The following is a 57,671-nucleotide window of genomic DNA, read 5'->3' as shown; positions in this document are numbered from 1 at the left end:
AGCTGATCAACACCAGTGATTTGCAGCCTGGTGAATACCGGTCCCACTTATACTTCAGGGGTGTACCAAATGAAAAACCCCTTATAGACAAGGTAAATGAAAAATCTGGAAATGCCATCTCTGTACGGTTAATTCCGACATTCGGCATTGCAATTCCTGTAATCATCCGCCGGGGTACTTCAACCAGCAAAGTTGCATTTTCTGCCACGTTTATAGAAAACACCTCACAGGGAGCCAATCAGTTAAAATTAACCTTTACGCGAACGGGCAATATGTCTGTGTATGGAGATATCACAGTAAATTATATTTCAGCTCAAGGTAAAATAACCCAGGTTGGTTTGGCAAGGGGTTTTGCTATTTACACACCTAATACCAATCGGTATTTCACTCTTGCCCTGGATAAAAACACCAATGCAGATTACCACAAAGGTAAATTACAAATCATATATACAACTTCTCCAGAGGAGAAGTTTATCAAAATAGCAGAAACAGAATTGATCTTACTTTAACAGCAGATGATCATCTATGGGTTAAGAAATGACAGTATAAGCGTTAAAAACCATGAAAAGAAAAGCCAAATCTGTTACACTTTATCGAAGTATCCTGACAGGTTTTCTGCTTATTTTCATAAGTACCCAGGTAAGTGCGCAAACCCTGACAAATTATAACTTTACAACGGCAACTGGTACTTTTACGCCTATAACCAGCCCTGTCAATACAACTGGATGGACAGGGAATACCGATGATGGCATTTCCGGACTGATTCCTATCGGGTTCGATTTTTGGTATATGGGTGTCCGTTATAATACTATATCCACCAGTACAAATGGCTGGTTCTCCTTTGGCACAATTCTAACAGACAATCTATATGCTAATAATTTAACTTCCGGAGGTGCACCTCGCCCCGTGATAGCCACTTTATGGGATGACCTTGACGTTGTTGCCACTACAAATGTAACCTATCAAACTACAGGTACCGTGGGCAACCGGGTATTTACGCTTCAATTCCTGAGCACAAAGTGGAGCTATCAGGCTACAGGGGCCGTAATTTCTTTTCAGACAAATCTTTATGAAAGCACAGGGAAAATTGAATATGTATATAGGCCAGAAGCCATTGCAGTCTATTCTTCATCTGCATCTATTGGCATTACGGCTACAGCAATTGGATCTGGAACGTTTTTATCCGTAAACAATGCTGGAACTGGCATAAGTTCTACAGTTGAAGCCAGCGTGACTACTAAGCCTGTGTCAGGTAAAAAATATGGGTTCACGCCTCCGGTACCAATTGCCCCTGGCAGCTTGTCCTTTACAAGCATAAGTAACACAGCAATGACATTAAATTGGACAGATTTATCTGCTAATGAAGTTGGATTTGCTATTTACCGTTCACCTGATGCAATCAACTATTCTTTTGTAAATCAAACAGCAGCAGGCGCTACTTCTTCCGTGCAATCTGGATTAACGATAGGTACCACATATTATTGGAAAGTATATGCTGTTACTGAAGGTGGGTTGAGCACGGCTCTCAGCGCCAGCCAGGCAACACTCTGTAATGGGCCTGTAATTTCCCAAATCCCTCAAAACAACTTAGTTGCTAACTATATTTTTGCAGGGAATGCAAATGATGTTACAGGCAATAATAACGGTACGTTTCAGGGAGGTACTCCTGCACAAACCACTGATCGTTTTAACATTACAAATGGCACTTATCTATTTAATGGAACGAGTAATTACATTTCGGCAGCCATTGCGTATGTAAATCCGCCTTCAGTGAGTGTTTCCGCATGGTTTAAAACTACAACTACCATTGGAGGTGCGCTACTCGGTTTTTCAAGCGTACTAACTGGTGGTGGCGGCAGCCGTGACAGGTTTATTTATATGACTAGTACAGGCGTTCTGTACTTTGGTGTTGCACCTGGTTCAACAAAAAAGTACATCAGTACAACAACTGCTTATAATGATGGAAACTGGCATCTGGCTACGGGCACCGTTGGGGCAAGTGGTCTAAAACTATATGTTGACGGTAATTTGGTCATCAGTGATGCAACGGTTACCAGCGGCGAGAGTTATAACGGTTATTGGCGAATAGGATACAGTGATTTATCTACCTGGCCAAACGAGCCGGCAAGTTATTATTTCCCCGGAGCATTGGATGATGTAATCATCTATAATAGAGAGTTAACCGCTGCGGAAGTTACCATTTTGTATAATTCCCCTGATGGGGCTGGAAGCAACTCACCTGTATGTGCCGGAGGCTCACTTAATCTTACGGCAACAACAATAGCTGGCGCTGCTTATTCCTGGACGGGGCCTAATGGTTTTACTTCTGCTCTGCAAAATCCAGTTGTCAGCTACTCGGCTGCTGCTGCTGGTATTTATACTGTACAAGTAACCGCTGCGGGTTGCATCACCCCTGCTATTGCTTATGTAAATGTCACCTCAACTACTGCTGCAGGTCAATGGACAGGTAATGTAAGTACAGATTGGGGCAATGCTGCTAACTGGTGTAATGGTGTGCTCCCCACTTCTGCTACAGATGTTACGATTACTTCAACAGCCACAAGGATGCCTACTATAACCACCAGTGTAAATTGCAGGAACCTTACCCTGAATACCGGCAGTTCATTAACACTCGGCAGCGCAGGAACTTTAAACATTGCTGGAACCCTTACCAATAACGGAACTTTTACAAACACGGGTACTGTCAATTTTAACGGCACCAGTGGTCAACAAACTTTTTCAGGAGTACCTTCTTTTTTTAATTTAACACTGAACAACAGTGCGGGTCTTCTTTTACCCGCAGCTATGACACTTACTGGGACCCTAACTCTTTCTGCTGGCACACTCGTTGCGAATAACTTCAATATTGTCATAGCTGGTAACTGGACAAATAATGTTTCAACAACTGCTTTTACAGCAGGAACAGCTACAGTAACTTTCAATGGCTCAACAGCTCAAGCCATTGGCGGCTCTTTTGCTACCTCATTTAATAATTTCACGGTCGCAGGCACTGCCAACACCGTTACTTTAAATACAAATGCCATTGTCGGTGGGAACCTCTCCGTATCCAGCGGGATATTTGACCTCAGCACCTTTACTGCCAACCGCGCCACTGCAGGTGGAACACTTACAGTAGCCAATAACGCAACGCTGAAAATAGGCGGAACCAATACTTACCCAACCAATTATACGACCAATACATTGGTCGTAGCAAGTACGGTAGAATATTCGGGCACCAACCAAACGGTGCTGAACCAATTATATGGAAACCTTACCCTAAGCAGTTCAAGTGGTGCCGCTGTAAAAACTTTACCTGCAACAGCATTAACCGTAGTGGGTAACCTGAGCAGCAATTTAGCTGCAGGCACTTCAGTGTCGTATACTGCCGCTGCAAATATAACCGTCAACGGAAATGTATCCATAGGCGCTTCTACTACATTTAATGGAGGTAGTTTTGCACATAGTACAGGCAGCAACTGGGTCAACAGTGGAACATTCAATGGCAACACCGGCACTGTCACTTTTACGGGTTCTGGCAGCACAGTAAGCGGACCAGGGACTCAAAATTTCAATAACCTAACCATAGCTGCTTCATTGATCAGCTTTTCTGCCAACAGCATTAGTTTAACAGGAAACCTGGCTACAACCGGCTCTGGTTCATTCACTCAGTTATCTGGTGGAACAGTATCCATGTCCGGTACTGGTACCACCATCAGCGGCACTGGAATTTCACCGGACAACCTCAGCATTGGTGGAACGGTAAGCACTTCTTCAACTTTAGTCATTACAGGTAATCTATCTGTAACTAATAGCTTTACTTCAAGCGCAGCTACTTTTACCATGACTGGGACATCAAAAACAATATCCGGAGCAGGAACCATAAGCTTCAGCATCCTCTCTGTTCCTGGTTCTGTGACTACGAATGCCAATTTTTCTATTTCCTCCAGCCTCGCAGTTAACGGAAGTCTGTCTGCAACGACAGGAACTGCAACTTTTACTGGTACATCTAGTTTGAGTGGAATCGCTAACCTTTTCAATACCACTATTAATGGAACCTCTTTGAAGTTATCTGCCAACTCCAATCTGGGTATAGCCGGGGTATTGACCATAACTGCTGGCCTCTTAGACGTCACTACATCGGCTCCCAATACCGTTAATTTTAATGGCAGCGGTGCGCAAAACATCAATGCCATCACCTATAATAACCTTACCCTTTCTAATGGAAATAGTAAAACTGCACTAGCGGGCTTAACTATAAATAACAATCTGACTATCGGAACCGGGACTACATTTATACCTGGTAGTTTTACACATTCCATTTATGGCAATTGGAATAATTCGGGCACTTTTACAGCAGGAACCAGCACGATACAATTTCTTGGAAATCTAACTTCTAATATTACAGGTGTTACAACTTTCAATATGCTTACCGTCAATAATTCAACTGCAATAACAGCGGTAGTTTTGCAAAGTAATGTATCTGCAGCAACTGTAAATATGACGCTGGGTACCCTGCTTACAGGCACAAATACATTGACCATTGCCACCACCAGGACTGGCAATGGAATTATTTTAGGCAACATTCAACGAAACCATGCTTTTAGTACCGGAGTGTCCTATGCTTTTGAAAGTCCAAACAATCTGGTCACTTTTTCAGGGCCTTCAGGTATAAACAGTGTAACTGTATCTGTTGTGGTTGGTCCTGTGAGTGATTTCCCTTTTGGAGGTTCGATTAGCAGGTTCTACACCATTGCCATTCCTTCTGGCACATATGCCAGTGCAACCCTTCGCCTGCATTATCAAGATGCCGAGTTAAACGGCAGCAACGAGGCAACTATGGGACTATGGAATTACAATGGGTCTGCCTGGGCTGCTATTGGTAAAACAGCAAATGATGCAACCGCTAATTATGTAGAACAAAGTGGATTAACCAGCATTACCAACCGCTGGACCCTTTCAGACAATTCAAACGTAGTACAATGGAACGGCAGCGTAAGTACAGACTGGAATACAGCCGCTAACTGGACAACAGTCCAGGGTTCTGCATCAAGACCTCCGGCTGCTACAGATATTGTAAATTTAGGAACTATGGCCTTTACCAATCAGCCAACCATCAGCAGTACGGTAAATGTTAAGAATATAAATTTTGGAAGCGCACAGGCCGTGACTCTTACCACGGCCAGTGGTGGTTCGCTAACTTCAGGAGATATCTATGGAACCTGGAGCAGCAATGTAACCCATACTATCAATGCAAATAATCAATCCATTACTGTTAATGGTAACCTAACCCTGAGCGATGGAACGAGCGGCCATGCCATCAATCTAAACATTGGTACAGGAACTGTAACCGTTGGAGGCTCAATAACGCAATCTGGCAATGCAAACGTTGTTTTTAGCGGCGCAGGAAACCTAACTATTGCCCTGAACCATAATTACGTTAACGGAACATTTACGCCGGGTACCGGTACGGTTACTTACAGTGGTGTCACCAACCAGGTAATTGGCGCTGTTAGTTATAATAACTTAACGATCAACAAAACGGCTGCTATAGCGACGATCAATAACACACTTAGTATTGGTGGTAACCTATTGGTAACTGCTGGAGAACTGGATAATATTTCCACCACAACTGTTATGGGAAATATCACCATTTCTGCCGGTGCAACCTTAAAAAACACCACTGCACTTCAGGTTGGCGGGAACTGGGCCAATAATGGTACTTATATCGATGTAGCAGCAAGTGTTCTTTTTAATGGTTCTGGGACGCAAACGATTTCGGCTACTACATTCAACAACCTTACTTTCAACAAACCTATAGGTTCCATCGCTATACTATCTGGAAATATCGTGTTAACTGGTGATCTGAACGGTATCTCCGGCACACTGAATATCGGATCATTTAACTGCAACAGGAATGTAACTGGAGGAACTGCTACATTGGGCAATTCATCTACCCTCATTGTTAGTGCAAGTAATCCCCCTGCTAACTATGCCAACTATGTAGTATCTAATTCCAGTACGGTTATTCTTGATGGGACTTCTGCGCAAACCTTACTATTTCCTCCTACCACTTTCGGTAATGTTATATTAAGAAATGCAGGACTTAAAACATTAGCCACTCCCCTGCTCGCAAACGGAGATCTGACCATCGAAAGCGGAGCTACGCTGGATGGTAGTTCCAATACCATAACACTGGGTGGAAACTGGACCAACAATGGTACTTATACACCATCCACAAGTACCGTGATCTGTACCGGTGCTTCTAAAAATATAACAGGAAATACCATATTTAATAAGATGACTATTACAGGCAGTTATACCATTTTGAATAATGTTACTTTTAACGGACTGCTAAATATCACCAGCACGGGGTCTTTAAGTGGCGGTTCAACTATTACCACTACTGTAAATGGCGATTTAACAAACAGCGGTACGCTATATACTCTTGGAACTTCTACCTTTACCGGGAATATATTGCAAACCATCAGTTTAATCAATGCGGTAACAACGGTTGCCATTACTGTCAATTTCAATGGTACGGTTTCACCGGTTCTTAATTCTACCTCCGTTCCTCAATTTGGTTTTTTGAATATCAACAATACTGCTGGTATAAATCCGAGTGTAGGATGGACCGTATTGTATGCGCTAACGGTAGGAAGCGGCGCTTCATTTAATGGTGGAATCTCTACCCATAATATATTGGGTGCAGTAACCAATAATGGAACCATGACCAGCTCAGGTACTTTAAATTTCAGTCCTACTTCAACAGCTACGGTAAATCTCGGAACTACTTTTTCCAGTACGGGTACTGTTGTTTTTGGAGGCGTGGGTGCAATGACCCTGGCAGGTAGTCCGGCCTCCTTTCGTAATCTGGTAATTTCTAATACCAATGCAGCAGGGATTACACCTTCCTCGGCATGGACCATCACCAATAATTTCTCTATAAATAGCGGGTCCATTCTAAATGCAGGTAGTTATACCCATTCTGTGGCGGGCAATATATCAAATGGTGGCACCCTGAATGGAAACACTTCTACCTTTATCCTAAATGGTACCACCTCACAAGATATGAATAGCATTTCCCCTTTTAATAATCTAACGGTTAATAATACCGATGGTGTGGTTACTTTATCTTCAAACGTGGGCGTGAATGGAGTATTGAATTTTATTGCCGGAAAAATCCAGACAGGCGGCAATATACTTACCCAATCTTCTACAGGCAGTATTACAGGTGCAGCCCAAATTACAGGCTGGGTAAATGGCAAGTTACAGAAAAATGTAGCTACCGGGGCAACTGCAAAGACTTTCGAGATTGGTGATGTAGCAAATTACACCCCGCTTTCCCTTACTTTTGTAAGCGTTACCACTACCGGAGATCTTATCGCATCAACCACCATAGGCGATCATCCCAATATCAGCAGTTCCACCATCAATGCCACTAAAAGTGTAAACCGGTTTTGGACATTAACAAATAGTGGGATCGTATTGACTAATTATGGTGTAACCTTCAATTTCTTAGGTGCTGATGTTGATGCAGGGGCTATAACAAGCGCTTTTATTATAGGAAATTATAGCGCAGGATCCTGGATTTATCCCCCAGTTGGCACCCTCACTTCTACCAGTTCCACAGCAACGGGGGTTACCGTATTCGGTGATTTTCAAATCGGAGATATGAATATTTACACTAAAACCTGGACTGGAGGTGCGGGCACAAACAATTGGGGAGATGCAGCGAACTGGAATGTAGTCGGAGTACCTGCTGCAACTGATAATGTAGAACTGACAGGGGCCTTCACTATCAATATTAATGTAGCAGCAGTAACAAAGAATTTATTATTGAACAATGCAGGACTTACACTAACAGTACTTGCCGGAAACACGCTTAACGTATCTGGAAACCTCACCCTCACTTCAGCCACCTTGAATACAGCAGCAGCATTTCCAACTGTATCCGGAATAGTAGACCTTTCTGGAGGCACCGTTGGATTTACTGGCAGCGGCACCCAAACCATCCCTGTTTATAATTACAATAACTTGATGAGCAGTTCAACTGGCAACCGGACACTTGCCAATAGTGGTACTATAGGTATTTCCGGTTCATTTACCCCGGGGACAAATGCCTATACCATTTTGGGCAGTACCATTGACTTCAATGGCAGTGGAACACAAATTGTTCCCGCCTTTAATTATAATAACCTCATTCTGGATAACGCAGGAGTAAAAACCTTCGGCGCTGGCACATCTGGAATTGCAGGAACCTTAATTACTGCCGGGAGCGCAACAACGGATGCCATCACAAATTCTTCTACCATCAGTTATAATGGATCAGCCAATCAAACTGTTACTTCAATTCCTTATTATAACCTGGATGCTTCAAGTTCTGGTGGAATAGTGACATTACTTAGTCTAACAATAGGCAATAATCTTAGCGTTACCGCCGGGACAATGAGTATTGGTACAAATACAACAGGGCAAAAAATTATAGTCAACAATAATATTACCATAGCTAACGGGGCTTCTTTTAATGTAGCCAGTATTTCCAATGCTACACACCAGCTTACCGTAGGTGGTAATATCACAAACAATGGAACACTGAACCTGAGGACAGGTGCAAGTAATTTATGTAATACCATCTTTAATCAAAATGGGGTACAAAGCATCGCCGGATCTGGTTCCACAACGAGTTTCAACAACATTACGACCAATATGGGGACAGCTAACACCAACCATCTGGATGTTACCGCAACTAATTTCTCCGCACCTAACGGATTTCTGACACTCCTGAATGGATCTTTTAACCTTAATAACCCGGCTCTGAGCATTATGCCATTTACAGCAGATATCCCTACTGGCAATTTTTTAATTCCTGCTACAGCAGGTTTATGGGTAAATGCGGGAACTGTAAACTCTCCTAATATGAATTGGACAGTGGCAGGCCTGGCAAAAGTTACCGGTGGCACACTGAACATGGGCAATACAGCAGACAACTTGGTTATTCCTCAAAGTAGTGCGAATTTGATGGTTACTTCAGGAAGCCTGAACCTGGCCTCAGCTATCAGTAATCCCGGCTCACTATGGGCATTGACTATACAAGGAGGAACAATGACCGTAAATACCCAGGGCAGCACAACGCCGGGTATTGCCCCATTCAATATGGATGCCGTGGGCGGCGCGCTCAATATGTCGGGCGGAACAATTGTGATCCAGAATGCCGGCGGAAGTGCAGGACAGAATCTGGGATACAACAATCTTTCTGCTTCAGGTACCGGTTTTACCGGGGGCACCCTACAGCTGGGAAATGCCTCCACTGCTGCTGCACAAACCATGCAGGTTAATTCTACTAATCCTGTTTACAATCTGACCATCAACAGCTCTAATGTAGCTGCGCTGCTACAATCCACAAATTTAACGGTCAGCAATAACGTGTCTGTTACGGCAGGATCCTTTAATATCAACAACAAAATCCTGGCCATTGGCGGAGGTATCAGCAATAGCGGAACATTTACGGTAAGTAGTGGAACCATCCTCATGAATGGTACAGCAGCACAGACTATTCCCGCATCGGCCTTCGCGGCAAATCTAATCAAGAACCTTACCATTAATAATAACGCCGGGGTAACCTTAGCCGGCACTTTAAACCTGACCGATATCCTTCTGGCCACTGGCGGCACGCTTAATGCCGGGGGCTATCTCACACTTCTTTCCACTGCAACACAAACTGCGCTGATTGATGGCAGTGGGGCTGGAAACATCCTGGGCAATGTGACTATGCAGCGCTATCTTACCGCAGGTTATGGATATAAATATTTTAGTTCTCCTTTCCAGGGTGCTACGGTTAGCAATTTCGCCAGTACGGTAGATCTTAATGCTACTTTCCCTAATTTCTACAATTATATTGAAAACAAACCCACCACCGGCTTTACAACATATACTACAACCACAAATCTATTATACCCTATGCAGGGCTATGCTGCAGATTTTGGGTCTTCTATGGCGCAAAAAACAGTGAGTATAACCGGAGTAGTGAGTAATGGAGTGGTTTCATCTACTTTGTACAACCACAATCAAACCTATACTCAAGGTTTTAACCTGGTGGGCAACCCCTATCCATCGCCTATTAATTGGGATGCTTCCAGCGGGTGGACCAGAACAAATATCGACAATGCCATTTATTACTTTGATTCCAGTACCACAAGCCAGTACACAGGTGCTTACAGTACTTATATCAATGGGGTTTCCAGTGATGGCATTGCAGTAAATACTATCGCTTCCATGCAGGGATTTTTTATCCATGTAAGTGATGGGGCGTATCCTGTAACCGGTACGCTAGCAATTAACAACAATGCACGGGTGAACAATTTATCGCCGATTTTCCATAAATCCACCTTCTTTTCGGCGCCCGACAAGCCAGTTTTGTTAAGATTAAGCGCGAATTTTTCTGACAACACTTCATCTTCTGACCCAATAGTTGTCTATTTTAACAATAGAGCAACCCAAGTTTTTGATAAAGAATTTGATGCCATAAAACTCATGAATATCAATGAACTTCTGCCCAGCTTATACTCTTTAACAGCAGACTCAAAGAAACTGGTCATCAATGCCTTACCAGAAGTAAACACACTTACCATTATATCTTTAGGCATACAAACCGATAAAGATGGCACAGTGACGTTTAATTTAAGGGATCTGGAGCAATGGCCTTCTAATCTGCATTTATACTTAGTCGATTCGGAAAAAGGAATAAGCCAGGACTTGCAGCAAAACCCGATCTACACAGCTAGTTTAAAGAAAGGTCCTAACGAAAACCGTTTTTCATTGCGTTGTGTTCCACTAAACCCAACAGGTCAAACAGATAACAAAGATGATATCTATAAGATATATGGCTCAGGTGGAATTTTATTTGTAAAAATTAAGCTGGTTAACGAGCAAAAAGGAACTTTAACGATCAGCAATATAATCGGCCAGGTCATTTCCAGCAGAGCGATTGGCGGGAATGGCGATTATGAACTTGATGGCATGGCTGCTAATGTCCTTTACATTGTCAGTTTCAGAACGGCAACAGGTATCCATTCACAAAAAATATTAATGACAGGAAGATGAAAGCAGATATCAATCATAAGCTAAATGTGAGATGGATCAAAGGACTTTTGATGTTACCTTTCCTTTTTATAAGCTATCAGGGTTTTGCCCAGCGTAAAATTTCCGCCTTGGGGCCTGAAAACCCGCCTCGGCCGATCACTATATATGTTAACCCTGCACAAGGGTTAAGTTTCGGTGCTTTTTACCAGGGCAGTTCGGGTGGCACCGTAATTATCTACCCGAACGGATCAAGATCAACAACCGGCAGTGTGATCCAGACCAGTCAGGGTGTTTCTTTTTCACCGGCCATCTTTGAAGTAGACGCAGAACCCGGTACTGTGGTTACCATTAGTAACGGACCAGATGTTACCCTGACAGGCAGTACCGGAGGTACCGTGAGCCTGCATATTGGAGGTTCTGATTTGGGCAGTCCATTCACTACCACCGCAGTATCACCTGCCCGTACACAAATTAGGATAGGTGGCACATTAACCCTGACTAGCCCGCTTGCCAGTCCTCCAGGTAATTATAGCGGAACCTTTAGTGTGACATTCATACAGCCTTAACCCGATATTCAACATGGAAAAGCCACATCGCCCTCTTAGAATTTCGGGTCTTTTTATTATCCTGGCTTTTTTTTTCTTCTGTAATAGCGGTAGGGCCCAATCCACTACCAAATACGATGAAGTTTCTGTTTTTTTAAATGTACAACGCATTGGGGGGACAGAAATACCGGCCTTGATCAGTGATCAAACCATCTATTTACCGGTTGCCGATATCTTTGATTTTTTACATGTCAAAAATACTCTTTCTGCAAAAATGGACTCCATAAGTGGTTCGATGATCAATCCACAGGCAAAGTTTATCATAGACAAAACCCGTATCCTGTATCTGGACAAGGTTTATCAACTGCAACCAGGTGATCTGGTCCGCACAACAACTAACCTCTATTTACGATCTGATTATTTCGGTAAGGTCTTCGGTCTGGAGTGCAGTTTCAATTTTCGCAGTCTTTCTGTGGTACTGAGTACAGAAATTGAGCTACCCATCATGATTGAAATGCGTCAGGCACAAATGCGGACCAATGCAAATCAGCTTCGCGGAACAGCTAAAGCCGATACCATTGTTAACCGTACTTACCCTCTCTTTCATTTTGGTACAGCCGATTATGCTGTTGTTACCTCGACAGGCAACCAAAGAGGCCCGTCAGATGTGCGTCTAAACCTCGGACTTGGAGGAGTAATTGCAGGAGGAGAAACGAACATTATATTTAATTATCACAATTTGGAACCGCTCTCCTGGCGCCAGCAATATTATTTATGGCGATTGGTAAACAATGACAATACCGTTGTGAAACAGATTTCGGCGGGAAAAATACAGGGACAATCTATTGCGTCCATTTATGCGCCAGTAGTTGGCATACAAGTCACGAACACCCCAACAGCCTATAGACGGTCCTTTGGAACTTACACCTTAAGTAACCATACCGAACCCAACTGGACAGTGGAGCTTTATGTGAACGGTGTACTCATCAACTATGTTAAAGCAGATGCTGCGGGATTCTATACCTTCAATGTACCGCTTACTTATGGAAATTCTTTGGTTAAGCTCCGCTTTTATGGACCATATGGTGAAGAGCGTGTCAGTGAACAAAATATAGCCATTCCATTTAATTTTTTGCCAAAGGGCGAATTTGAATATACAGCCTCGGCCGGTATTGTAGAAGATAGTTTACATAGCCGGTTTTCCCGTTTCAGTGGTAATTACGGTTTAAACAAAAACATCAGTATTGGTGGTGGAACAGAATACCTCTCTTCGATAGGTTCCGGTACCACCATTCCTTTTATAAATACTTCTGTACGCGTATTGCCCAATTTGCTTTTTTCTGCAGAATACGATCATAATGTTCGTTCAAAAGCACTTTTAAGCTACAATTTATCCTCCGGACTCCAGATTGAACTGAACTACACTTGGTATAAAAAAGAGCAAACTGCCATTAATAATACTTTTTTGGAAGACCGAAAAGTCACGGTTTCTTTTCCCATCAGGGGTAGCAAGATTTCCGCCTATACCAGGATATTGTTAGAGCAGTTTATCTTACCAAATACCAAATACACCAATGTTGAATGGCTCGTTTCTTCTTCATTTGGCAGTTACAGTACCAGCATAAATACATATGCCTTGTTTATGGATCAAAATAATCCCTATGTATATAGTCTTTTTTCAATTTCTATGAGGGCGTTAAAGAGTATTTTGGTCACCCAGCAGTTACAATATGAATATGGGGCGGGTAAGATTATTGGCATCAAAACCGAATTGGAAAAAAGGGTATTTAGAAACGGGTATTTGAATGTGTCTTATGAGCAAAATTTCAGTAGCAACATCCGCAACATGGAACTAGGCATCAGGTACGACTTTTCTTTTGCCCAAACGCGTGCTACTTTACGAAAAAGTAATGAGGTCTTAACCTATCTTCAGTCTGCCAACGGGAGTTTAATACACGACAGCAAATCTAACTATACATCATTTAACAACCATACCAGTGTTGGCCGGGGTGCAGTTATCCTGGCTCCATATCTGGATATGAATGGTAATGGCCGGCGCGATGCGGACGAGCCCAAAGTTTTAGGTTTAAGGATCCATGTAAATGGTGGACGCGTTGAACAAAGTGTAAAAGATTCTACTATCCGCATTACGGATTTGGAAGCCTATACCAACTATGTAATTGAACTGGATTCTACCAGTTTTGATATTGTGGCCTGGCATCTGCATAGGAAAAATTACAGCGTTATTATTGATCCCAATTCTGTAAAAAGAATAGAAGTACCAGTACTGGTATTAGGCCAGGTATCCGGACAGGTAATTTTTAAAAATAAGGAAGAAGAAAAAGGCATAGGACGTATCCTTATTAATTTGTATAACGATAAAGCTAAACTAGTTGCACATACCGTTTCTGAAGCGGATGGTTATTTCACCTATATGGGGTTAATGCCTGGCAATTATTCAGCCAGTATAGATGCCGCCCAATTGAATAAATTAGAATTGGTCTCTTCTCCTCTTGCATTACCGTTCTCTATTATCCGGAATATGGAAGGCGCCCTTGTTGAAGGCCTGACATTTGTGATTAAGCCAAAACCGGAAAATAGTGTTCCACCTATAAAAAATTAAAGAGCAGTGAAAACCGGAGTGTATTGGCAAGCGGACTATTCGGGACACCTGCAATCAGATAAGCCAGATCTATATTAAATTCCTGATATTTAAAGCCTGTACCTACTGTAAAATAACGACGGTTACCTTTTTTCGGGCTTTCATAGAAATATCCGGACCTGAGCGCAAACTTTTTATCGTACATATATTCCAATCCAGTTGCAATACTAACTTCTTGAACTTCTTCTTTAAAACCTCCTGGTGCATCATTGAAGGATCCAAAAATACCTGCCGGAACAGATTTATCCGGATCTCGTCCCTTTAAAATCTCACCATTTGTACCGTAGATCGGCTGGGTGGGTACTAATAATTTATTAAGGTCTAATGCAATAGTAAACTGGTTTAGATCGTTCAGTATAAATGTAGAAGCGCCGCCAATCTTTAAGTTTGTGGGAAGGAAATATTTAGGCCCTGTATCTTCATAGCTCATTTTAGTTCCTATATTGGATATGTATATGCCAAGGGCCAGGATAGCATCTTTACCTAGAAAAACTGTAGATTTCTTAAAATAAGCAGATACATCAGCAGCTATTGCATGAGCCGGTTTGGTATTCTGTCCAGAGGCAAATAGATTAGAATACAAGTTTGACCGGATGTACCTTACCGCAGTACCTAAGGAGAAGTTATCGCCAAACTTCCTGGCAAAAGTTCCGTCAACAGCAAATTCATTCGGACTGTAAGTACCCAGGTCCTGCTTATTGAGATCAAAAAGCTGAACCTGGCTAACTGAGAAGTATCTTAGAGAAGCCCCAATCGTATTTTTATCGCCCACCTTATAATATCCGCTAAGATAAGCCAGGTTAATACCCGAAACTACGTGCCTTAGCCATGGACTATATGAAACAGAAAATCCATAAGGTTGATCTAAGAAAGCTACTTTTGAAGGATTTATGCTCATTGTATTTCCGTCAGGAAGCACAGCAACTCCTGCTTCACCCATTGCCCCTGCCCTGGCATCTGGGGTAATCAGTAAAAAAGGTACAGCGATAATGATGTTGTTGGTTTCACTGCCGTTTGCTTGAGTACCCGGCTGCACCAATTGCGCCAATAGGTCAGAGCAAATTCCTGTCAAGGCAAAAAAGCCAAGAACAGCTATTGAAAAAAATCTTAGGTTCATGGCTTTTTATTTTACAGAATATCAGTAATTTACAAAAAAAATACCGCTTTCCAGTTGAACATTACATAAATATTTTCGTTATTCAATTATTGACATAAAAGGTTTAGAAATAAACATAATTTTATGCAAAAAAAGGATAAAAACCATTCTTTCTGATGTATAAACTTTAATTTTTTGTGTATATTCAAATAGAATTTAAATAAACAAAATTCTACAACCTTATATATTTTACTTTTATATCCCGACAAAAATGCGGAACGATTTAAACAGTAAACTCCTGATTGAAAACAGCTTTCAGCACCTCCTATTTAATGACTATCCAGATCCTGTTTTTACATTGGATCTGGAAGGGAATTTTCTTAGCGCAAATAAAGCACTGATCGATTTAGCAGGATGTACAAAAGAAGAACTTTTCAATTTGACATTCGCGCCTTTTATTGTTCCGGATGATTTAGAAATAACTTTATGTTATTTCCAAAAAGCCATCATGGGGGAAATACAAAACTTCGATACCCACATCATCAGCACAAAGGGGACACCTGGAAATTTCAATATTACTAATCTTCCGATTGTCATAAATAATGAGGTCATTGGTGTTCATGTAATCGCAAAAGACATAACTACGCACTTAGAAAATAAAAAGCAGTTAGAAGTTTCTAACAATAGAATATCGAGTATACTTGAAAGCATTACAGATTGTTTTTTTGCTTTAAATAAAGATTGGACAGTTACCTACTGGAATAAAGAGGTGGAACACCTATTAAAGATGCCACGCAAAGATATTATTGGAAAAAACTTATGGGAGGTTTATCAAAATACGATTCCTCTTAAATTCTATTCGGAATATCACCGAGCAGTTGCTGATCGTGTTTCGGTCCGTTTTGATGAATATTTCCCATCTTTTAACATTTGGATTGAAGTATCCGCATTCCCTTCTGAAGAAGGGCTGTCGGTTTACTTCAAAGACATTACAGAACGAAAAAAATCAGAACAACAGCTTAAACTTGAAAAGGAAAAATACCGTGATCTATTCAATTTCAGTCCCATCCCACAGTGGGTATATGATCTTGAAAATCTGCGTTTTTTAGATGTGAATAATGCAGCGGTTAAACATTATCTTTATACAAAGGAAGAGTTCCTCCAAATGACCATCAGAGACATCAGACCTACTGAAGATGTCAGCAGCTTGGAGGCCGTCGTGGATCATGACATTAAACCAGGAATTTTTCACCAAAGTATGGTCCGTCACCTTAAAAAGAACGGAACAGTTATGGATGTGTGTGTGGAGGGAAATTCTATACTTTTCGACGGAAAAAATGCCAGGTTAGTCTTGGCAATCGACTACACAGAAAAAATAACCTCCGAACGGGCACTAGCAGCAAGCGAACGAAGGTTTAAAGCTCTGGTGCAGGACGGCTCAGATTTAATAGCGATTCTTGATCTAGCAGGGAATTATCAATATGTAAGCCCTACTTCAAAATCCATCTTGGGTACAGATGCTGATTATTATATAGGAAAAAATGCGTTTGATTTTATTCATATAGATGACCAAGAAAATGTTCGTCAGCATTTTAATCTCTTGAAAGAGCAAAAACAAATTAAAATCCCTCCTTATAGATTTAAAATAGAGAATAAAAACTATCATTGGATAGAAACTATAGTTACCAATATGATGGACGATCCAACTGTTGCAGGCATTGTAGCAAACTCAAGAGATGTCACGCAACGAATAGAAAGTGAAATCAAAACAGAAGAAAGCATTGAACGTTTTAATATACTCTCAAAAGCTACAAATGAAGCCATCTGGGATTGGGACATACGAACTGGCAGTATGATTTGGAACCGTGGAATAAAAGGAATCTTTGGATATAATCAAAACTCATATAACCGTGATTGGTGGCACAACCGGGTCCATCCTGAAGATGTAAGGAGGATTGTTGTTAAAATTCAATCGCTAATTAAATGTAAAAAATCGAGGTTAAAAGTTGAATATCGTTTTCGCTCCGCTAATGGAGATTATAAGTATGTTCTTGACCGGTCATTCCTAATGTTTGATAAAACCGGGGCTCCTTTAAAAATGATTGGCTCTATGCAGGATATTACTGATAGCGTACACTATATAGAAGCGATAGAAAAGCAGAACCAACAGCTACGCGAAATTGCTTTCACACAATCACACCATGTAAGAGCTCCATTGGCTCGCATTATAGGGTTGTCAAAACTTCTCACCGATAGTGATGAAAGAGAAGAAATAAAAAAAGAGTACTTGCAGTATCTGGTCAGTTCAGCTGAGGAATTGGACGTGGTAATCAAGGATATTGTAAAAAAAACAGAAATAATTTAAAAAAAAACATGAAAATCAACGATATACTAATTGATTTGAATCCGGATGTTTTCGCTACGAACGCTTATTGGTAAACTATAACCAGTCCGATTAACGTGGAAATACAAACCCTCAAATCAAAACTAACGTAAATTAGTTATTGCGTAGACCATCACAAGTCACTTTCTGCTTTTTTGCCAATATAATGTTAACGAAATATTAAATGATTGATGAAATGAAGAATTTCCAGGCCGAATCTTTTACATATAAAGCCATTATTGATGCCTCTCCCGATCCTGTCTTTTTATGTATAAGTGAGCAAATGACGTTATCTTACGCTAATGAAGCCATACTCAAAACTTGTGGTAAAATTAGTGAGGTGATGTGTAAGTCTTTTCTGGAAGCTTTGCCGGAATTGAAAATCAGCCCTTTAATCAATTGTTACTGAATGTTTATCATAGCATAACAACTTATTAATCAGGCAATTATGGTTCTGATCTTGAGGTGGATAACCAGCTCCATACTTTTTTCTTCAAATTTTCTTATCAGCCTTTTCGAGGTCAATCGGGTAAAATCACCGACATGCAGCAGTCATCATTACGCTGCTTTATCGCTTTTTCACATTTTGGGTACCTATACCCATTGGGATGCTCCTGTATAGAAACTTGGAAAGCACCTTAAAATACGACCGAAACAAGGAGGTATTGGTTAAGGGATAATAAAATATCTACTTGAGCCTCATATTTATTTCAAGCAAAATTTACATCACTAGAACCGCAGCTCCGTTAATATCGCCATTGCGCACAGCAGCCAATGCCTCATTGGCCTGTTGCAATGGAAACAGGCGGGTTTCTATTTTTATTTTAATTTTGTCTGCAAGCTCAAAGAAATCATCCCCATCCTTCCGGGTTAGATTAGCAACAGAGCGGATTGTCCTTTATTCCCAAAGCAGTTGATAGGCAAAAGATGGAATATCACTCATGTGTATCCCACCGCAGATAACAGTGCAGCCTTTATCAATATCCTTTAATGCTTTAGGAACAAGCTGACCAACCGGAGCAAAAATAATAGCTCCTTCTAATAATACAGGCGGTGGATCAGTCGAATTACCTGCCCATACTGCCCCCGTCCTGGTTGCAAATGATTGTGCTTCCAGATCACCATCCCGTGTAAAGGCATAAATTTCTTTACCCTCATGCTTTGCAATCTGCACCAATATATGTGCAGCTACACCAAAACCGTAAAACCCTATATGTTTAGCCTCTGGTCCAATCATTTGATAAGAGCGATAACCGATTAAACCAGCGCAAAGTAATGGTGCAGCTGCAGGATGACCATATTGAGGCCCAAGATGAAAGCAATATTTCTGGAATGCCACTGTATATTCGGCATAACCGCCATCTATGGTATAACCCGTAAAAAGTGCATTTTCACATAGATTCTCTTGATCCTTAAGGCAATATTTACAATGCCCGCAAGTATAACCCAACCATGGAACCCCAACCAGATCACCGGGTTTGAATGTGGTTACCTTACTGCCTACTTTTTTAACAGTTCCAATAATTTCGTGTCCCAGTATTAGTGGAAGTTTAGGATTAGCAAGTTCACTATCCATAATATGCAGGTCGGTGCGGCAAACCCCGCAGGCAATGATCTTAATTAGCACCTGTTCTTCATTAGCTACCGGCAATAGCATTGTTTTGCACACCAATGGCTGCCCTGCTATTTCCATCACCATAGCCTGCATCGTTTTCGGCAGTTGAGCTAACGAAGTGTTATTCTGCAAGGAGTTACTTTGGGTTCCGGCTGTATCTTCAACATTTTTGTCTTCCATCTTCATTAGGATTTTTTCGATGATTAAATAACCACAGACTTGGTCAGGAGTCAACGGATTACTTACTGTCCTTTCCTATAAATTTCAACTATTTAACCCCAATAGAAATGATAACCATCATCAAACCGGCTGACCGGCATCAACAAGGATAGGCAACCGAATGGGTAGGTTTGATTTATGACACATATCATCCAAAAGACTGATAGCCATCAAGTTTACAACAACTTATTAACAGAACCTTTGTATATATAATCTTAAAATCATGACTACGACAATAGAAGACCGTGCCTTAAACACAGAATTACAGGAACTTTACCTGATTACAAAACAATGGTCATCGGATCTACAATTCATTCATAATGAATCTGATATTCTCAAAAAATTATATCAGAAACATATAGAATATGAAGTCAACAAGAAACACATTATCAAATTCAATTCAATAGAACAACAACTCTCCCGGTTAAAATTCAAGGTTATTCATTTGCAAAAAAGACTAAAGCCATTAACTTATGGTCCAATAAAGGAAATTAAATTGAGTTTAATTGAAGAGCATCAGGTTTTAAAACACGAGATGGAAGAAATACTGATGACTTTTCATGCAGCTAAAAATGAATTAATAGGTCACACCCTGCAAAAATGAGATCTGATTTCAACTTAAACTAATATTAGTCCTATGAAAACCAGTCAAGATTCTGATCATACAAAAACAATACTTGTACTCACAGATTTTACAAAAAGTGCTTTAAACGCAACAGATTATGCTTTATTTTTAGCGGTCCAGTTAAAAACAAACATGCTGTTATTTCACTCTTACTATATCTCGGGATCAGAATTTGAATCCTCTCAAATCGTAGATTATGAACTATTGGCCCAAATCAGTAAATTAAATCTGGAAAAAGAGATGAACCGATTAAATACTGTTATAAATGCAGATACCAAAAATTTCAAACCCAGAATTGATTATTTGAGTGAAGGTGGCGGTGTTGTGGAAAATGTGTGCAGCATTATCGATAAGAAAAAAGACATTCTCATGCTCGTCATGAGTGGATTTAAATCACACAGCAATGATGATGTTCTGTTTGGAACAGAAATCACCGAGGTAGTAAGTAAAGCCAGATGCCCAGCGGTTATTGTACCAGAAATTGAATGTCTCAGGTTGTAAATACAAAAACCAAACTTTTACCAATTGGGTAGTTTGGGACTTAAAACTGATCAAACACTGCCTCTTCCATTAAAATACCGGGCACTCATTTTCAAAAAAAACAAGTAGGGGAATATCAATGCTACTGGAGAGGCTTTGCGTGTGACTGCTGCTAAATAAGTTACCTGGAAAGTTCTTTTTATGATGAACCATTGCGAATACATCAATAATTCCATTTCTGGCAATCCAGTTTAGACCCCGATTGATATCTTTATCCTCAACATGGCGGTAGTAGATTTTATGATAGTTAATCTTAGCTGTCACTTCCTTTAAAAAATTATCTATTTGAATTTGGTGAACTTTTACTCCGCTTATATGAACGATCAGAATTTCAGCATCAAAAGGAAGTGCAAAGCTGACCAGTGACTGGATCAGTCCTATGTCACCATCACTTAAATCACTTGCGAAAGCAATCTTGTTAACTGTTTCCGGAAACTCTTTAAAAGGGACCAGCAAAACCGGAAACCCTACCCTATTATCAATCAAATTCTGACTATTACTACCCAGAAGAAATCTATTGATAGCCCCAGCACCAAACATCCCCATCACTACTAAGCTGATTTCCCTTTTTTTGATCACATCATTTACTACATCAGTTACGGAACCAGGGGCCACAATATAGTCAACAAGGGTAGTTGGACTATCTTTTTCTTCCTTTTCTGTTAAACTCAGGACTTGAAATTGAATTTGTTCAACTGCTGCATCGTAGGTATTAGAATAATTATCAGGAGAATCGGAGGTTTTTGAGGCAACAGTTACTGTAGACGATACTTGAATCGCATGACACAAAAAGAGATGTGCTTTCATTGCATTTGCCAGATATAGGGCATAACGAGCTGCAGTCTGTGATGGTGCAGAAAAATCGGTGGTTACTAATATTGTTTTCATCATTCTTTTTTAAGGTGTATATATGAAAGCGCTGGCTCCCTTCTTTTTAATGGCTGACGCTTGTTGATTGGATACATCGCAGCCTCCAGAGACTCATCGAGATGACGGAAATCTTCATAAAAAACCGGAAGCCCATCTTTTATTTCACAGGTTAGATAGGGTACTCTTTGATGTCCGCCACGCTCTGTATAGGCCTCTGCCCAACGCAAACGTTCCATATTGATTGCCATTTTTCTAGCTTCTGATTCAGGTGTTTCGTAACAATCACCCACATATTGACCTTTAATTAGTCGCATATAACTTTGTAAATGCACATAAGCTTTTGATTTGGGTTGTGCGGTTAATATGGCTTCTATGAAATTGATATCCCAGCGCGCTTTTGTAAGTTTAACTACGGTGTTAAACTCAGTGGTTTTGGTTATCCGATCAATCCTTTTTGCTGAAAAGTCAGGATTGAACTTACCGTAATGAAGATGATTCATTAAGGTAATGATGGCATCAGTCAACAGCACATCAAAACATACCTGCTCTGCGATATTTCCTTTTTCGGGATTATTGATTATGGTTCGTAAGTTGTCATACATCAACTCTCTTGGATGATAATCAGCATAAGACAATCCAAACTGGAGTACACAATCCAATAGCATCATTGCTTCCCAGGTCTGTTTGAGCTGCTCTTTATTTTTAGTCCACATAGGCTGAAAGCCATTTTGATCGTAATAACGTTTCACAGACTTAGGATAATAAAGTTTGGATTGTTTAATCTGGCTCTTCAAGTGCATAGACAATTCCGTTGAAATGGAATTACCCTGGCCATAAGCAAAAGTCATACTAATTAAAATGGTCATCCAGCATAAGACGGCAGTTACAATTTTCATAATCAAATATTCTGATTATCTGTCAGTTCAAGAATGATCAGCATCACCGAAGCTATTGATTTACATCCAGCTTTTTAATTTTTATGACCTTGGTCAACAAACATGATGATTAGGATCATTTGGTCATGGATTGCTATCATGGCGAGCCCTTTCCACATCCTTTACCTTTATCAATATGTCATTAGTTATTCGCTTTAAAAACTTTCTGGATGAAACCGGAAATATAGCACGCTTCACAGCACGGTTCTTTTCGGTAGGAATAAAACCCAGATATGAGAATAAGGAGCTCTTTAACCAATGTTACATCATTGGCTATCGTTCATTACCCTTAGTTGGACTTACTGCTTTTATCATGGGACTCGTACTCACAATGCAATTAAGGCCTTCTCTGGTAGACTATGGGGTTGAATCACAGCTGCCAGTTATGGTTGGTCTTGCAATTGTCAGGGAAATTGGTCCGGTGATTACGGCTTTAATTTTTGCCGGAAAGATTGGCAGTAGCATCGGTGCTGAACTAGGTTCGATGAAAGTAACCGAGCAAATAGACGCGATGACAGTTAGTGGTATAAAACCTTTTAAATATCTGGTTGCAACACGTGTTTTAGCCACCACATTAATGCTGCCACTACTAACTATTCTTGGAGATGCCATTTCATTATTTGGAGCTTATCTGGGCGTGAATATAAGATCAGTAACTAGTTTTGATCTGTTCTTCCTGCAGGTTTTTAAAAGCCTGGATTTTAGTGATCTCTTGCCAGCCATTATTAAAACCTTATTCTTTGGTTTTGCAGTAGGCATTGTAGGTTGTTACAAAGGTTTTAATTCAACTAAGGGTACACAAGGAGTTGGAATTTCGGCTAATTCAGCGGTCGTTTTATCCTCTGTGATGATATTCATCATTGACCTACTAGCAGTTCAAATCACTGAATTAATGGGCCTTAATTAACAGATCATGGAAACGGAGACAAAAGAACCTGTAATTGTTATACAAGATCTTGTTAAGGCTTTTGGAGACAAAAAGGTATTAGATGGATTTAATTTGACGGTAGAAAAAGGCAGCAATGTCGTCATCCTGGGAAAATCAGGCTCAGGTAAATCTGTCCTCATCAAATGCATCATTGGTTTATTACAATCTGATAGCGGAAGTATTCTCGTCTTTAAAGGAAACATATCTCAAATGAATGAAGATGAACTAGATCAGGCCAGGTCCAAAATCGGCTTTCTGTTTCAGAGCAATGCACTTTATGATTCAATGACAATCCGTGAAAATCTGGAATTTCCTCTACTCCGGCACTGGGTTGACATCACTAAGGAAGAAGTTGAAAGACTGGTTAATGAGGCACTCGAAAATGTAGATCTGCTGCACACCATGGATATGATGCCATCGGAGTTATCAGGAGGAATGCTGAAGCGTGTTGCCCTGGCCAGAACCATGATCCTACGTCCAGAAGTTATACTTTATGATGAGCCTACCACAGGTCTGGATCCGGTTACCTCAAGGGAAATAGAAAATCTGATCCTTAAACTCCAGAAGAAGAACCATAGCTCTTCCATCATCATCTCGCATGATATGAACTGCGTAAAAAATACGGCTGATCTAGTTGTACTCTTACTGGAAGGTAAATGTTATACCAAAGGAACGTATGAAGAACTGAAGCAATCGACAGATGAAAATATTAAACAATTTTTCGAATAAAATAGCATGAGAAATCCAAAAGTAAATAATATCAAACTTGGGGCATTTGTATTGTCAGCATTAGTGCTCATGATATTCGCCTTTTTTATCATTGGTAAAAACAACAACATATTTGGCAATGACTTTAGACTGAAGGTCCGGTTCTCTAATTTAAATGGTTTAACAAAAGGGAACAATGTGCTCTTCTCTGGTCTGCAAGCAGGAACGGTTAAAGAAGTTGAACTGATCAACGACAGTACTATCGAGGTTACGATGCAAATCAATAGCAAAGTAAAATCATTCATTCATAAAAATGCATTAGCAGCTGTTGGAACTGAAGGTCTCATGGGCAATAAAGTGGTTAATATTAGCCCGGTGAAAGGAATTAGTAAAAAGGTCGAAGAAGGTGATTTGCTCAAGGTAAAGAACACGGCCAACATGGATGAAATCATTGCAAAATTATCTAAGACCAATGACAATGTAGCCAGTATTTCAGAAGTTCTAAAAGGAACAGTTTTGCGGATAGACAGCAGTGCAATTTTAAAATTAATTAACGACCAATCTATTGGTATTAATTTGAAGGCCTCCCTGAAAAATATTTACAAAACAACCAGCAATGCCAATGAAATGACAATAGGGCTAAACCATCTGGTTAATGACATCAAAAAAGGCAAAGGAACTGCTGGTCTTTTGTTGACTGATACATTAATGGCCAGTACGTTGAAGGATGCGATTGTACAGATCAAAGCTGCCGGTGTCAATGCCAATCAAATGACCAACCAAATGAATACCATGGTAAAAGATTTAAATCATGAGCTAACCAATGGAAAAGGGCCTCTTAACACACTGCTAAAGGATTCCTTAACGGCCAAAAACATAAGCCTTACAATAGAAAATCTTCAAAAGGGTACAGACGGTTTCAATCAGAACATGGAAGCTTTAAAACATAACTTTCTATTCAGGGGATATTTTAGAAAACTTGACAGCAAAAAGAAAGAAGAACAATCGGAATTACTGAAAAGTTCTCAAAAGAAATAACACCCTAGATTTCCCCATATCAATTATATTAAGAAAATCAGATCAAATGGAATTTCATAAAATCCTAATCGCAATTGACAGTCATCCAAGTTCGGAAATAGTTGCCCTGAGTGGCCTGCAGTTAGCTAAACAGCTCAACTCAAAAGTAGCTCTGGTCAGTATTGTAGATCCAGATGGTATAACAGATCAGGATCCTGCAACGACCAGGGAACTAGATGATATGATGGAGCACAATTTAAATCGCAGTCAGATCAATGTAATTGAAAAGATATTCAAAGACTTTCCAATTAAAAGCTTTGTGGAAAAAGGTACACCTTACAAAGTGATTATTGAAACAGCCGAAAAATGGGGGGCTGATATCATAATTATGGGCACACATAGCAGAAAAGGATTACCTCATTTACTACTTGGCAGCGTTGCTGAGGATGTAATCAGGCACTCAAAGAAAACCTTAATTGTAATTCCAGTGAGTAATTAACGGACTACTAAAGCCAAAAATTTTGATACTAGTAAAAAAAGAAGGGGTTATTTTAAGGAAAACTCCGCTGGACTTTGAAAGTCAAGCTGTGCTCAATCCCGCAGTAATTAAACAGGGAAATCTTGTCTATATGTTTTACAGGGCGGTAAGTAAAAAGAATTATTCAACCATTGGCTTTTGTCAGCTGAACGGGCCGTTAGAAATTACAAAAAGACTCAATCTTCCAATTCTCACCCCGATGGGTGACACAGAATCCAGGGGAATCGAAGACCCGAGGATCGTAAAAATCGATGGATGCTACTATCTAACTTATACCGCTTTTGACGGATTCAATGCCATGGGCTCACTGGCAACATCTTTGGATTTAAAAACCTTTAAACGACATGGCATAATTGTACCCGTAATTTCGTTTCCTGAATTCAAATCCCTTGCACAGCATAAATGTAAACTCAATGAAAAATATTCCAGGTTTGCTCACGACAAGACCATTATCACCATTAATACAAGACTTCTTGTTTGGGATAAGGATCTCGTTTTTTTCCCCAGAAGAATAAATAATCAACTTTACTTTCTTCACCGCATCAAACCAGATATACAAATTGCCAGTGTAAATGAATTATCGGATCTGAATAAGTTGTTTTGGACGAACTACCTGTTAAACTTTAATCACAATATCCTTTTGACTCCAAAATATGATCATGAAATAAGTTATATCGGTGGAGGGTGTCCACCGATAGAAACAACAGAAGGCTGGTTGGTGATTTACCATGGAGTGCATGATACGACAAAAGGATACGTATATTCTGCATGTGCAGCGCTGCTGGATCTTGAAAACCCAGAAAAAGAGATAGCACGTCTACCCTATCCATTATTTAAACCTGAAACAGCATGGGAATTATCTGGTGAGGTCGATAGTGTATGTTTTCCTTCTGGCACTGCAATCTTTGGAGATACACTTTATATCTATTATGGGGCAGCAGATGAACAAATAGCCTGTGCCTCTGTTAATTTAAGTGCACTCCTTGCAGAGCTCTCAACTTTTAGGATTACTATCCTTTAGTATGAGTGCTTTGTTAAATTGATAATTCATCTTTCGGATATAAAACCTTGCTATTTGATTGTTCCGATCATATTTTCGGGACGAACCCACTGATCAAACTGTTCATTGGTTACCAAACCAAGGCCAACAGCAGCCTCCCTCAATGATTTATTATCCGCTAGTGCAGCCTTTGCAATTTTTGCGGAATTATCATATCCGATGTGTGGATTTAGCGCTGTCACGAGCATCAGTGAGGTTTCCAGGTGTTTTTTGATACCATCATAATTTGGCTCAATGCCAAGTGCGCAGTGTTCATTAAATGAATAGCAGGCATCCCCTATAAGCCGGGCAGACTGTAGAAAATTGGCGGCCATTACCGGTTTGAATACATTGAGCTGAAACTGCCCGTTTGACCCCGCAACGGTAATGGCAACATCGTTACCCATTACCTGAGCCGCAACCATGGTTACTGCTTCATTCTGAGTTGGATTGACTTTGCCGGGCATGATCGAGGAACCCGGCTCATTCTCCGGCAAATGTATTTCCCCTATACTGCATCTGGGTCCTGAAGCCAACATGCGGATATTGTTGGCAATATGCATGAGTGAAACCGCGATCTGTTTTAATGCACCATGACTTTCCACTATGGCATCGTGGGCAGAAAGTGCCTCAAATTTATTATCCGCTGTTCGGAACGGGAGACCAGTAAATTCTGCAATATACTTTGCGACAACAATATCATACCCAACAGGGGTATTCATTCCGGTACCGACAGCAGTGCCACCAAGTGCGAGTTCTGAAAGATGATCTAGGGTATGATGTAAAGCTTTCAGTCCGTGGTCCAATTGAGAAACATAACCCGAAATTTCCTGACCGAGCGTTAAAGGGGTTGCATCCATCAGATGGGTACGCCCTATTTTAACTACATTCTTAAAGTTTTCTGATTTTAGCCTTAATGTATCTCTTAGTTTTTCAATACCGGGGATGGTTACATCCACCAATATCTTATAGGCGGCGATGTGCATGGCCGTTGGAAAGGTATCGTTAGAGGACTGCGATTTATTAACATCATCATTCGGATGAACATATAATTTACCTTTTCCCAGGTCATTCCCCTGTAGTACATGGATCCGATTGGAGATAACTTCATTTGCATTCATATTCGACTGGGTTCCTGAACCGGTCTGCCAGATGACCAATGGAAATTCTCCGAAGAGCTTACCATCTATAATTTCATCACAGACCTTTGCAATCAGATCTCTTTTATCTGCTGACAGCACATTTAAGTCTTTATTAGCATAGGCTGCTGCTTTCTTGAGGAAACCAAAGGCTTCAATGATCTCTTCCGGCATAGACGCCTTTGGGCCAATCTTAAAGTTATTTCTTGAACGCTCTGTCTGAGCACCCCAATAACGGTTTAAAGGAACCTGAACATCGCCCATGCTATCGTGTTCAATTCTTTCTATTACGGACATATTCTTTTATTTAAGTATGCCGTAAAGATGCCGAGGTTTCGCTTGGTGTACCATGACACCAATCAAGACTATTGGTGATTTTAATCAACGGACGAAATATATGCTAGAGGCAGGCTAAAGTAAAAAGATGATCCATTATTAATTTCACTCTCCACCCATACCTTACCATTATGTCTTTTGATGATTTCAGCCGATAAATAGAGTCCTAAGCCAAATCCAGGTATTGATTTAGTATCCAGGCGTTTTATCCGATAATAACGATCAAATAATTTCTCCTGATCCTGTAACTTTATGCCTATACCTTTATCTTTCACGCAAACTTGAGCCATTCCATTAAACTCTATTGAAGAGACCTCAATCAGCTTTTCATCATTTGAGTATTTAATCGCATTATTAAGAAAATTATTGAGCACCTGACCAATTTTATCCCGGTCCGCTTTCAAGGATAATTCTACTCCCTCAACAAAGGTGATCTGAATTCCTGAATTTATAAAACGTGATTCCTCGACAATTTCATTGATTAAACTGTTCATTTCAAAAGTCTCCAGTTCTAAATGAATTTGCCCCTCCTCTGAACCAGAAACTGTTAGAAAACCATTTATCATGGTATTCATTTTTTTAACTGACGCATTTACCCTTGCTAATGACGAATTTATAAATTCATCATCATTTTTTTTAACTTTTAAGGTGATCAATTGCAGATATGCCTGGATTGAGGTAAGCGGTGACCTTAAGTCATGACTTACTATTGCGATAAAATCATTTTTTCTAAGTTCATCCTGCTTGTGTATGGTGATATCGTTTAATACACCCGTAAAATAGTCCGGTTTTTTCTCATTGTTATAGGAAAGGTTACCTATTATTCTAACCCAGTGCAACTGTTTATCACGAAAATTTCGTAAAGGAAACTCCAGATCACATTTGTCACCTCCGTTAAGACTGGCTTCAATAGCATTGATGAATTTATTGCGGTGTCCCTCTTCAATTCTTTCAACAACGACTTCGTAGCTAAGCTTTTCTTCTGAATAGAGACCAAAAATCTCTTTAAAATGCGCAGATGTCTGAAATTCTCGTGTTCCAACATGAATAGAAAAAGTACCCAATTCAGCAGAATCTATACTCATTCCAAGCATTTTATTACTGATATCCAATTCCAACTGAGTCTTCTTCAATTCAGTAATATCATTGAAAGTGATAATGGCACCGCTATTTTTTTCATCAGATTGACGCAAATAAGGCATGGTCATCACCTGATACCATTTTCCATTATTAGTTTCAATCTCTTTGGTGATGACATCTCCATTACTCAAAACGTTCTCAATGTCTTCAATGAGGGTTTCAAACTTTATATTAGTAGTAATATGGCTCAGCGGTCTCCCAATATCAGAATCAAGTAAATTGATCTGTTTTACCGTACCCGGAGAAAATTTCATTAAAAGCAGGTCATTATTGATAAATAATTGCCCATTAACATTACTCCTAAAGTAATTATTCAGATCATCATTAATTTCAAGTAATTCCTTATTCTTCAACTGGTACTCAGAATTAATAGTATCCAATTCTTCATTTACAGACTGCATCTCTTCATTGGTACTTTGCATTTCTTCATTGGCAGAGATCATCTCTTCATTAAAAGACTGCATATTTTCATTGGAAGCATCCAGTTGCTCGTAAGCAGAACTTAGTTTCTCTTTTATTTCTTTTAACTCTTGTTCTAGGTCAAGGGTATACTGATCCTGAAATACATCCTCATCAAAACCCTGAATCTCTTTTTTCGAGCTTTTGACCAATTTGTCTGCTGTAAAAGTGACCATTAAAAGCTTTTGTTCCTTTCTTTTGCTTACCAGAGGACTGACCACCAGATTCACATGGACAAACGAATCAGCCATTTTGATCTTTATACCGTTCAAACGGGCTATTTCATTTGTTTTTAATACACTATTGCTTAACATATTGAATACCATTGCCAATTTCTTTGGTAAAAGTTTCTCTAGGTTAGAGGTAAAATGTTTTGGAAGCAAGTATTTGCTTGTGTCTCCATACGACTTTATTACTTCCTTATTTTCATCTACACATACCACCAGGTAATCCTGTTCATTAGCAAGGTTGGTATGCATCATTTCATAAAGCGACTGTAACGGATCATTAATCACTGGCTCATTATTAGCATAAATAGACTTATTTCTTACCTCCAAAGAATCAGGCATTGAAAAAGCATCGAAACTCACGATCCTCTTTGACTTAATATTCCTATATAATTTATATTGTTTATTTACGACTTCCAGGTTCTGGATAATTGGCATCGGATTCTCACTTGATCCCAGAAATAAATAACCATCCATTTTAAGTCCAAAGAGTAACATGCTAAATATCTTTTTTTGCAATACCGGCGCCATATAAATCAGCAGATTACGACAACTGATAAAATGCATATTACAATATGGTGGATTTTTAACCAGATCATGCTGAGCAAAAATTGCCATTTTACGAAGTTTTGGCTTAATTCTATAGTGATTACCTTCCTTTAAGAAATATTTCTTTAATCGCTCAGGTGACACATCCTTAACAATATCATTCGTATATACACCCTTACCTGCATGAACTAATGCCGTACTATCAATATCGGTAGCAAATATTTTCACTATAATATGTTCCAGTTCACCTGTCAATTGTTCGGCAATAAGAATAGCTAGTGAATACACCTCTTCTCCTGTCGCGCAACCTGCTACCCAAATTTTGAGTTCTTCCTTTGGACTAAGTTTTTTCAATATACCAGGTAAAATATTATGCCGTATATACTCAAAAGCCTCCTTATCTCTAAAAAAAGACGTAACACTAATCAAAAAGTCTTTTGATAGTGCCTCAATTTCTTCCGGCGAGGACTTTAAAAATGCCAGGTATTTTGTCAGGCTGGTAAAATCGTGATAAGCTGCCCTCCTTTTGGTGCGCCTTAATATGGTAGAGGATTTATAATCTGAAAAATCAAGAGGAGACTGCTGTCTAATCAATTCAACTATAGCCTTAAGGCTTACCTCATCATTGTAACTCTCGGCTTGCAAAATTCCCTCGTGTTTTACGTAATCTTCTATTGCACCAGGCATTGCTGCGGGCTCCAATACAAAATCTACCATTCCCGTAGCAATGGCCTTGGATGGCATACTGGGAAAAGCAGAAGTTTCCGGATTTCGGGCCATTATCATTCCACCAGCATTTTTAATAGCAACAAGCCCCTCAGATCCATCACTTCCTAAGCCAGAAAGAATAATACCGATTGCTTTTCTCCCACAATCCGCAGCTAAAGAATTAAAAAATATATTGATGGTCAGATGTGCCCCCTTTGCTTCCTCCTTATCTCTTAAATACAACCTGTTATTTTCAATGGTCATATATTTATCGTGCGGAATAAGGTAAACCTGATTACACTCGACGAGCTTACCGTCAGTAGCCTCTTCTACAACCAGCTTGCTATGTTTAGCAAGCACTTCAACCATTCTGCTTTTAAAAGAAGCTGAAAGGTGTTGAACAACAATATAGGATACTCCATCTAATGGCGTATGATCAAAGAAAGAATTGATTTCTTCCAGGCCACCGGCGGACGCACCAATTGCAATAATATATTCAGGTTCATTCATAACCACATCAGGTTAGAAGACAATAATTTTTTCATGGTTCAAGGTGTTAATAAAGCTTATTCAAAAAAGTCAGAGAAACAATGGGTGGGCAGAAAAAGAAAATGTTTCAGAAAGATATCTTTCCTTAAAGGTATGGTTAATTTTTAAATAGGTTGCGATGCTGCAGTTTTCTTTGATATTTTAAATGTCCGGGCACCTCAACAAGCGATTAAAAAGGATCTGTTAACTTGCTGATCCGAATCAGTTTTTTATTAACAAATTCCTGTATACCTAGACTAGACAACTCTCTTCCGTATCCAGACCCCTTAGTTCCACCAAAAGGCAAATCAGGCTGAGTCCAGGTTGGATGATTGATAAATACCATACCTGTGTCTATCTGTTCAGCCAAACGTTTTCCCCGTTCGATATCATTGGTGAAGATGCTTCCACCCAACCCAAAAGGTGAATCATTGGCCAGATCAATCGCCTCCTGTTCATTTTTTACCCTGTAAAAGGAAGCAACCGGCCCGAATAATTCTTCATGGTACGCAGCCATTCCAGGTTTAATATCTCCTAAAATGGTAGCCTCAATAAACGCACCTTTACGATCAATTAATTTACCACCTAGCAATACCTTTGCGCCAGCTCTCACACTCCGCTGAACTTGTTCAACCAACTGTATAACAGCTCCTTCCGAACTTAAAGGCCCTAGTTCCGTAGCCTCATCCATTGGGTCTCCAACTTTCAACCCACTCAGTTTAGCCTTGAACTTATCCAAAAACTCATCAGCAACAGCATCCAGCACAATAATCCGTTTAGAGGCCACACAGCATTGCCCTGTATTGTTCATCCGTCCAACAACAGCCCAATCAACAGCCTTATCTAAATCTGCGTCTTCCAAAACAATAAAGGCATCACTGCCACCCAGTTCAAGAACCGACTTCTTTAGAAATTTTCCGGCGGCAGTGGCAATACTAGCGCCCGCAACTTCACTTCCGGTAAGGGAAACACCTTTAATCTTTGGATCTGCAACTACATCATCTATCCGACTTCCACTGACAAACAAATTGGTATACACACCCTTTGGCGCTCCAGCTTGCACAAACAACTCCTGAATTGCCAATGCGCATTGCGGAACATTCGAAGCATGCTTAACCAATACGACATTCCCTGCCATAATGTTAGGTGCAGCAAAGCGAGCTACCTGATAAAAAGGAAAATTCCATGGTTCAACCCCAAGAAGTACACCGATTGGAGTGCTTTTGATATAAGCTTCACCAAATTCAGTCTCCAACTTTTGGTCACTAAGGAAAGCTTCCCCATTTGTAGCATAATAGTCGACAATATCGGCGCTAAGTGCGATCTCTCCATAACTCTGAGCGATTAATTTACCCATTTCCAATGTAATCAATTTAGATAGTTGATCTCTTTGTTCTCGCATCAATTTTGCAACACCGTGCAAAAGATCTGCCCGTTGTGCGTAACTGGTTTTACGCCAGCTTTGAAAAGTTTCATCAGCGATAGAAATTTCGATTGCCACCAATTCAGGAGACATTTCCTGAAAACTTCTAATAAGCTCGTTACTAAAAGGATTAACGGTCTGTATAGCCATAATAATGTAGATTATTTATAGTGAATTGTTTTCATAAGGAAGCTACCTTATGTAGATAAAGCCTAAAGGTCTGTGTAATTGCCAACATCGGAAATGATTCTAATCATCGCTAGACAAGATATTCATCATCTGATTAGTATAGCCATACGGGGAAGAGGGCTACTACTTCTTTTTCGCCAAATGATCTTGTAAAGTTGTAACAGAATCAAAGGAAGCACACATCTAAGTGGTCTTTACCCTCTCGTTGTTGTGGCACCGCTTTTGTACCTATCTAGGTTTACAACAACACTTAAATACCTGAAAATAAATAAATTATTACATATTAATACCTTTATATTTAAAGACTTCTTTCTCATCTTACCTAAACATAATCATTATCAGCTCATGGCTAAAATTGTCGATCAACAAGATATTACAGCTATCGGAGCGTCCGCTGATGGCTTGGACCAATTGCCAGATCAACCTTCCGTGCAGATCAATGAGGAAGAGCTTGGGCAAATATTAACCTTGATCAAAGGGAGCCTCCCATTAGATTTTAGCGGCTATAAGAGTCCGACGATCATCAGGCGGATCCAAAGACGAATGGCGGGTCATCACCTGAACAAGGTTGATCAATATTACAAATTGCTAAAACGAAACGAAGCAGAAGTCAAGTTGCTCGCCAATGATTTCCTGATTAGTGTAACCTCTTTTTTTCGTGATATGGAAGCCTTTAAAATTATTGAAAAAACCGTTATCCCGGAGATTGTTAAAATGAACAATACGGAAGTATTGAAAATTTGGGTTGCTGGCTGCGCTACCGGTGAGGAAGCCTACTCTATGGCCATGTTGATTAAAGAGTATTTAAACGAACATCCCAAAAATATAGAGGTCAAAATTTTCGCCTCGGATATCAGTAAAACGGCACTTGATACAGGCTCTAAAGGCATTTATACCGAAAGTACAATTAAAACGGTATCTAAGGAACGTTTGCAGCGATTTTTCACCAAAGAAGGGATGAACTATAAAGTTAAACACGAGATCCGAAAGATGCTGATCTTCGCCCAGCATGACCTGACCAAAAACCTACCCTATTGTAACATTGACCTGATCTGCTGCCGTAACCTGCTGATCTATTTTAATGTATCCCTACAGCAAAGGGTATTTAACCTCCTGCATTTTGGATTGAAAGAAGGGGGTTATCTCTTTTTGGGTCCAAGCGAGGGCGCCTCTATCATTAAAGGTAGCTTTAATGAGATCAGCACTACATGGAACATTTTGAAAAGTAACAAAACAGGTCGAGCTATCCATTTTGATACTTTTTCCTCCCATAAGATTGGGGAACTAAAGGCGACGACAATGGAAGTATACAAAAAGCACATCGTGCCGGTATCCAACACCGAACTTGCAGACCAGATTAATGCCGCCTTGTTAAGGGAGTCTGGGTTCAACGGTGTTTGTACCGACGAAAACCTATTTGTTGTTCAAGCCTTTGGCAATACCAGCCTCTATTTGAAAAACATTAATTTTAACCATAATCTGATTGACTTGTTACCAGCGCAAATCTGCACCGTCTTTAAAGCCGCTGCTCACAAAGCGCTAAAATTGAACGAAAGAGTTGTGCTTGAGAGATTAAATCTGGAAGTTGCTGGTAAGAAAAAAAACAAACTGGTTAGTATTGTCCTTAGTCCATTTTATGCCGCTGGGTCGGAAGAAAGACTGTTGCTCGTCTTGTTTACAAACAGTCAAACGATAGCTAAGGAGAAAAATGTGATCCGTGTCGAAGATATCAACAAAGTAACCAGAGAACATTTGATCAGTCTCGAACAGGAGGTAGCCCAGCTAAAACATACGATAGCTATAGCGCATGAGCATATCTCCTCCTCCAATGAAAACATGCAGTCTTTTAATGAAGAACTGCGATCGGCCAATGAGGAAATGCAATCCGCCAATGAAGAAATGCAAAGTACCAATGAAGAGTTGCAATCGGTGAACGAAGAACTGCAAACTGTCAACAAGGACCACAAGCTAACAATAGGCGAATTAACAGACCTAAATGACGATCTGAACAATTACTTCCGCAGCAATATCAACGGTCAATTATTTGTTGACCGGAAATTGTTGCTGAAAAGATATTCACTTGGAGCAGTGCAGCACATTAATATCCGTGAGGTAGATATTGGCAGGCCGCTCAGTAACATAACAACCAATATCAAATTTGAAACATTAATTGCCGATGTGAAAAAAGTCATTCATGACGAAGTACCCATTACCCGGGAAGCAGAAGCGATCAATGGAAAGATCTATCAGGTGATGACCATGCCTTATCTGAAGAAAAACAGTAAAACCCCCGATGGAGCAATCATCAGTTTCTACGACATCACTGAACTGAAAAAAATATTGCTGGAACTGGACACCAGTAATAAAAATCTGGACATCAGCAACCAAGGTCTTGATGAAAGTAATAAAAGCTTACTAAGAATTAACGCTGATCTGAACAACTTTGTTTTTGGGGCTTCACATGACCTTAACGCACCCATCGTAAATATTGAAATGTTGCTAGACATACTGAATGATAAGCTGGATACCCAGGACCCTGAGGTCATGGAATTATCCGGTATGATGAATAAAGCAGTCACCAATTTTAAATCGATCATCAGCGACTTGGCCCGGGTCGGTTATTTGGAATCGGAAGACGTTGATGAAAATCTGGAAAGCTTTCCAGCACTATTTGAAGAAATAAAAGAGATTTTGTCGGAAAAGATCAAGAGTTCGAAAGCTATTTTTCATGTCGATTTCGTCAGAAAAGAGGTTCGGTTCGCTAGAAAAAATTTGAGAAGCGTAATGCTGAATCTCATCACCAATGCGTTGAAGTTTAGCCATCCTGACCGTTTGCCTGAGATCAGTATCAAAACTGAAAAAAAAGGTCAATTTATCGAATTGACGATCACTGACAATGGCATTGGTATCACGAACGACGAGTTAGACCATCTTTTTAAAAAATATAAGCGGGTAAATACAGCAACAGAAGGCACCGGCATTGGACTATACTTGATCAAAAAGATTGTCAACGCATCAGGCGGTAAAATCGAAGTGGAATGTGCAACAGGCAAAGGCTGCGCTTTTAAGATCTTTTTTAAACATCATCAGCCACCAGATAATTAAAACAAAATGATCATCAGATTGTAGGTATAGAACAGGTTAATTTAATCTGTAACCCCAATTTTATGGAAAATTCCGTTCTGCTTAAAGCGATTATCGATAATGCGATAGACGGTCTGATTACTATTGATGACCAGGGGATCATTGAGTCCATTAATCCCTCAGCCTGCAGACTTTTTAGCTATACTGAACAGGAAATTCTTGGAAAGAACATCTCTATGTTGATGCCACAACCAGATCGGATGAACCATGATGGCTACCTCTTCCGCTATAAAAAAATTGGTCAGGCCAGTATTATTGGTGTTGGGAGAGAATTGACAGGCTTAAGAAAAAACGGGAGTCAGTTTCCATTTCGTTTAGGTGTCAGCGAGGTTAAATACTCAGGAAGGATCATTTATGCAGGTTTTATTCATGACCTGAGCCGGGAAAAAGAAGCCGAATCAAAACTCCATGATTATGCAGCTTTACTGGAAGATCAGGTACAGGAGCGAACGCTTTCTCTTCGGGAAACTGTTGATGCCCTAGAGCAAACCAAGGCAGAATTGAACCTGTCGCTTGAAAATTTACACAATACCGTTTTTACTTTAGAACAGACACAACGGGAACTGAACTTATCTCTGGCAAAAGAACAGGAATTAGGTAAGCTTAAAAGTCGGTTCGTTTCTATTGCATCACATGAATTCCGTACACCATTGAGTATGGTACAGCTTTCTGCCTCACTTATTGAACGTCATGCGCTTCCTTTTGACAACCCCAATATTAGTAAACATGTAGATAAAATAAAAGATGCTGTACTGAATGTTACTGCCATCCTAAACGATTTTCTTTCCCTTGAAAAATTAGATTCCGGAAAGGTACAGACTAAATTCAACCATTTTAATCTAGCTGAATTCGCCGCAGAAATTACTGAAGAAATGCAGATCGCTTTAAAGGGAAGACAAAAAATAGTCTTTGTGCACAGAGGCACGGAATCAATGATCACACTAGATCAGACCTTGTTAAAAAACTGTATCGTTATACTTATTGACAACGCTATAAAATATTCTGGTGAAGCAAGTGCCATCCAATTCTACACCAAAATCAATGAAAACAACTGTACCATCAGAATCTGCGACAATGGTATCGGGATACCCATTGAAGACCAAAAACATCTTTGTGAACCATTTTTTCGGGCCCATAACACAGGAAAGATCTCCGGTAATGGACTTGGATTAAGTATACTTTCCAGGTATACTGATCTGATGAATGGTAAAGTAGATTTCAAAAGCAGCATTAACCGAGGTACGCTTTTCACCCTCACATTTCCACAATCATGAACGAAAAAATATTGATCATTGAAGATCACGACGGCATAAGGGGAAACATAGCTGAGATCCTGGAAATGGCCAAATACACTGTTTTTGAAGCTGAAAATGGTAAGATCGGAATAGAAATGGCTTTAAAGCATATTCCCGACATCATTCTTTGCGATATCATGATGCCTGAACTTGACGGATATGGCGTATTGTATATGCTCAATAAGTACTCAGAGACTTCGGCAATTCCTTTCATCTTTCTGACTGCCAAAGCTGAGCACAATGACCTTCGTAAGGGAATGGAGATGGGTGCTGACGATTATCTAACCAAGCCTTTTGATGATATTGAACTGCTTAATGCTATTGAAGTCAGGCTAAGAAAAAAAGCCCATCTGCAACTCCAAAATAAAAATACAGCTGATGAATTCAAAGTACTGGTTGCCAAAACTGACGGGCTGGCAGAATTTGCAAAAATTATTGCAGGCCATAAAAACCGCGAATTCAGAAAAAACCAGGTTGTTTACTATGAAGGAGATCATGGTAAAGGTCTCTATCTGATCATCCAGGGTAAGATAAAAACCATTAAACTTTCGCTGGATGGCCGTGAACTGATGACAGGTATGTATGCTACTGGGGGATACGTGGGCATCAATACCATTTTAGGAAATAGCAATTATACTGATACTGCCACAGCGGTAGAGGATAGTACACTTTGTCTGATTCCTGTAGAAGAACTTGAAAAAATCATCAATCTTTATCCAGAAGTAGCGAGAAAATTCATTCACCTTTTATCTAACGATAACCGTGAGAAAGAGGAACAGTTACTCCAACTCGCTTACGATTCAGTAAGAAAAAAAATGGCCGGGGCCATTCTTCGCCTGTACCATCAGCAGATTATAAAAAGCGATTTTTTAAGCATTACCCGTGAAGACTTAGCTGCAATGGCCTGTATGGCTACTGAAACGGTAAGCAGGACCTTGTCAGATTTCCGAAACGAAAAATTAATTGAACGTGAAGGAATAACCATTATGGTACTGGATGTGGAAAGGCTTACTAAAATGAAGAACTAATTAAGCCATCACTCCCCCATCCAGGATAATTTGTGTGCCGTTACAATAACTGGAGTCATCACAAGCCAGGTAAATAAATGCTTTAGCTACCTCTTCAGGTGTACAAAGACGTTTGGATGGGGTTCCATCAATCCATGCCTGATGGGTGGCATCAGGAACTTCAGCCAATAAAGGAGTTTCCACATAATAGGGACATAGTGCATTTGCCCTGATGTGCTGTGCAGCATATTGAACCGCTATATTTTTGGTAATGCCTAATACACCATGTTTGGCTGCTGTATAAGGTACCAGACCATGTTCTGCTTTCAATCCACCAAGAGAAGACATATTTACAATTACCCCCCCGCCCTGTTTCAAAAACTGTTGCAGTTCATACTTGACACAATAAAACTGGCCAGTTAAATTTACAGCGATCACCCTGTCCCAAGTGGCCTCTGGCATATCATGTATCCCCGAATAAGTACCGCCAATACCTGCATTGTTAAAAGCTACATCCAATCTACCGAATTCTGCTACAGCCGTAAGAATAGCCAATTTAACGCTCTCCACATCTGACACATCAATTGGGACAAACATACTTCTGGCTCCAAGTGCCTCTATTTCAGTAAGCGTTTCCATGTGGTCCTTACTTTCAAGGTCGGCCACGACAACAATCGCACCTTCTCTTGCAGCTTCAAGTGCTGCAGCTTTTCCTATACCTGAATTTCCACCGGTGATGAATACCACCTTTTTTTCTAATTTTCTCATAATTCCCAATAAACGGGAGCGAATGCTCCCGTTCTATATTTAATCAACTAATAAATAATCGTATTCAATCTCATTATCCACATACCAGACACCTGGCGCATTCCAAGCCATTCGTTGGGCCTCATCTTTTTGATAAATTGAATTCACAGTTCCTGTCAATGTCACACGACTACCAGAAACTTTAACTTGTATATCCTGGTTATTGACCGACCAATTCCTGTCAATTGCATCTTCAATTTCCTTTTTCTCCACTGCATTATGAATATCTGACTCGATTGTAATGCTATTGGTCACCCCCTTCACCCCTAACAGGTTCTTGATCGCATTTTTAGCAGCATCCTTTTGATAATTCCAATTAATAGTTCCTGTAAGAGTTACCCAACCATCTTCAACTTTAACTGTAATTTTTTCTCCGGGGATCTTCCAGTTCCATTTGAAAGCATTCAAAACCTCTTTGGCAATTTCCTCATCTTCTTTGTGGATAGAACCAAGATACTTCACCTCTATTCTCTCGACAACGGCTTTTACTCCAGCTAATTTTTTTGCTGCATCCTCTGCTTCGTATTTCTTAGCATAACTATCCACTATTCCTGTTAAGGTGACCACGCCATCATTAACTGTTACACCGATTTCAGCTGCTTGTAATAATGGTTCCCATTTGATTGCGTCCTGAACATTTTTTTGCAATGTTTCGTTATTTTTCATGATCCATGATTTTCCTGTGAAATATTTCACACCTCAAAGGTTGCCTTATTTCATTCCAACATCATTATACATTTATGGATAACAGTTGCACAACTCACATAAAAAGGAACTTTATGCATCACCAGTAATCATGATGACCATCATGATAATCGTGACGGCTATCATTTTGAACATGCGGTTAAATCCCGAGGTTTGTTAAAACGCCTTTGGTTGCCAATTGAGACTCAAACTAACTCCATAACATAATCACAATGGTTTTACGAATTAAACACATGGTCAGTAACCGATGCAGAATAGCCGTAAAAATAGAACTGGATAAGGTTGGTTTAAGCTATATATCCATAGACCTTGGTGAAGTCCAGACCAAAGAGAACCCAACTCAGCGGCAGTTCGAATTGTTAAGGTGTGCCTTGCTCGAATCAGGTTTCGAATTGATATCCGATAAGAAAGAAATGTTAATAGAAAAAATTAAAAACACAATTATTGACATGGTTCATTATAATGATGAAATGCCAAAAATCAAAAACTCTAATTACATCAGCGAGAAAATTCATTACGATTATACTTACCTGGCCAACGTATTTTCACGGCAAACAGGACTAACTATTGAGCATTACATCATCAAGCATAAAATTGAGAGGGTAAAAGAACTTATCCTTTATAAGGAGCTTAATCTTACCGAAATCTCCCACCTATTGAATTACAGTAGTGTCGCCCACCTCTGCAGACAGTTTAAAAAAGTAACAGGGCTTACAGTCTCCTATTTTAAAAATGCCCAAACCGGCCATCGCACTGCGCTTGAGAATATCTAAATAAAATGAATTTTATTTCAAAACAAGGTTTAGACAGATTTTACACGGTAAGACTTAAAAATCTCCTTTAGATGAATGCTTATTTCCCATTCCTTAAAAAGTACCTGACAGCTTTCCTAATGGCTCCACTACTGGTATTTGTAGATGTTATGGGAGAAATCGTTCAACCTGTGCTCATGTCTCGCATCGTTGATCAGGGTGTACAGGAGAAAAATCTGCACTATATCATAATCACAGGAATAACAATGTTGGTCCTTTCTATTGTTGCAATCATTGGAAATGTGGGTAATATTTATTATTCCTCAAAAGCATCTGTTGGGTTTGCCGCTGAATTAAGACAAGGGTTATTTCGAAAAATCCAAACCTTTTCTTTTTTAAATATTGACAAATTCAGTTCTGCATCTCTGGTTACCAGAATGACTAATGATATAAATATTATCCAGAACGTAGTCATGATGTCGCTAAGATTACTCATCCGTGCTCCGCTCATGCTTGTATTTGGAGTTTTTATGGCAGCAAGAATCAATTCCAGTCTTGCCTTTATTATTGCAGTCGCCATTCCTGTATTGGGCATAAGTATCTTCTTTATCCTGCGAAAAAGCTTTCCTTATTTTCTTAGGATGCAGCAAAAGCTGGATCATGTAAATGGTGCCATTCAAGAAGACTTAATGAACATTCGTGTGGTTAAATCTTTTGTACGTGAGTCTTTTGAAGAAAAAAAATTCTCAATATCGAATAATAGTTTAAGAGATGCCGCCATTAAAGCTTCAGCAATAGTAGTGATGGTAACCCCAGTGATGATGCTAGTGATGAATATATCCATTGTTGCAGTAGTGTGGTTTGGCGGAAAAAAAATCATATCCGGGACCATGCATATCGGACAGCTCATGTCTTTCATTACTTATATTACCCAAATCCTTATGTCTTTGACCATGCTTTCTATGACCATAATGGCCTTTTCCAGAGCTGGTGCATCTTCTAAGCGTGTTCTGGAAGTATTGAATGCAGATGTTGATATAGTGGATACACCCTCGGCTCTCGAAAGAAACATTAAGATAAAAGCAGGGAAAGTAGAATTTAGGAATGTAGCTTTCAAATACCATAAAGAAGCAAAAAGATATGTATTGAATAGCATTAATTTCATTGCTCATCCCGGTGAACAAGTTGCTATTATTGGCGCGACCGGATCAGCTAAAAGCACCCTTGTGCAACTTATACCCCGGTTGTATGAGGTGGGTAAAGGAAAAATATTGATTGATGATCTCGAGCTGAAGGACTATTCACTAAAAAATTTACGAAATAGCATCGGCATGGTTTTACAGAAAAACCAATTATTCTCAGGAACAATCAAAGATAATTTGAGATGGGGAAATCCAGGGGCAACTCAGGAAGAAATCATCCTGGCTTGTCAGGAAGCTCAGGCACACGATTTCATTATGTCCTTTCCAAAACAATACGAAACTGAATTAGGACAAGGAGGCGTCAATCTTTCCGGTGGACAAAAACAACGAATCTGCATCGCAATGGCCCTGGTTAAACACCCCTTAATACTAATCCTTGACGACAGTACAAGCGCTGTAGATTCTACGACAGAAGCTAAAATTCAGGATGAATTTAAACTGCATCTTAAGGAGGTTACTATATTTATTATTGCCCAAAGAATTAGTTCGGTTCAGTTGGCCGATAAAATCATTGTTCTGGATAGCGGAAAAATTGTTGGAATGGGTACCCATCATGAACTCATGAAAACAAATAAAACCTATCAGGAAATATACCATTCCCAACAGCAAAAGGAAGGAGCTGTAAAATGAGTAAAAGCATCAATCTGCTACCTTCCGGACTGCCGGGACACCATGGATCCGTATCATTGGAGAAAGCCAAAAAACCAGGTCTGGTCATTATCAGAATATGGCAGTATTTTGGCAAACAAAAAGTACTGTTTTTGCTGGTAATTCTTTTTTTACTCCTGAACACAGCTGCGTCCTTATATGGATCCTATCTTTTGAGACCCATCATTAACAACTATATTATTCCAGGCCGCCTTCAAGGCTTGTTACAAATGGTTGTCTTACTAATGGCTATTTATCTCCTTGGTGTAATTGCAGCTTTCTTTCAAAGCCGTCTGATGATATATGTTGCGCAAAAAACAATAAATATGATCCGTGCTGATATGTTTTGTAAAATGCAAACGCTTCCAATTCGGTTTTATGACACCCATAACCATGGAGAGCTTATGAGCCGTTTTACAAATGATCTGGACAATGTGAGTGACGCCTTGAACGATAGTGTAACCCAGATTATTTCAAGTCTAATTACTGTAGCTGGCACATTTGTCCTTATGCTATACATTAGCCCGATGTTGTCTCTGGTCACTATAGTTGTCGTATTCGCAATGTTTTGGCTCGCAAAACTGATTATTCAGAAAAGCAATACCTATTTTACCGGACAGCAGGCAGCTCTTGGTATTTTAAATGGCTACATAGAAGAGATAATTACAGGTGAAAAAACCGTTAAAGTATACTGCCATGAAGAGGAAGCCATAGATGATTTTGAAAAACTAAACAAAGGTTTGCTTAAAAAAGCCACCAAAGCACAGTTTTATTCAGGGATTATGATGCCTATCATGCAAAATTTAAACACTATAAATTTTGCATTAACAGCTGCTGCCGGAGGAATTATGTCTATTGTGACTGGACTGGATATTGGTGGTCTTGCTGCTTTTCTGCAATACTCCAAACAATTTTCGCGTCCTTTAAATCAAATATCCGGCGAGTTCAGCAGTTTTCAAACCGCAATGGCAAGTGCGGAACGAATTTTTGAGGTCATGGACCAGCTGCCAGAAAAAGCAGATGAGAAGCAAGCCCTGGAACTCGTTAACATTAAAGGAGAAATCCATTTTAATCAGGTTACATTTAGTTATAATCCAGGAAAAACAATTCTTAAGAATATATCTTTAAAAGCATTACCTGGGCAAAAAATTGCCTTCGTAGGTTCAACAGGTGCAGGAAAAAGCACAATCATCAATCTGCTTCCCCGCTTCTATGATATCCAGTCTGGCGATATTTCCATTGATGGTACCGATATCAGGATGATCAAAAGGAAAAACCTTAGACAATCACTTGCTATGGTTCTTCAAGACACACATTTATTCCATGGAACGGTGATGGAAAATATCCGCTATGGATCACTAAAAGCAACAGACCAACAAGTCATTGTAGCAGCAAAACTCGTTAGCGCAGATTCCTTCATTAAAAGACTACCTAAAGGTTATTTAACCATCCTTGAAGATGATGGTAATAACCTGAGTCAGGGTCAGCGGCAACTCTTAAACATTGCCAGGGCCGCCGTTGCAGATCCGCGAATTCTCATCCTGGATGAAGCAACCAGTTCTATAGATACCAGAACCGAGATCCATATTCAGATTGGAATCGACCGCTTAATGGAAGGGAGAACGAGTTTTGTAGTTGCTCATCGTTTATCCACCATTATAAATGCCGACAAAATTATTGTTCTTGAGCAAGGTGAAATCATTGAACAGGGTAGCCATGCAGAATTATTAAAACAAAAAGGAAGGTATTTTGAACTCTATACCAGTCAATTCGATTAAAAATAGCTAACATGGACAAACAAAATCCTCAAGATAGTCATCAAACAGAATGTTTCTGGAGTTTGAGCAGTACCGAAGCATTTGCAAGTTTAGCTGCTGACCAAAAAGGTTTGACTTCTAAACAGGCAGTAAGCCGGATCAAACAATATGGGCACAATACCTTAAAATCAGGGAATAAGGCTCCAATGTTGTTACTGCTGCTTTCACAATTTAAAAGCCCAATTACCATCATGCTTATCATCGCTGCGCTCCTATCTGCCAGTCTCGGAGATATAGCCGATACGGTAATTATACTGCTGATCGTCATGATTAGCAGTTTACTTGGTTTTTGGCAGGAAAGAGGAGCAGCTAATGCGGTTTCTGAACTTCTAAAAATGGTTCAGCTACATTGCACAGTACTAAGAGAAGGTGAAAAAAAGGAAATTTCAATAGAAGAGATCGTTCCAGGCGATATCATTTATCTATCGGCCGGCGATATCATTCCCGGTGACAGTTTGCTTTTAGAAGCGCAGGAATTGTTTATTGATGAAGCTGCGTTTACAGGTGAAACTTATCCGGTAGAAAAGTTTCCGGGTGTATTACAGCCAGACATACCATTGGCCAAAAGATCCAACTCTCTTTTTATGGGTTCTAATGTGATTAGCGGAAAAGCGATTGGCTTAATCATGAAAACAGGCTCCCAAACTGAATTTGGTAAGATATCAACTAGTCTACAGCAAAAGGCACCCGAAACGAATTTTGAAAGAGGTATCAGGAAATTTGGTTATATGCTAATGGAAATCACCCTTATACTGGTCATCATTATTTTTGCAGTCAACGTTTTCTTGCATAAACCGGTGCTGGATTCATTCTTGTTTTCTCTTGCACTTGCCGTAGGATTAACACCTCAATTATTACCGGCCATTATAAGTGTGAATCTATCAACGGGAGCCAGACGCATGGCCAAACACCAGGTTATTGTGAAACGTCTCTCCTCTATCGAGAATTTTGGAAGTATGGATATTCTATGCTCTGATAAAACCGGCACCATTACCGAGGGTAAAGTAACCTTAAAAGATTCCCTAAGTATTGATGGTAAACACAGCGATAAGGTATTGCAATATGCCTGGCTCAACGCATCAATGCAGCAAGGTTTTAACAATCCTATTGATAAGGCTATTTGTTTAGCTTATCCAAAGCCGGAGTCATCAACTGATCCGTATCATGTTCAAGCTGAAATCCCTTATGACTTTATCCGTAAGCGGTTAACCGTACAGGTTAAAAATAAAAAGGACAACTTGGTGATCACTAAAGGTGCACTAATGGTCATTTTAAACATTTGTAATCAAACAGAAACCGCAGACGGCAGCCTGGTTCCTTTAGATCAAAATCGTGCAAAAATCCTGGATCAATATCAGCAGTTGAGTGATGCAGGTTTTCGAACGCTTGGCGTGGCTTATAAAGCAGGTAGTGCTGAAAAAAACTTTACCAGGGATCAGGAACAGCAAATGATCTTTTTGGGTTTTATTACTTTATTTGATCCACCACGGGCTGGGATGTCTGCTACGCTTACTAAACTGAAAAATCTTGGTGTACAGTTAAAAATCATCACTGGTGACAATGCCCTGGTAGCAAAAAGCCTTGAACAGCAAATCGGGATCGCCACACCCAAAATATTAATTGGTTCTACTTTATGAGAGATGAGCAATGCGGCCTTAAAACATCAGGCTCCTCATACTGATATTTTTGCAGAAGTGGAACCCAATCAAAAAGAACGCATCATTGCCATACTAAAAAAGGCTGGGCACGTTGTAGGCTTTATGGGTGATGGGATCAATGATGCTCCAGCATTACATACTGCCGATGTAGGCATATCTGTAGATTCAGCCGTTGATGTAGCTAAAGAAGCTGCAGATATTGTACTGCTCAGCCAGGACCTTAATGTGCTGAGTGAGGGAATTGTTGAAGGACGAAAAACTTTCATCAATACAATGAAATATATATTTATGGCAACCAGTGCCAATTTTGGAAATATGTTCAGCATGGCCGGTGCATCTTTATTTCTTCCTTTTTTGCCTTTACTACCCAAACAAATTCCACTGACCAATCTCCTCACAGATTTCCCGGAGATGGCCATAGCAACAGACAGGGTGGATGATCTAAATATTCAGGAACCCCAGCATTGGGACCTCAGGTTCGTTCAATATTTCATGATTACCTTCGGGCTGTTAAGTTCAGTATTTGATTACTTAACTTTTGGTCTTTTAATACTGGTCATGCACGCAAACGAAAAGGTATTTCAAACTGGCTGGTTCACAGAATCTGTGATCTCAGCGATCCTGATCGTATTAGTCGTACGCACCCGGCTTTCCTTCCCGAAAAGTCTGCCTGGTAATTACCTGTCTATCGCAACTATGGTTGTTTTACTTATCGTTCTGGTTATACCGATTACACCTGTAGCCACATGGTTTGGTTTTATAAGACTACCCCTATTCTTTTATGGCTGGATGATTGTTATCATTACCGCTTACCTGCTAACTGCCGAAGCGGCCAAAAGATGGTTCTACAAGAAAATAAAAAAACGACTCACCAGTTCTAAATAACTTTAACTTTTACATAGAAGAAGGTACTGAGTGAACTCGGATTTACTATTACCCGGCTTTTATCTTGATAAAAGCTATTAATTGCTCTTCTAGCAAAGTGGCATTAAATTCATAACTCGCTGCATTGTCAGATATAGTGATCTCCTGATCCGATACTGTAATTGTGAGCGCGGTACCTGTAATAACTTCAGGAAACAGCACATTGATCTCATGATACACATGAGTAAAATCTATGTTCAACATAGAGTCCAGTTTAGCATTAATATAATCTGGAAATTCTTTTTTCAGAAGGTCGAAAAGTACTTCAGCGCTTAAAGGATGTATATTTTTAATGATTGTCATAATATTTTATTAAATGAAATGTTGATTCAACATAATTGAACGATTGCCCGTGACCTTGGACTCTGTCAAATGTAGGATATGAAAATTAGCTGGGGATGACCAACATCATCCATTCTACTGATTCACATCAAGTTGACTTATTATTTCTTACTGATCTTTATATCAGAATTAAAATGTAAACGATATGGAAGAGTTAGTAAAAGCAAAAAAAACCGAAAAAGTGTCCTCAATGATCGAGAACTTCTGGAACACAGATGTTTTTGATAACCCAGATGAACCTGAGCATGCAGTAAACATCAGGGATACAGAAGGTAAGTTCAAACTGGAAGTTGCCGCCCCCGGATTCAAAAAGGGAGATTTTAAAATTACGACCGATAATGGAATATTGACAATTACTGCAGAGTCTAGTAAGGAAGTAGATAAAAATGAAGATAATTATTCCCGAAAAGAATTCTCACGTTCTTCCTTCACTGGTTCGTTCCACCTTCCTCAAAATGTAGCACAAGATCATATTTCTGCCACTTATCGCAAGGGATTGCTTTGTATAGATCTTAAAAAGAATGGTTCAATTGAACCTGAGAAGAGAGAAGTGAAAGTACGCAAATAAAAAAGTGGTAATTTAAATAACCGACTTTAAACAAAACAACAAGCTATCTAACAATTAAATAAACATGAAAACAAACGAAGATTTGCAAAGAGATGTTCAAAATGCTATCAAATGGGAACCTTTATTGAATGCAGCAGAAATTGGCGTAACCGCAATAGATGGTGTCATAACTTTGAGTGGAACTGTAAACAGTTACGCCAAGAAAAAGGAAGCGGAAAATGCCGCTAAAAATGTAGCGGGTGTAAAAATTGTTGCAGAAACCATCAAAATTCATTTTGGAGGTACAAGCAAACAAAATGATACGGAAATTGCGCGAGAGATATTGAATGCATGGAAGTGGAATTGGGAGGTTCCCGATGATAAAATAAAAGTAAAAGTGGAGGATGGATTAGTTACGCTTGAAGGTGAAGTCCGCTGGAATTACCAAAAAGAAGCAGCACAAAAATCTGTATCAACACTTTTGGGTGTTTTAGGCGTGATTAATAATATCGCTATCCATTCTCAAACAACCGACCAAGTAGAAAAAGGTGCCATTGAACGCGCACTTAACAGGAGCTGGTCTATTGATGCAGAAGACATTGGTGTAAACGTGAAGGGTAATAACGTAACCTTGACCGGATCTGTAAATTCCATCTATAAACGAGATGAAGCAGGGCGAATCGCCTGGAATGCTCCTGGTGTTTCTAAGGTAAAGAATGATATACTTGTTGAATTCGAATAATGAATTGATCTATTTAAAGGGCTGCATCCCGATTGGAACAGTCCTTTAACAGATGATCTGAAGTAAAGGATAACATGGACCTTGAAGAACGAAATACTTGCATGAAATTAACGTTTTACGTCAATTTTTTTTTGCAAAAGACTTACAAGCCTCCATTTTTTGCTATCCATTAAATCTGGGCAAGGCATTATCATTCCGGCTCATCTTTCTAGTTTCATCAAACCTAACGGCCGTTTCCAAATGATTGAACCTATCATCAAAAGTGGTTATGATTAATCAAAATTATCCTATGAAGAAAGAAACTCACATAAATACACTATTTCTTGATATTGGGGGTGTTTTACTCAGCGATGGATGGGACCGTAATTCACGCAGAGCAGGCGCTAAAAAATTCCACCTAGATCATAATGACGTGGAAGAACGGCACCATCTTAATTTTGAAACATATGAATTGGGAAAAATGAGCCTGGATGAATACTTAGACAGCGTTGTGTTCTATAAGAAACGAAATTTTAACACGGATGAATTTAAAACATTTATGTTCAGACAATCGCAACCTCTGCCGCAGATGATAGCACTCATTACTTCTTTAAAAAAGGATTATGGTTTAAAAATTGCCGTCATCAGCAATGAAGGCCGCGAACTTAATGAATACAGGATAAAGAAATTTAAGCTTAATGAATTTATTGACTTTTTCATCTCTTCTTCCTTTGTGAATTTAAGAAAACCAGATGCCACCATTTTCAGGCTGGCATTAGACATTGCGCAGGTAACACCGGGAGAAAGCATTTACATTGATAACCAGCCCTTATTTGTCAGTAAAGCTGAACAATTTGGTATAAAGGGCATTTCCCATACCAGCTTCCAATCAACCAGAGATCAATTAAATGAGTTTGGATTAAATTTAATCCCTGCGGCTCATGAATAATACCTCAAAAAAATGCATACTGACGATAAACGGAGGTTCATCCAGTATTAAATATGCTTTGTATGAAATGGAAGGTTCGCTTAATCAATTGCTGGTCGGCGAAATGGAAAATATCGGAAGCAATAGTGCAAACCTTAACTTTATCCATTCTGGTGGAGAACAACAGTGCCTAATCGACATCAAAGTAGCGAACCACGGTGAAGCTGCGGACTGGCTTGTTAACTGGCTTGCAAAGGAGACTGAATTTGTCCAGATAATAGCAATAGGACATCGGATAGTCCAGGGGATAAATCATGGATCACCTGAATTCATTACTGCAAAATTGATAATGGAATTAAAAGAGATCAGCGCCTACGATCCAGAGCACCTTCCCGCAGAGATCAAATTGGTAGAAGCATTTAAAAAGCACTTCCCGCAGTTGGATCAAGTGGCTTGTTTCGACACGTCTTTCCATTCCTCAATGCCCAATATCGCAAAACTATTGCCCATACCACGTAAATATCAGGTTAAAGGAATCAAGCGTTATGGTTTTCATGGCCTTTCTTATTCTTATCTCATGGAAGAATTTGAACAGATCGCAGGCGCTAAGGCCTCAATGGGTAAAATTATCATGGCACATTTGGGCAGCGGAGCAAGCCTTGCAGCAGTAAAAGATAGGAAAAGCATGGACACCAGTATGGGTTTTACGCCAGCATCCGGCTTAACGATGAGTACCCGCACAGGCGATCTTGATCCCGGCGTTGCCTGGTATTTAATGAAATCGGAAAAGCTTTCTCCTAAAAAATTTAACCACCTGGTTAATCATGAGTCGGGTCTATTAGGTATTTCAGAAACTACAGCCGATATGCAGGAACTGCTAAACATGCAACAGCACGATAATCGGGCCTCAGAAGCTGTTGAGCTTTTTTGCTACCAAACGATCAAATGGATTGGCGCTTTTGCCGCTGTACTTGGTGGTTTAGACACCCTTATATTCTCTGGTGGTATAGGAGAGCATTCCCCTGAAATTCGCGAAAGGATCTGCAAAGGGCTTCAATTTTTAGGGATTGAAATAGATCGAACTAAAAATATCAAGAATGAAACATTCATTTCAATGGGTGCCAACAAGGCATCTGTTTGGGTGATCAAGACTAACGAAGAATTAATGATTGCGAGATCAGTATATAAACTTTTGAGTTATAACATTAAAAATTAATATTTATGGAAACAGCAACAATAAATACAGTGGCAGGTCCCCTATCTCCTGAGTTACTTAAAAATATGGACGCTTACTGGCGCGCTGCTAATTACCTCTCGGTAGGACAGATCTATTTATATGACAACCCACTTTTGAGAGAGCCTTTAAAACTCTCCCACGTTAAACCGCTTGTTGTTGGACATTGGGGTACCACGCCGGGGCAAAATTTTATTTATGTGCATTTGAACCGCATCATTATTAAGTATGATCTTAACCTATTTTATGTCGCCGGTCCAGGACACGGTGGACCGGCTATCATAGGAAACGTTTATTTGGAGGGTACCTGGAGCGACGTTTATCCAGATTTTACAAGAGACGAAGCCGGGATGAAAAAATTATTCACCAAATTTTCGTTCCCAGGTGGTATTTCGAGTCACGTTGCACCAACGACTCCAGGCTCCATCCATGAAGGTGGAGAATTGGGTTATTCGCTTAGTCATGCCTTTGGTGCCGCATTCGATAACCCAGACCTGATAGTGGCCTGTATTATTGGTGATGGCGAAGCCGAGACAGGCCCCCTGGCAACAGCATGGCAATCCAATAAATTTTTAAACCCAATCACGGATGGAGTGGTGTTGCCTATTTTGCACTTAAACGGCTATAAAATAAGTAATCCCACTTTACTTGCCAGAATCGAGCATGAGGAACTAGAGAAGTTTCTGCAAGGTTGCGGTTGGACACCGTATTTTGTGGAGGGTGATGATCCTGAAACCATGCATCAATTAATGGCAGGTGTGTTAGATCAGGCCATAGCAGATATTAAACAATATCAGGAAAATGCACGAAATAATAATGATAATACCCGCCCGCGCTGGCCAATGATCGTGTTACGCTCACCAAAAGGTTGGACAGGTCCAAAAGAAGTTGATGGCTTGCCTAATGAAGGAACATTTCGGTCACACCAGGTACCTATTCTGGTAGATATCAAACATCCCGAACACGTAAAGCAACTGGAGATCTGGATGAAAAGCTACAAGCCCGAGGAACTATTTGATGAAAATGGCACACTTATACCCGAACTGGTCGAGCTAGCTCCCAAAGGAAACCGGCGGATGGGCGCAAATCCGCATACCAATGGCGGTATATTATTGCGCGATCTTTATATGCCAGATTTTAGGGATCATGCTGTAGCTATACCTTCGCCGGGTGCAGTACAGCTGGGTGACACCACTATACTGGGAAAGTTTTTCCGGGATATAATTAAGCTCAACCGAGATAATTTCCGTGTATTCGGGCCGGATGAAACCCTCTCGAACTTATTAGGTGCTGTATTTGAAGTTAGTAACCGCCAATGGGATGCTAAAGAAAAAGAAAATGATGAGTTTTTAGCACCATCAGGCCGGATAATGGATGCACAGCTGAGTGAACACCAGTGTCAGGGGTGGCTTGAGGGGTATTTACTTACCGGCAGGCATGGCCTTTTTAACAGTTATGAGGCCTTTATTCGCATCGTCGATTCTATGTTCAGTCAACATGCTAAATGGCTAAAAGTTACTAAAGAATTGCCATGGAGGCGCAATATAGCCTCGCTAAATTATTTACTTTCTTCGCATGTGTGGCAACAGGATCATAATGGTTTCACTCACCAGGACCCTGGATTTCTTGACCATGTCATTAATAAAAAAGCAGACATCGTCCGGGTATATTTACCACCTGATGCCAATTGCCTTTTATCAGTTTTTGATCATTGCCTGCGCAGCAGGGATTATGTAAACGTGGTTGTTGCCGGTAAACATGCACTGCCTCAATGGTTAACGATGGACGCTGCCGTAATTCATTGTACTGAAGGCATCGGGATATGGCAATGGGCAAGCAACGACCAGGAATCAGAACCGGATGTGGTTATGGCGAGTTGCGGAGACACCCCTACCTTAGAAGTTCTGGCAGCTGTTTCTATTCTGCGCAAACATTTGCCCGATTTGAAAGTTCGGGTAGTTAATGTAGTTGACCTGATGAAATTACAGTCTGCCAGCGAGCACCCTCATGGTTTAAGCGACCAGGATTACGATTCGTTGTTTACCAAAACAAAACATATTGTTTTTGCCTTTCATGGTTATCCGTGGCTGATCCACCGTCTAACTTATCGTCGCACTAACCGTAATTTGCATGTTAGGGGATACAAAGAAGAAGGTACTATTACTACTCCTTTTGATATGCGCGTACAGAATGACCTGGACAGGTTTCACCTGGTTCAGGATATAGTTGACCGTGTTCCGAATCTTGGTGCTAAAGGAGATTACCTGAAACAAATGATGAAAGATAAACTTATACAACATAAGCACTTTATTGATGTCCATGGTGAGGATATGCCAGAGATACTAAATTGGAAATGGAATCAAAGCGATGATAACTGAGCAACTTACAGACACCGCACAGGCCCTTGTTGCAGATAACAAGGGCCTGTTGGCTATGGACGAAAGCGTCGGCACCTGCAATAAACGTTTTGCCGCGCTTGGCATACCGCAAACCATAGAAATGCGCAGAAGATATAGAGAAATGATCGTAACCACCCCCGCCCTTAACGAAAGTATCAGCGGAGCTATACTATTTGACGAGACCATCAGACAGCAAAAGACAGATGGCACTTCCTTTATTAATGTACTTATTGATGCAGGCATTATCCCCGGAATTAAAGTAGACATCGGCGCTAAACCATTGGCAGGGTTTCCACTTGAAAAGATAACAGAAGGCCTTGACGGCTTAAGAAGCCGTCTCAGGGAATATAGTGAAATGGGTGCCCGTTTTGCTAAATGGAGGGCTGTGATTGATATCGGCAGTGGCCTTCCGAGCCGGGGATGTCTGGAAGCTAATTCTCACGCCTTAGCACGCTATGCCGCATTGTGCCAGGAAGCTGGCCTGGTCCCTATTGTGGAACCGGAGGTGCTGATGGACGGCAACCATACGTTTGAACAATGCCTTACTGTAACAAACAAAGTACTTCACACCGTATTCGACCAGCTCTACAAACAAAATATTTTATTGACGGGCATGCTATTAAAGCCCAATATGATATTGCCTGGTTTAGATTGCGATATTCAAGAAGATACACAAGCAATAGCAGAAGCCACTGTAAAATGCTTGTTGTCGGCGGTACCTGCCGCTGTTCCCGGCATTGTATTTCTATCAGGCGGGCAATCTGCTGAACTGGCTTCTACGCGTTTGAATGCAATAAATGATAAATTTAAGTCAGTCCTACCCTGGGCACTTACCTTTTCTTTTGGCCGCGCACTGCAACAACCAGCTTTGGAACTTTGGAAAGGCGATGAATCTAATACAGAGGTAGCCCAGCAAGCGTTACATTACCGGGCCAAATGTAACAGGGCGGCCCGTAAAGGTGAATATAACGATACCTTTAAGCGTCAGGTTTAATTTTGCACTTCAACTCCAAAAGACATGAAACATCCGATTAAAACGCAAAATTCTTCCGGTAAAACCAAGCAACCCATGAAAATGGATGGGCATAATCATCACACTATGATGATTGAAGATTTCAAGAAACGATTTTATGTGGTACTGATCCTCACTGCTCCTATTATGCTCCTATCTAGCATGATACAGCAATTTATTGGAGTAAACTGGTCATTTAACGGTTCTTCTTATATTTTATTTGCCTTATCAACTGTTGTTTTTATTTATGGCGGCTGGCCTTTTTTCAAAGGTCTTGTCGAAGAGGTGAAGACCAGGAATCCCGGTATGATGTTCCTGATTGGCTTTGCTATTACTGTGGCTTACGGCTATAGCGTCGCCATTGTATTTGGATTGCAGGGAATGGATTTTTTTTGGGAACTGGACACGCTGATCCTGATCATGCTTTTAGGCCACTGGATAGAAATGCGATCCATCGTCGGCGCATCGAAGGATCTGGAGCTGTTAATACAATTAATGCCTGATGAAGCCCACCTTGAAAAGCAAGGTAAAGTAACAGAAGTTAAAGCAGATACCCTTAAACAAGGAGACGTGATTGTTATAAAGCCTGGAGAAAAAGTTGCAGCGGATGGTATTATAGCGGAAGGCGAAAGCTATATCAATGAATCTATGCTGACCGGTGAATCAAAACCTGTAAAGAAAGGCAAGAGTGATAAAGTTATTGCAGGTTCCATAAATGGCAATGGCTCATTTAAGGTTACCGTTTCGCATGCCGCAAAGGATTCATATTTGTCGCAAGTGGTTAAATTAGTTGATGATGCCCAAAAGTCAAAATCAAAAACACAATTAATGGCAGATACGGCCGCCAAATGGCTAACGGCTATTGCTTTGGTAACCGGCATTACTACATTTCTATTTTGGTATATGACCGGGCATCCACTCGCATTTGCGATGGAAAGGATGGTAACGGTAATTGTAATTTGCTGCCCCCATGCTTTGGGGTTAGCAGTGCCCTTACTAGTCGCAACATCCACAGCCTTATCGGCAAAGAATGGCTTGCTGATCAAGAACAGAACCGCATTTGAAAATTCCAGGAAAATAACCACGGTCGTTTTTGATAAAACCGGAACCCTTACTATCGGAAAATTTGAAGTATCAAAGGTAATTTCTTTAAAAAAGGAGCTGAAAGAAGCCGATATTATCCGGCTATCCATGGCATTAGAAGAAAAATCAGAACATCCTATTGCGACTGGTATTCTAAAAAAAGCAAGCGATCTAAAGATAAGTGCGCCATCGGTCAAAGATTTCAAAGCCATTACCGGTCAGGGTGTAGAAGCTACAGTTGAGGGTAAGAACGTATTAGTGGTTGGTCCGGGTTATTTAAAGGAAAAAAACATGAATGTTCCAGATGGATTTAAATCCGACGACACCGAGACTGTCGTTTTTGTCATCATTGATGATGAACTTGCCGGATACATCGCTCTGTCAGACAAAATACGCCCGGAATCAGCTGCTGCGATCAAAAAACTCAAAGAAAACAACATTAAATCCATACTACTTACCGGTGACAATAGCAAGGTCGCTGAGAGCGTAAGCAAAACTTTAGAGATGGATAGTTTTATCGCGGGCGTTCTGCCTCATCAAAAACTGGACAAGATAAAGGAATTACAAGCTGCAGGGGAATTTGTTGCCATGACTGGTGATGGTATTAACGACGCACCTGCATTGGCGCAAGCTGACGTTGGTATTGCGGTAGGTTCTGGTAGTGATATTGCTGCTGAAACAGCTGGCATTGTATTGGTAAACAGTAACCCTAATGATATTGTAAACCTAATCTTGTTTGGCAAAGCTACTTATCGAAAGATGATACAAAACTTAGCTTGGGCGACCGGATATAACGTCATCGCCCTACCGCTTGCTGCGGGAGTACTTTATAACCAAGGGATAGTGTTGAGTCCCGCTATTGGCGCCATTTTAATGACTATTAGTACAGTGGTAGTGGCTATCAATGCCAGCTTACTTAAAGTCGAATCAAGAGATTAAATCCTTTGCGGTAATGTTTTTAAGGTGTGAATGATGTAACATTTAATTGAAGTTGTGTAATACCCTGTCAGCTTCAAAAACCGACCTTTATGATGAACGGGATCAGCTTAGTAAAAGCTTTTGTTGTTTAGTTACTTCATATATAAAATTATGTTTTATATCATATATTTCTTCGGCAATCAAAATTGCCGATCCGTGGAGTAACGCGGTACTACTTAGATTAGTTTATTGTACCGAGTTTGGCAATAGAATAATGAAACCGTAAAAGAAACGGAATAAATGAAGAAGAAGGAAATATTACATGGACTTTATATCGAGCTGGTTAAACTGCAAAAAGAGATCATCACTTCCGGCCTCAAGCTAGTGGTGATACTTGAAGGCAGAGATGCATCCGGTAAAGATGGTACTATTAAAAGAATAGTCAAACATCTGAGTCCGCGTGAAACTATTGTTGTGGCATTAGGCAAGCCATCTGACCGGCAGGATAATGAATGGTATTTCCAAAGATATACGGCTCACTTGCCAGTTTCGGGAGAATTTGTGCTTTTTAACCGGAGTTGGTACAACCGTGCCGGCGTGGAAAAAGTAATGAATTTTTGCACAGGTGAACAATACAAGTCTTTTTTTAAAGAAGTTGAATTGTTTGAGGAGACATTGATAAATGCAGGTTTTATCATTTTAAAATACTACCTGGACATCAGTAAAAAGGAACAAGAAAAAAGGCTGGAAGACAGACATAAAGACTCGCTTAAACAGTGGAAAATAAGTCCTATTGATGAAGCAGCTATAAAAAAGTGGAAAGGCTACTCTGAGGCCAGGAATGAAATGCTTTTGAAAACCAATTTCAATCATTCGCCGTGGTATATTGTTAACGCAAATAACAAACATGAAACGCACATCAATCTCATTAGTCATCTGCTTTGGCATTGCGAATATCATCAGAAGGATGAAAAAGCACTATCGCATACAGGTGACTTGATTTATCCTCCTACACCCGAAAATATAAAAGA

39 protein-coding genes (2 of these 39 cut by a window edge) are annotated in these 57,671 nt (G+C 40.1%); 29 read left to right on the top strand and 10 right to left on the bottom strand.

Features of this window, described 5'->3' with window-relative positions; genetic code table 11:
* The 4 genes in view from ABIB30_RS20300 to ABIB30_RS20285 are tightly spaced (at most 52 nt apart) and all read left to right on the top strand, a layout consistent with a single transcriptional unit that may run on beyond the window.
* Positions 1-509, top strand: the 3' portion of a protein-coding gene (locus ABIB30_RS20300; protein ID WP_354304869.1) for a fimbrial biogenesis chaperone. 355 nt of this gene lie to the left of the window's left edge; 509 of the gene's 864 nt are visible here — the last part of the coding sequence; its start codon lies off the left edge, out of view; its stop codon occupies positions 507-509.
* Positions 510-561: 52 nt separating this feature from the next.
* The gene (locus ABIB30_RS20295; RefSeq protein WP_354304868.1) at positions 562-11,100 is read left to right on the top strand and encodes an NIDO-like domain-containing protein; all 10,539 of its coding nucleotides are present in this window, start codon (positions 562-564) and stop codon (positions 11,098-11,100) included.
* Positions 11,097-11,645, top strand: coding sequence for a DUF4402 domain-containing protein (locus ABIB30_RS20290; protein WP_354304867.1), 549 nt, complete (start codon positions 11,097-11,099; stop codon positions 11,643-11,645). Before ABIB30_RS20295 ends, ABIB30_RS20290 begins: the two co-directional genes overlap by 4 nt.
* A gap of 13 nt (positions 11,646-11,658) precedes the next feature.
* Positions 11,659-14,247: a hypothetical protein gene (locus ABIB30_RS20285; RefSeq protein WP_354304866.1), complete on the top strand. Its 2,589-nt coding sequence runs from the start codon at positions 11,659-11,661 to the stop codon at positions 14,245-14,247.
* On the opposite strand, the gene porV is transcribed toward ABIB30_RS20285, so the two are convergent.
* Complete coding sequence (gene porV, locus ABIB30_RS20280; RefSeq protein WP_354304865.1) at positions 14,234-15,403, bottom strand: type IX secretion system outer membrane channel protein PorV; 1,170 nt, start codon at positions 15,401-15,403, stop codon at positions 14,234-14,236. The genes ABIB30_RS20285 and porV overlap by 14 nt on opposite strands.
* 250 nt (positions 15,404-15,653) lie before the next feature.
* On the opposite strand from porV, the gene ABIB30_RS20275 reads away from it, so the two are divergent.
* Entirely contained in the window at positions 15,654-17,747 is a 2,094-nt protein-coding gene (locus ABIB30_RS20275) for a PAS domain-containing protein (protein WP_354304864.1), read from the top strand.
* Between the two features lie 214 nt (positions 17,748-17,961).
* Complete coding sequence (locus tag ABIB30_RS20270) at positions 17,962-18,174, top strand: PAS domain-containing protein (RefSeq protein WP_354304863.1); 213 nt, start codon at positions 17,962-17,964, stop codon at positions 18,172-18,174.
* 489 nt (positions 18,175-18,663) lie between these two features.
* Here ABIB30_RS20270 and ABIB30_RS20265 read toward each other — a convergent pair whose 3' ends face one another.
* The gene (locus ABIB30_RS20265; protein ID WP_354304862.1) at positions 18,664-19,560 is read right to left on the bottom strand and encodes an alcohol dehydrogenase catalytic domain-containing protein; all 897 of its coding nucleotides are present in this window, start codon (positions 19,558-19,560) and stop codon (positions 18,664-18,666) included.
* 262 nt (positions 19,561-19,822) lie between these two features.
* Here ABIB30_RS20265 and ABIB30_RS20260 point away from each other — a divergent pair, with 262 nt between their 5' ends.
* Positions 19,823-20,203, top strand: coding sequence for a hypothetical protein (locus tag ABIB30_RS20260; RefSeq protein ID WP_354304861.1), 381 nt, complete (start codon positions 19,823-19,825; stop codon positions 20,201-20,203).
* A gap of 33 nt (positions 20,204-20,236) precedes the next feature.
* Complete coding sequence (locus tag ABIB30_RS20255) at positions 20,237-20,725, top strand: universal stress protein (protein ID WP_111636046.1); 489 nt, start codon at positions 20,237-20,239, stop codon at positions 20,723-20,725.
* Positions 20,726-20,794: 69 nt separating this feature from the next.
* Here ABIB30_RS20255 and ABIB30_RS20250 read toward each other — a convergent pair whose 3' ends face one another.
* Together ABIB30_RS20250 and ABIB30_RS20245 are read right to left on the bottom strand one after the other, a co-directional pair.
* Entirely contained in the window at positions 20,795-21,655 is an 861-nt protein-coding gene (locus ABIB30_RS20250) for a universal stress protein (RefSeq protein ID WP_354304859.1), read from the bottom strand.
* Positions 21,652-22,530 carry a L,D-transpeptidase scaffold domain-containing protein gene (locus ABIB30_RS20245; RefSeq protein WP_354304857.1) on the bottom strand — a complete coding sequence of 293 codons (879 nt, stop codon included), beginning with the start codon at positions 22,528-22,530 and terminating at the stop codon, positions 21,652-21,654. The genes ABIB30_RS20250 and ABIB30_RS20245 overlap by 4 nt, the downstream gene beginning before the upstream one ends.
* A gap of 175 nt (positions 22,531-22,705) precedes the next feature.
* On the opposite strand from ABIB30_RS20245, the gene ABIB30_RS20240 reads away from it, so the two are divergent.
* Genes ABIB30_RS20240 through ABIB30_RS20220 form a run of 5 tightly spaced genes read left to right on the top strand, consistent with a single transcriptional unit; the run spans position 22,706 to position 26,781 of the window.
* Positions 22,706-23,476 (top strand): MlaE family ABC transporter permease, encoded by a 771-nt coding sequence (locus ABIB30_RS20240; RefSeq protein WP_354304856.1) that lies wholly within the window; start codon positions 22,706-22,708, stop codon positions 23,474-23,476.
* Between the two features lie 6 nt (positions 23,477-23,482).
* Positions 23,483-24,226 carry an ABC transporter ATP-binding protein gene (locus tag ABIB30_RS20235; protein ID WP_354304855.1) on the top strand — a complete coding sequence of 248 codons (744 nt, stop codon included), beginning with the start codon at positions 23,483-23,485 and terminating at the stop codon, positions 24,224-24,226.
* A gap of 6 nt (positions 24,227-24,232) precedes the next feature.
* Positions 24,233-25,243 (top strand): MlaD family protein, encoded by a 1,011-nt coding sequence (locus ABIB30_RS20230; protein ID WP_354304854.1) that lies wholly within the window; start codon positions 24,233-24,235, stop codon positions 25,241-25,243.
* A gap of 46 nt (positions 25,244-25,289) precedes the next feature.
* Positions 25,290-25,721 carry a universal stress protein gene (locus tag ABIB30_RS20225; protein WP_354304853.1) on the top strand — a complete coding sequence of 144 codons (432 nt, stop codon included), beginning with the start codon at positions 25,290-25,292 and terminating at the stop codon, positions 25,719-25,721.
* A 22-nt stretch (positions 25,722-25,743) separates the two neighbouring features.
* Positions 25,744-26,781: a glycoside hydrolase family 130 protein gene (locus ABIB30_RS20220; protein ID WP_354304852.1), complete on the top strand. Its 1,038-nt coding sequence runs from the start codon at positions 25,744-25,746 to the stop codon at positions 26,779-26,781.
* 50 nt (positions 26,782-26,831) lie between these two features.
* Here the strand turns inward: ABIB30_RS20220 and fumC are convergent, their stop codons facing one another.
* The 3 genes from fumC to ABIB30_RS20205 form a co-directional block, all read right to left on the bottom strand.
* Entirely contained in the window at positions 26,832-28,235 is a 1,404-nt protein-coding gene (fumC, locus tag ABIB30_RS20215) for a class II fumarate hydratase (protein WP_354304851.1), read from the bottom strand.
* Between the two features lie 80 nt (positions 28,236-28,315).
* Positions 28,316-31,867: a chemotaxis protein CheB gene (locus tag ABIB30_RS20210; RefSeq protein ID WP_354304850.1), complete on the bottom strand. Its 3,552-nt coding sequence runs from the start codon at positions 31,865-31,867 to the stop codon at positions 28,316-28,318.
* 208 nt (positions 31,868-32,075) lie between these two features.
* Complete coding sequence (locus tag ABIB30_RS20205) at positions 32,076-33,458, bottom strand: NAD-dependent succinate-semialdehyde dehydrogenase (RefSeq protein WP_354304849.1); 1,383 nt, start codon at positions 33,456-33,458, stop codon at positions 32,076-32,078.
* A 384-nt stretch (positions 33,459-33,842) separates the two neighbouring features.
* Between ABIB30_RS20205 and ABIB30_RS20200 the strand changes: the two genes are divergently transcribed.
* The 3 genes from ABIB30_RS20200 (at position 33,843) to ABIB30_RS20190 (ending at position 38,964) form a co-directional block, all read left to right on the top strand.
* On the top strand, positions 33,843-36,602 hold the full coding sequence (locus ABIB30_RS20200) for a CheR family methyltransferase (protein WP_354304848.1): 2,760 nt from the start codon (positions 33,843-33,845) through the stop codon (positions 36,600-36,602).
* A gap of 62 nt (positions 36,603-36,664) precedes the next feature.
* On the top strand, positions 36,665-37,915 hold the full coding sequence (locus ABIB30_RS20195; RefSeq protein WP_354304847.1) for a PAS domain-containing sensor histidine kinase: 1,251 nt from the start codon (positions 36,665-36,667) through the stop codon (positions 37,913-37,915).
* Positions 37,912-38,964: a response regulator gene (locus tag ABIB30_RS20190; protein ID WP_354304846.1), complete on the top strand. Its 1,053-nt coding sequence runs from the start codon at positions 37,912-37,914 to the stop codon at positions 38,962-38,964. The genes ABIB30_RS20195 and ABIB30_RS20190 overlap by 4 nt, the downstream gene beginning before the upstream one ends.
* Here the strand turns inward: ABIB30_RS20190 and ABIB30_RS20185 are convergent, their stop codons facing one another.
* Positions 38,965-39,711, bottom strand: a complete 747-nt coding sequence (locus tag ABIB30_RS20185) for an SDR family NAD(P)-dependent oxidoreductase (protein WP_354304845.1) — start codon at positions 39,709-39,711, stop codon at positions 38,965-38,967.
* Positions 39,712-39,750: 39 nt separating this feature from the next.
* On the bottom strand, positions 39,751-40,416 hold the full coding sequence (locus ABIB30_RS20180) for a BON domain-containing protein (RefSeq protein WP_354304844.1): 666 nt from the start codon (positions 40,414-40,416) through the stop codon (positions 39,751-39,753).
* Positions 40,417-40,688: 272 nt separating this feature from the next.
* On the opposite strand from ABIB30_RS20180, the gene ABIB30_RS20175 reads away from it, so the two are divergent.
* From ABIB30_RS20175 to ABIB30_RS20155, 5 genes are all read left to right on the top strand, one after another.
* A complete protein-coding gene (locus tag ABIB30_RS20175) occupies positions 40,689-41,228 on the top strand; it encodes a helix-turn-helix domain-containing protein (RefSeq protein WP_354304843.1) in 540 nt (179 codons plus the stop codon).
* 71 nt (positions 41,229-41,299) lie between these two features.
* The gene (locus ABIB30_RS20170; RefSeq protein WP_354304842.1) at positions 41,300-43,039 is read left to right on the top strand and encodes an ABC transporter ATP-binding protein; all 1,740 of its coding nucleotides are present in this window, start codon (positions 41,300-41,302) and stop codon (positions 43,037-43,039) included.
* Entirely contained in the window at positions 43,036-44,835 is a 1,800-nt protein-coding gene (locus ABIB30_RS20165) for an ABC transporter ATP-binding protein (protein ID WP_354304841.1), read from the top strand. The genes ABIB30_RS20170 and ABIB30_RS20165 overlap by 4 nt, the downstream gene beginning before the upstream one ends.
* A gap of 11 nt (positions 44,836-44,846) precedes the next feature.
* Positions 44,847-46,511: a cation-translocating P-type ATPase gene (locus ABIB30_RS20160; RefSeq protein WP_354304840.1), complete on the top strand. Its 1,665-nt coding sequence runs from the start codon at positions 44,847-44,849 to the stop codon at positions 46,509-46,511.
* Positions 46,512-46,514: 3 nt separating this feature from the next.
* Positions 46,515-47,417 carry an HAD-IC family P-type ATPase gene (locus tag ABIB30_RS20155; protein ID WP_354304839.1) on the top strand — a complete coding sequence of 301 codons (903 nt, stop codon included), beginning with the start codon at positions 46,515-46,517 and terminating at the stop codon, positions 47,415-47,417.
* A gap of 48 nt (positions 47,418-47,465) precedes the next feature.
* On the opposite strand, the gene ABIB30_RS20150 is transcribed toward ABIB30_RS20155, so the two are convergent.
* Positions 47,466-47,759: a hypothetical protein gene (locus tag ABIB30_RS20150; RefSeq protein WP_111636068.1), complete on the bottom strand. Its 294-nt coding sequence runs from the start codon at positions 47,757-47,759 to the stop codon at positions 47,466-47,468.
* 184 nt (positions 47,760-47,943) lie between these two features.
* Here ABIB30_RS20150 and ABIB30_RS20145 point away from each other — a divergent pair, with 184 nt between their 5' ends.
* From ABIB30_RS20145 to ppk2, 8 genes are all read left to right on the top strand, one after another.
* Positions 47,944-48,366, top strand: a complete 423-nt coding sequence (locus ABIB30_RS20145) for an Hsp20/alpha crystallin family protein (protein ID WP_354304838.1) — start codon at positions 47,944-47,946, stop codon at positions 48,364-48,366.
* A gap of 64 nt (positions 48,367-48,430) precedes the next feature.
* A complete protein-coding gene (locus ABIB30_RS20140) occupies positions 48,431-49,087 on the top strand; it encodes a BON domain-containing protein (RefSeq protein ID WP_111636070.1) in 657 nt (218 codons plus the stop codon).
* A gap of 289 nt (positions 49,088-49,376) precedes the next feature.
* Positions 49,377-50,015: an HAD family hydrolase gene (locus ABIB30_RS20135; RefSeq protein ID WP_354304837.1), complete on the top strand. Its 639-nt coding sequence runs from the start codon at positions 49,377-49,379 to the stop codon at positions 50,013-50,015.
* Positions 50,008-51,210, top strand: a complete 1,203-nt coding sequence (locus tag ABIB30_RS20130) for an acetate/propionate family kinase (RefSeq protein ID WP_354304836.1) — start codon at positions 50,008-50,010, stop codon at positions 51,208-51,210. Before ABIB30_RS20135 ends, ABIB30_RS20130 begins: the two co-directional genes overlap by 8 nt.
* A 5-nt stretch (positions 51,211-51,215) precedes the next feature.
* Positions 51,216-53,606: a phosphoketolase family protein gene (locus ABIB30_RS20125; protein WP_354304834.1), complete on the top strand. Its 2,391-nt coding sequence runs from the start codon at positions 51,216-51,218 to the stop codon at positions 53,604-53,606.
* Positions 53,596-54,621 carry a class I fructose-bisphosphate aldolase gene (locus ABIB30_RS20120; RefSeq protein ID WP_354304833.1) on the top strand — a complete coding sequence of 342 codons (1,026 nt, stop codon included), beginning with the start codon at positions 53,596-53,598 and terminating at the stop codon, positions 54,619-54,621. Before ABIB30_RS20125 ends, ABIB30_RS20120 begins: the two co-directional genes overlap by 11 nt.
* A 24-nt stretch (positions 54,622-54,645) precedes the next feature.
* Positions 54,646-56,661, top strand: a complete 2,016-nt coding sequence (locus ABIB30_RS20115; RefSeq protein ID WP_354304832.1) for a copper-translocating P-type ATPase — start codon at positions 54,646-54,648, stop codon at positions 56,659-56,661.
* A gap of 279 nt (positions 56,662-56,940) precedes the next feature.
* Positions 56,941-57,671, top strand: partial view of a polyphosphate kinase 2 gene (ppk2, locus tag ABIB30_RS20110; protein WP_354304831.1) — the 5' portion only. Its footprint extends 13 nt past the window's final position; only the first 731 of its 744 coding nucleotides appear in the window; the start codon lies at positions 56,941-56,943; its stop codon lies beyond the right edge, outside the window.

Source organism: Pedobacter sp. UYP1 (assembly GCF_040547305.1).
Lineage (GTDB): Bacteria > Bacteroidota > Bacteroidia > Sphingobacteriales > Sphingobacteriaceae > Pedobacter.
The sequence above is the reverse complement of the archived record's forward strand: the minus strand, read 5'-3'. Positions and strand labels throughout refer to the sequence as shown.

What these genes read in the sequence shown, in the direction of transcription:
- ABIB30_RS20295 (WP_354304868.1), top strand. Translation starts at nt 562, where the DNA reads ATGAAAAGAAAAGCCAAATCTGTTACACTTTATCGAAGTATCCTGACA.
- ABIB30_RS20290 (WP_354304867.1), top strand. Translation starts at nt 11,097, where the DNA reads ATGAAAGCAGATATCAATCATAAGCTAAATGTGAGATGGATCAAAGGA.
- ABIB30_RS20285 (WP_354304866.1), top strand. Translation starts at nt 11,659, where the DNA reads ATGGAAAAGCCACATCGCCCTCTTAGAATTTCGGGTCTTTTTATTATC.
- porV (WP_354304865.1), bottom strand. Translation starts at nt 15,403, where the DNA reads ATGAACCTAAGATTTTTTTCAATAGCTGTTCTTGGCTTTTTTGCCTTG.
- ABIB30_RS20275 (WP_354304864.1), top strand. Translation starts at nt 15,654, where the DNA reads ATGCGGAACGATTTAAACAGTAAACTCCTGATTGAAAACAGCTTTCAG.
- ABIB30_RS20270 (WP_354304863.1), top strand. Translation starts at nt 17,962, where the DNA reads ATGAAGAATTTCCAGGCCGAATCTTTTACATATAAAGCCATTATTGAT.
- ABIB30_RS20265 (WP_354304862.1), bottom strand. Translation starts at nt 19,560, where the DNA reads ATGGAAGACAAAAATGTTGAAGATACAGCCGGAACCCAAAGTAACTCC.
- ABIB30_RS20260 (WP_354304861.1), top strand. Translation starts at nt 19,823, where the DNA reads ATGACTACGACAATAGAAGACCGTGCCTTAAACACAGAATTACAGGAA.
- ABIB30_RS20255 (WP_111636046.1), top strand. Translation starts at nt 20,237, where the DNA reads ATGAAAACCAGTCAAGATTCTGATCATACAAAAACAATACTTGTACTC.
- ABIB30_RS20250 (WP_354304859.1), bottom strand. Translation starts at nt 21,655, where the DNA reads ATGATGAAAACAATATTAGTAACCACCGATTTTTCTGCACCATCACAG.
- ABIB30_RS20245 (WP_354304857.1), bottom strand. Translation starts at nt 22,530, where the DNA reads ATGAAAATTGTAACTGCCGTCTTATGCTGGATGACCATTTTAATTAGT.
- ABIB30_RS20240 (WP_354304856.1), top strand. Translation starts at nt 22,706, where the DNA reads ATGTCATTAGTTATTCGCTTTAAAAACTTTCTGGATGAAACCGGAAAT.
- ABIB30_RS20235 (WP_354304855.1), top strand. Translation starts at nt 23,483, where the DNA reads ATGGAAACGGAGACAAAAGAACCTGTAATTGTTATACAAGATCTTGTT.
- ABIB30_RS20230 (WP_354304854.1), top strand. Translation starts at nt 24,233, where the DNA reads ATGAGAAATCCAAAAGTAAATAATATCAAACTTGGGGCATTTGTATTG.
- ABIB30_RS20225 (WP_354304853.1), top strand. Translation starts at nt 25,290, where the DNA reads ATGGAATTTCATAAAATCCTAATCGCAATTGACAGTCATCCAAGTTCG.
- fumC (WP_354304851.1), bottom strand. Translation starts at nt 28,235, where the DNA reads ATGTCCGTAATAGAAAGAATTGAACACGATAGCATGGGCGATGTTCAG.
- ABIB30_RS20210 (WP_354304850.1), bottom strand. Translation starts at nt 31,867, where the DNA reads ATGAATGAACCTGAATATATTATTGCAATTGGTGCGTCCGCCGGTGGC.
- ABIB30_RS20205 (WP_354304849.1), bottom strand. Translation starts at nt 33,458, where the DNA reads ATGGCTATACAGACCGTTAATCCTTTTAGTAACGAGCTTATTAGAAGT.
- ABIB30_RS20200 (WP_354304848.1), top strand. Translation starts at nt 33,843, where the DNA reads ATGGCTAAAATTGTCGATCAACAAGATATTACAGCTATCGGAGCGTCC.
- ABIB30_RS20195 (WP_354304847.1), top strand. Translation starts at nt 36,665, where the DNA reads ATGGAAAATTCCGTTCTGCTTAAAGCGATTATCGATAATGCGATAGAC.
- ABIB30_RS20190 (WP_354304846.1), top strand. Translation starts at nt 37,912, where the DNA reads ATGAACGAAAAAATATTGATCATTGAAGATCACGACGGCATAAGGGGA.
- ABIB30_RS20185 (WP_354304845.1), bottom strand. Translation starts at nt 39,711, where the DNA reads ATGAGAAAATTAGAAAAAAAGGTGGTATTCATCACCGGTGGAAATTCA.
- ABIB30_RS20180 (WP_354304844.1), bottom strand. Translation starts at nt 40,416, where the DNA reads ATGAAAAATAACGAAACATTGCAAAAAAATGTTCAGGACGCAATCAAA.
- ABIB30_RS20175 (WP_354304843.1), top strand. Translation starts at nt 40,689, where the DNA reads ATGGTCAGTAACCGATGCAGAATAGCCGTAAAAATAGAACTGGATAAG.
- ABIB30_RS20170 (WP_354304842.1), top strand. Translation starts at nt 41,300, where the DNA reads ATGAATGCTTATTTCCCATTCCTTAAAAAGTACCTGACAGCTTTCCTA.
- ABIB30_RS20165 (WP_354304841.1), top strand. Translation starts at nt 43,036, where the DNA reads ATGAGTAAAAGCATCAATCTGCTACCTTCCGGACTGCCGGGACACCAT.
- ABIB30_RS20160 (WP_354304840.1), top strand. Translation starts at nt 44,847, where the DNA reads ATGGACAAACAAAATCCTCAAGATAGTCATCAAACAGAATGTTTCTGG.
- ABIB30_RS20155 (WP_354304839.1), top strand. Translation starts at nt 46,515, where the DNA reads ATGAGCAATGCGGCCTTAAAACATCAGGCTCCTCATACTGATATTTTT.
- ABIB30_RS20150 (WP_111636068.1), bottom strand. Translation starts at nt 47,759, where the DNA reads ATGACAATCATTAAAAATATACATCCTTTAAGCGCTGAAGTACTTTTC.
- ABIB30_RS20145 (WP_354304838.1), top strand. Translation starts at nt 47,944, where the DNA reads ATGGAAGAGTTAGTAAAAGCAAAAAAAACCGAAAAAGTGTCCTCAATG.
- ABIB30_RS20140 (WP_111636070.1), top strand. Translation starts at nt 48,431, where the DNA reads ATGAAAACAAACGAAGATTTGCAAAGAGATGTTCAAAATGCTATCAAA.
- ABIB30_RS20135 (WP_354304837.1), top strand. Translation starts at nt 49,377, where the DNA reads ATGAAGAAAGAAACTCACATAAATACACTATTTCTTGATATTGGGGGT.
- ABIB30_RS20130 (WP_354304836.1), top strand. Translation starts at nt 50,008, where the DNA reads ATGAATAATACCTCAAAAAAATGCATACTGACGATAAACGGAGGTTCA.
- ABIB30_RS20125 (WP_354304834.1), top strand. Translation starts at nt 51,216, where the DNA reads ATGGAAACAGCAACAATAAATACAGTGGCAGGTCCCCTATCTCCTGAG.
- ABIB30_RS20120 (WP_354304833.1), top strand. Translation starts at nt 53,596, where the DNA reads ATGATAACTGAGCAACTTACAGACACCGCACAGGCCCTTGTTGCAGAT.
- ABIB30_RS20115 (WP_354304832.1), top strand. Translation starts at nt 54,646, where the DNA reads ATGAAACATCCGATTAAAACGCAAAATTCTTCCGGTAAAACCAAGCAA.